Consider the following 47,744-nt stretch of genomic DNA (forward strand, 5'->3'; position numbering starts at 1 on the left):
GCTCGGCGTCTCCGTGCGCAGCACAGGCACGGAATTCGTCCTCACCGTGCGCGATGCCGGGCCGGGCTTTGCGGGCGAGATCTTGGAGACGTTCGGCAAACCCTACCGCTCCACCAAGAATCGCCCCGGCGGGGGGCTCGGCCTGTTCCTGGTGGTCAATGTGGTCCGCAAGCTGGGCGGTCGCGTAAAGGCCGAGAACGGCGCTACGGGCGCCTGCGTGACGCTGAACCTGCCGTTGAAACTCTTGTCCGATGGAGGCGCCCATGGAGCCTGAGATGGAGACCGAGCCGGAACCCCGTGCCCGCCTGTTCCTCATCGAGGATGACGCGGCCTTCGCCCGCGCCCTGCGCCGCTCCTTCGAGCGGCGGGGCTACGAGGTGTGCATCAGCCAGGACGCGGAGGGGGTGCGCGCCCTGCTCGCGGAAGGTACGCCGGACTTCGCGGTGGTGGACTTGAAGCTTGCGGGCGGGTCTGGCCTGGAATGCGTGAAGACGCTGCACGCCCATGATCCCGCCACCCGGATCGTGGTGCTCACGGGCTTCGCCAGCATCGCCACCGCCGTGGAGGCCATCAAGCTGGGCGCCTGCCATTATCTCGCCAAGCCCGCCAACACGGACGACATCGAGGCCGCCTTCGGCCGCGCGGAGGGCGATGTGAGCATCCCGGTCTCCATGCGGCCCACCTCGCTGAAGAATCTCGAATGGGAACGCATCCACGAGACGCTGGCGGAGACCGACTTCAACATTTCCGAGACCGCCCGGCGCCTCGGCATGCACCGGCGCACGCTCGCCCGAAAGCTGGAGAAGAAGCGCGTCCCGGATGCGTGAGGATGTGGAGCGCTTGTGCTCTGCGGCTTCCGGCTAAGTTGCCTGCCCTGATCAGGCATGCAAATTCCCCCTCCCAACCCTCCCCCGCAAGCGGGAGAGGGCTTTTTCCGTTGCGCCTGCCGTGACTCCCTCTCCCGCTTGCGGGGGAGGGTTGGGGAGGGGGAAGCCCGCGAGGGACGCATGCCGCCCCCTCAGCCGAACAGCGTCTCATAGACCTCCGGCTTGAACCCCACGGTCAGCTTGCCGTCCACGTCGAGGACCGGGCGCTTGATCATGGAGGGTTGCGCCAGCATCAGCCGCTCGGCCTTCGCGCGGTTGAGGTCCGCCTTGTCCGCGTCGGGCAGCTTGCGGAAGGTGGTGCCCGCCTTGTTGAGCAGCGTTTCCCAGCCCACCGTGCCCATCCAGCGCTCCAGCAGCGCGGCCTCGATGCCCGCGCTCTTGTAATCGTGGAAGGCATAGGCGACCCCATGCCCTTCCAGCCAGGCGCGGGCCTTCTTCATCGTGTCGCAGTTCTTGATGCCGTAGATGGTGACGCTCATCTGCCCCTCAGGCTCCGGACGTTGCATTTCCAAGGCTTCGCGGCTATAAGCCCGCGTTCGCTCCGCATGCGCCCCCCTGGAGGCGTGCGGCACGAAAGACAGCCGAATGGCCGCGCGAGCGGCCATTGGCCGTTCTAGAACCCACGAGATGTTAGGACCAGTGCCATGACTGCCATCAAAGAACTGAAGGCTGTGGCGCGCCCGCGGGCCGGCAAGGGGGCCGCCCGTGCAGAGCGCCTCGCCGGACGCGTGCCCGCCGTGATTTACGGTGAGAAGCAGGATCCCGTCACGATCTCGCTCGACAACAAGGAAATCACCCGCACCATCTATGCGGGTCACTTCCTGACGACGCTGTTCGTGATCGAGGTGGACGGCAAGCGCCACCGCGTGATCCCGCGCGACTACCAGCTGGATCCGGTCAAGGACTTCCCGCTGCACGTCGATTTCCTGCGCGTGTCGGCCGGCGCCCATGTGACCGTCGAAGTGCCCGTTCACTTCGTGAACCAGGAGAAGTCCCCGGGCCTGAAGCGCGGCGGCACGCTCAATGTCGTGCACCACGCCGTGACCCTGGACGCGGACGCGGAGCACATCCCCGAATTCATCGAGGCGGACCTGACCGGCCTTGAGATCGGCGACAGCATCCACCTCTCCGTCGTGAAGCTGCCCTCCGGCATCGTGTCCGCCCTCACCGGCGACGATACCCTGGCGACCGTCATGGCCCCGTCGGGCCTGAAGGAAGCCGAGGCCGAGGACGCCGCTGCCGCCGCCGAGCAGGCCTGATCGTTTCGCGCCGGAGGCAGCCGTGTTTCTCTTCACGGGTCTCGGCAATCCCGGCGCGAAATATGCCGGCAACCGGCACAATATCGGCTTCATGGCGGTGGATGCCATCGTCCGCCGCCATCGCCTCTCCCCCTGGCGCCGCAGGTTCCAGGGAGCGGTGAGCGAAGGCGAGATCGGCGGCCAGAAAGTGCTGGCCCTGCTGCCCGAAACCTTCATGAACGAGAGCGGGCGGGCGGTGAGTGAAGCCATGCGCTTCTACAAGATCCCGCTGGAGAAGGTCATCGTCTTCCATGACGAACTGGACCTGCCCCCCGCCAAGCTGCGCATCAAGAAGGGCGGCGGCAATGCGGGCCATAACGGCCTGCGCTCCATCACCGCCCAATGCGGCAACGATTATTGGCGCGTGCGCCTGGGCATCGGTCATCCCGGCGACAAGAGCCTGGTCCACGCTTATGTGCTGAACGACTTCGCCAAGTCCGAGGCGGGCTGGGTGGACGCGCTGTGCACGGCCTGCGCGGACAATGCGGACCAGCTCACCGCAGGCCGCCCCGAGGAGTTCCAGAACCGGGCGCACCTGTTCATGGACGCCCAGGGCTTTGGCGGCGTGAAGGAAATCGGCACGCGCGGCTGACGGGGACGCGGCGGACCGGCGCAATGCCGCGGGCTTGACGGGAGGGGGCCGCGAATGAAGAACGTCACCATCACCGTGTCGGAGGATCTTCTGGCACGGGCACGGCTGGCGGCCGCCCGCGAGGGCGTGAGCCTGTCCAAATTCGTGGCCGAGCAGCTCTCACGGGCGCTGGGCGGCCATGGCGACCCGCTGGCGCCCTTTGACCGCTGGCTCACGGGTCCCGGCTGGGGCATCGCCCCGCCGCCGGCCCCAAAGCGCGAGACCGCAGATGAGCACGGCCCAGGAGGCCCTCAAGCAGACGCTCAAGACGATGGCCGAACGGCCCTCGACGAAAGCGCAGCCGCCCGTGCGCTGCTTCGTGGACGCGCCGATCCTGCTCTATCTCCAGGACCGCTCGGAAGCCCGGAAGCGGGCGATGGCACGCCATAGCCTGCGCTCCATCCGCCGCCATGGCGAACTGGTGGTGAGCCCCATGGTTCTCGCCACGCTTTACGGCGATGCCCGCCGCCGCTTTCCCCTGGTGGGACGGGACGCCGTGCGCGCCTATCTCGCCGACCTCATGCCCGCTTGCCGTTCGGCCGGGCCGCTGGAGCTGATGGACCGCGCCTTCCGCGTGGAAGACCGGCTGCATCTGCCCTGGGACCATTGCCTGCTGTTCGCCGCCGCCCAGGCGGCCGAATGCCGGGTATTGGTGAGCGAGGATATCGAGGATGGGCTTTCCCACGAGCGCACGCTTGTGGTGAACCCGTTCCTCACCGATATGGAAACCCTTTTCACTTCCTTCAAAGAACGCTGAGAGATCTCTCAAGATGGGCTTCAAATGCGGCATCGTCGGCCTGCCCAATGTCGGCAAGTCCACCCTGTTCAACGCCCTGACGCAGACTGCGGCGGCGCAGGCGGCCAATTACCCCTTCTGCACCATCGAGCCCAATGTGGGCGAGGTGGCCGTGCCCGATCCGCGCCTGGACACGCTGGCGGAGATCGCAGGGTCGGGGCAGATCATCCCCACCCGCCTCACCTTCGTGGACATTGCGGGCCTCGTGCGCGGCGCCTCCAAGGGTGAAGGCCTGGGCAACCAGTTCCTGGCCAACATCCGCGAATGCGACGCCATCGCCCATGTGGTGCGCTGCTTCGAGGATGGCGACGTGACCCATGTGGAGGGCAAGGTCTCTCCCGTGGACGACATCGAGACCATCGAGACCGAGCTGATGCTCGCCGACCTTGAAAGCCTTGAGAAGCGCGCCTCCGCTTTGGAGAAGAAGGCCAAGGGCGGCGACAAGGAATCCAAGGAAAGCCTCGACCTCATGCAGCGCGCTTTGGTGCTGCTGCGCGACGGCAAGCCCGCCCGCCTCGTGGAGCGCAAGCCCGATGAGGAGCGCGCCTTCGACATGCTGGGCCTCATGACCGCCAAGCCGGTCCTCTATGTGTGCAACGTGGAGGAAGCCTCGGCCAAGGACGGGAATTCCCTCTCCGCCCAGGTGTTCGAGCGCGCCAAGGCGGAAGGCGCGAAGGCGGTGGTGGTCTCGGCCAAGATCGAGAGCGAGATCGCGGTGCTGCCCCCCGAGGAGCAGACCGACTATCTGGAAGCCATCGAGTTGGACGAGCCGGGCCTCAACCGCGTGATCCGCGCGGGCTATGACCTGCTCCAGCTGGTCACCTATTTCACCGTGGGCCCCAAGGAGGCCCGCGCCTGGACCATCACCCGCGGCACCCGCGCGCCAGCGGCGGCGGGCGTCATCCATTCGGACTTCGAGAAGGGCTTCATCCGCTCGGAGACCATCGCCTATGACGACTACGTCAAGAACAAGGGCGAGGCGGGCGCACGCGAGGCCGGACGGCTGCGGCTGGAAGGCAAGGAATATGTGGTGCAGGACGGCGACGTGCTGCATTTCCGCTTCGCGAACTGATGCGGCGCGCCGTCCCGGTAACGGGCGGCGCATCCCCTTCCCCGGCCCCGCCGCAAGCGTATAAGACTTGACGATCCGTGAGCCTCACTCACGGATCGTCAGTCAGGTCCGCCCGGCGCCGACGAAATACCGGACCGGCGGGACCAGACCGTCAAACGCGCGGGAGGACAGCGTGGCAAGTCTCTTCTTCGAGGACTTCATCGAAGGCGAGGTGAAAACCTACGGCGCCTACAAGGTGACCGAGGCGGAAATCATCGACTTCGCGCGCCAGTTCGACCCCCAGCCCATGCACCTGGACGCGGCGGCGGGCGCCGCCTCCATGCTGGGCGCGCTGGCCGCTTCCGGCTGGCACACCTGCGCCATCATGCAGAAGCTGACCTGCGAAGGTTTCCTGCTGAATGCCGCCGGGCGCGGGTCTCCGGGCGTCAGCGAGGTGAAGTGGAAGATGCCGGTATTCCCCGGCGATGTCCTGTCCGTGCGCCGCAAGGTGCTGGAAAGCCGGACGTCCAAGACCAAGCCGGACATGGGCCTCGTGACCTTCCGCCTGGAGCTTCTGAAAAGCACGGGCGAGGTGGCGAGCGAGGAGACGCTGGTCATCCTGTTCGCCCGCCGCAATCCGGGAGCGCGCCTCGCATGAGCTATTTCGACGAGATGCAGGTGGGCACCCGCCGCGTGCTGGGCAGCCACCTCTTCACCCGCGACGAGATCATCGCGTTCGCGCGCAATTATGATCCGCAGACATTCCATGTGGACGAGGAGGCGGCGAAGCGCTCCCCGTTCGGCGCCCTCATCGCCTCCGGCTGGCACACCGCCGCCACCTGGATGAAATACCTGCTGGAGGAGCGCACCCGCGACGATGCCGAGCGGCGCGCCCGTGGCCTGCCGGTGCCGGACTTCGGCCCCTCCCCCGGCTTCAAGAATCTGCGCTGGCTCAAGCCCGTCTATGCCGGCGACACCATCACCTATGCCACCGAGGTGCGTGAAAAGCTGCCCTCCAAGTCCAAGCCGGAATGGGGCCTGCTCATGGCCTACAATACCGGCACCAATCAGCATGGCGACCTGGTGTTCGACTTCGAGAGCACCGTCTTCGTGCGCCGCCGCGCCTGACGGCGCGTTACGATCCGGCCCCCTCCCGCGCCAGGGAGGGTTCGCCCGGCTCGGGATCGGACATTTCCTCCTTCACCTGGCCATAGGCCAGGAGCGCGAACAGCGCCGAGCCGCCCACGATGTTGCCCGCCAGCAGCGGCAGCAGGATGGACAGCACCGCGCCGATCCCCAGTTCGCCCACGAACAGCAGGACGAACAGCTCCACCGAGCCGGAAATGACGTGGGACAGCTCCAGCGCGGAAATGAGCGCCGTGAGCAGCAGGATGACTGCGAAGCGCGCCTGTTCGGCGCTCGGCAGCAGCCAGACCACCGTCGCCACCAGCCAGCCGCCCAATATGCCGCGCCAGAAGGCGGAACCGCTGCCGATTTCGGCCAGATGCCGGGACACGCCGAGAATGCCCTCCTGCGCCTCCTGCGGCAGGAACAGGCCGGAGGCGAGGGCCGCGCCGAACAGGGCGGTGCCCACCAGATTTGCGGCGAGCACCACGACCCAGATGCGCATGAGCGCCGCGAAGCTGCCGCGCGAAGGCTCGGCCAGGACGGGAAGCACCGCCGTCAGGGTGATTTCCGTGAAGAGCTGGTAGCGGCCGAGAATGACGATGAGGAAGCCGATGGAATAGCCCAGGCTCTCCACCAGCCCCCGCCACGGCGCGTCGGGCAGGTGGGCATGGAGCAGGCCTTCGCCCACGATGGAGAAGCCGATGGACAGGCCCGCCGCGATGCCGGACCACCACAGGCTCGCCATGGGCCGCTTCAGTTCCTCGACGCCCTCCCGGCGGATCACCTCATAGACCGCGAGAGCGCGCAGGTTCGCCCGCTCCTCCACGATCTCGTCTTCCTTGCGGGTAAGGTCCGCCGCCGCGCCCGGCGCGGCCTTGCCCGACCCGCCTGCCCGACGCGCCGGTTCGGCCGGACCATTCTGCTCGCTCACCTTGACCATGGCCGATCGCCTCCATTGCCAAGCTGAACGCCGTGGACGCCCTTCGGTTGCATCTCCCGCCTGCTCATGAGCCCGCGCATGGCCGCCCTGAGCCCCCGCCCCTTGCCCAAGGGCCTCTGTTGCCCCATTTTTAGGAACGTGGATCCGCCGGCCTTGAACCGGCGTGGTCAGGAGTTTTGACGATGAACGCTTCCCCGCGCCCCCGCCCCCAGGTGATGCGCATCACTGATGCCGCCGCCACGCGCCTGCGCCAGATCATGTCCCGCTCCACCCCTCCGGCCGCGGCCGTGCGGGTGGGCGTCCGCAACGGCGGATGCGCGGGCATGTCCTACACCATGGACTATGCCACCGAGATCGCCCCCACAGACGATGTGGTGGAGGACAAGGGCGTGAAGGTGATCGTGGATCCCAAGGCCATCCTGTTCCTTCTGGGCACGGAGATGGACTTCAAGACCGAGAAGCTTTCCGCGCAGTTCGTGTTCAACAATCCCAACCAGACGTCCGCCTGCGGCTGTGGCGAATCCGTCGCCATTACCCCGGCCCAGGCCGAGGCCCTGGAAAAGGATGCGGGCGCTTCACCGCAAGCTTGACCTTCCTGGAGGGTTTCACCATGGGTACATCCTTTCCGGAGTGTGACCCATGGTTCCACAACCCATCGCCTGCCTGCTCGAATCCCGCGCCTTCGCGATTATCGCCCGCGTGGTGCTGACCTTCGTCTTCTGGGGCGCGGGGCTGGACAAGCTGATCAATTTTTCCGCCGCCGCGGCGGAAATGAGCCATTTCGGCCTGCCTGCGCCCGACTTCATCGCCGCGCTGGCCATCGGCACCCTGCTGGTCTCCTCCCTGCTCATCATCTTCAATGTGGCCTCCTGGCTGGGCTATGGAGCGCTGGCGGTGTTCCTCGTGCTCACCATTCCCGTGGCCCATCCCTTCTGGGCCGCGAGCGGCCATGAGGCGCTGGAGCATTTCCGCGTGGCGGTGGAACATGTGAGCCTGATCGGCGGCCTGATGGTCGGCGCCATCCTCTCCCATCGGCAGAAGGCGGGCTGACGGAAGTCGCGGCGCGATCCCCCTGCGCGCGCCTCCATAGAGAACGCTTCTTGCCCGCCCTGAACGCGCGATGCACATCCGGGCATCCCGCCCGGCATAAGTGGTTGATGACGTGCATTTCCCCGCCCGCATGGACGGCCACGGCCCCCTCCATGCGCGTGACAGTGCATAAGTCCTTGATAGAGAGCGGTTCACAACCCGTATGGATGCGCTATGCGCTTCCCTGCGGCCCGATCGCGCTTTATGGTCCCGCCTCACGCGCGGACGTGGCGAAATCGGTAGACGCACGAGACTTAAAATCTTGCGCCGCAAGGCGTGCGGGTTCGAGTCCCGCCGTCCGCACCACCTTCGGGACGGCATCCGCCGGTCCCTCAGCGGATCTCGGCCCCATGGGTTCATCGCAGACGACCCCGGCGACGGGCGCGCCGGTGGGTGTTCCCCTGGCGCTGTGTGCCGTCGTCGTGGCCATGGTCTCGGTCCAGGGCGGGGCGGCCATGGGCAAGCAGCTCTTCCCGGCCATAGGCCCCGAAGGCGCCACCGCGCTGCGCCTGCTGTTCGCGAGCATCATCCTGTGGATGGTCTGGCGCCCCTGGCGCCATTGGCCAACCCGCGCCGCATGGCCTTCTCTGCTGGTCTACGGCGTCGCGCTCGGCGGCATGAACCTCACCTTCTACATGTCCCTCTCCCGCATTCCGCTGGGCGTGGCGGTGGCGCTGGAATTCACCGGCCCGCTCCTGCTGGCGGTGGCCACCTCCCGGCGCCCCCGGGATTTCCTCTATGCGGGCATGGCCATTGCAGGCGTGATCCTGCTGCTGCCGATCCATGCCATGGCGGCCCATCTCGATCTGCTGGGCGTGGCCTATGCGCTCATCGCGGGGGTTTTCTGGGCGGTCTACATTCTGTTCGGCAAGCGCAGCAGTTCCGCCGCCCCGGGCGGTTCCGTGGCCGCCATCGGCATGCTGGTGGCGATGCTTGTCGCGTTTCCGGCGGGTGTCGCCCAGGCGGGCACGGCGCTGCTCTCGCCCGCCTTGCTTCCGGTCGCCATCGGGGTCGCCATCCTCTCCAGCGCCATTCCCTATTCGCTGGAGATGATCGCGCTGAAGCGGCTGCCCGCCCAGACGTTCAGCATCCTGATGAGCGGCGAGCCCGCCATGGGGGCCATATTCGGCCTGCTTGTGCTCCAGGAGCACCTGTCGGCAAACCAGTGGGTCGCCATCGCCTTGATCGTCACGGCCTCGGTGGGCACCAGCCTGTCGGCGGCGCGCGAACACGCCGCCCCAGGTTCGTAAGTCCGGCAGCACGCCGCCGGACCCGGAAATGGCGGCGTCAGGCGGCCGCCTTCGGATAGTGGATCGGCGCCTGCGATTCCGCACGCGACGTATTCAGCAGGCGCTCCTGGCAAAGCTCCATGATCTGAAGCACTTCCGATCCCCAGGCGAGGCTCGACTCCTGGAGGAAAGCCGCCTCGCGCATGAAGGGATTGGCCACCCCTTCGGCCCCGTTCATCTCGGTGAAGAGGCGCATCTGGTCCTGCATGCGGGCCGCGGTGAAGCGCTGGAGCCGGCCGGCAATCTCCACCGGCAGTTCGAACCACAGGAGTTGAGCAGCAGCCGCGGGATTTCCCGATGTCTGGGCCGCATTCTGCCAAGCCTGGGTCCAGGTCTGAAACGGAGGTAGCGTGTTCATGGGTCCATCTCCCTGAAAATGGCCGACTTTAGTATAACACACCCAACCACGCAGCGCGCATTGTCCTGGATCAAATCGTCCTGAGTAAATGTCCTTAGGGACCGGCACGGCATCGCTCCTCAGCGAAAGCTGGGGCATGAAGGAGATGTCGGCGCGGACCAAAAGCCCCCGACAGACGGCCCAGGGCCCGGAGGAGCGCATGGTCGATTTGCCCACTGATTTCCGAGAGATCCGCCTCGAACTCGCCCGCGAGAAGGGCCATCCGGCCGGCGCGCGGGACTTCGGCTACACCTTCGTCGCCCCTCTCTCCGAGGACGGGCGGATCGAACCCGCGTTATGGGACAAGCATCGCGCCGCGTGCCGCGTGGTGCGCTTCCGCCCTAATGAGGCGGACGCGCTGGGCCATCTGGTGCGCCGCCCCGGCGGAAGCTGGGCCTTCCGCTATGACATTTCCGGCTCGGACGACGACGAGGCGGGCTATCGCTTCAACGACGAGCGCTTCGTGATCGGCGAATACGTCTCCGTGAAGGAAGACGACGAGACCCACACCTTCCGCGTGGTCTCGGTGGAGCCGGTCTGACCGGACCAAGTTCCGATGAGGGAAAAGGGGCGCCCCGGAGGGCGCCCCTTTTCGTTTCAGTAGGACTTGTACTCGCTCGTGCCCTTGGACATGGCGAACTCCTCCTCGGGGGAGAGAACCAGCTTGTGGCGGCCCACGGCGGCGAAATAGGCGATGCCCACCGCGAACCAGATGGCCACCCCGATCACGCCGTTGCGGTAGATGGGATCGGACAGCTGGAAGTAGATGGTCACCAGCGCGATGAGGATGGTGAGCGCCGCGCCGGGCACGCCGAACGGGCTCTTATAGGGCCGCTCGATGTGGGGCATGTTCCGCCGCATGAGGATGAAGGACAGCGCCTGCATCACATAGGAGAGCATGGCGCCGAACACCGCCATGTTGAGCAGCGTGCCGCCGATGGCCGCCGCCCCCGCCTCCGCACCCAGCGCGAACCAGATGGTGAGCATGATGCCGAGGCCCACCACGGCGCCGGCGATCATGGCCACATGCGGCGTCTTGCGGCTGCCATGGGTGATGGACAGCGCGCGGGGGAAATAGCCCGCGCGGGACAGGGAATAGATCTGCCGCCCCTGGGCATAGATGATGGTGTGGAAGGAGGCGATGAGGCCCACCACCGCCACCAGCGCCAGCAGGCTGGCGATGCCCGTGCCGTAAATGGCCTTGAAGCCGTCCAGCAGCGGCTCCAGCGAGCTGGAGAGGCCGAAGGCGCCGTTGGCCACCGAGGAGTTCAGCCACAGGATCATGAAGGCGGAGACGATCAGCGTCGCCATGCCCGCAATGATGCCCTTGGGCATGTCGCTCTTGGGATCCACCGATTCCTCGGCCGCCAGCGGAAGCTGCTCGATGGCCAGGAACAGCCACACCGCGAACGGCATGGCCGCCAGCGCGCCGCCGATGCCGAACGGCAGGAAGGGCCCGCCGCCATTGGGCAGCTCGATGGCCGCCCCGTCCGGCGACACGCCGATATTGAGCGCCCAGCGGGAGAAATCCATGACCGGGATGGCGCTGACCCAGAAGGCCACAAGGCAGGCGAGCGCGGCGAGCGTCACCACCAGGGTCACCTTGAAGGACAGTTCGACGCCGACCACGTTGAGGCCCACGAAGATCATGTAGCCGAAGATCCAGTAGACCGGCTGGAATTCCGGCGGCGTGCCGAAGATGGAGCCCATGTAGGAGCCAATGAACGACACCACCACCGCCGGGGTGATGACATATTCCACATTCTCGCACAGGCCGGTGATGAAGCCGCCCCAGGGCCCCATGGTGGTGCGGGCGAAGGAATAGGCGGCGCCCGTGTGCGGCAAGGCGGGCGACATCTCGGCGATGGAGAAGGTAAGGCCGAGATACATGATGGCGATGATGATGGCGGCGATGAACATGCCGCCCCATCCGCCCGAGGCGAGGCCGAGATTCCAGCCGGAGAAGTGGCCGGAAATGACCGCCCCCACGCCCAGCGCCCAGAGCGACCAGACCCGCGCATGACGCTTCAGCGCGCGTTGCTCGAAATAGGCGACATCCACCGTCGTATAGGTGACTCCCGATGACTTCTGCGTGCTCATCCGCCAGCCTCCGTCTCTCCCCCTTTGGGGGAAGCCCAGCACCCTGCCCACCCGCGCAAATGCCAACCTTAAGAAAAGCAAGTCCTGTGCCGTGCAACCGCGTAGCGCCTCGTCCTTTAGGCGGCCTCGTCCTTTAAGCGGCCTCAGCCTGCAGTGAGCGGGCGACGCGCCTCTTGCGCCACCGCGTCGCTGTCATCCTTCAGGTCCACCCCGGTCAGGCCGCGCCGGAACGCCTCCCGCAGCAGCCAGGAGAGCTTGAAGGCCGCCGCCTCGAAGGTGAGGCCGTCGCCGCGCACATTGGAGATGCAGTTGCGCTCGGCATCGCTCCGTCCGGGCCGGGGCGCGAAGGTGAGATAGAGACCGAGGCTGTCCGGCGAGGACAGGCCCGGCCGCTCGCCGATCAGCACCAGCACCGCACGGGCCTTGAGCAGGGCGCCCGCCTCGTCGCCCAGCGCCACCCGGGCCTGCCGGGCCACCACCACGGGGGCAAGGCTCCATCCCTCCGCCGCGACCCAGGGCTTGAGGGCCGCGAGAAAGGGCACGGCCTGCACATGGACGGCGGTGGAGGACAGGCCGTCCGCCGCCACGATGGCGAGGTCCACCTCGCCCCCCGCCGCTTCGGCGAGGCGGAGACGGCTCTCGTCGGACAGGCGCCGCCCGAGATCGGGACGGCGCAGATAGATATCCCGCGAGGCCGCCGCGCTGTCCGCGGCAAGGACCGGCAGGCCCAGTTCCGCAATGCCCTGCGCCACCGCCTCCCCGTCGAAGGGCGTGTGGACCGCGTCGCGGGCCTGGGCATGGGCGAGCGCGAAGCGCAGCACCTCGTCCGTGGGCAGGCTCGCGCCCGTGCGTCCCAGCGCGATGCGGGCGGGCGTATGGCGGGCGAAAGCGAGCCAGGGATCGCGGGGCGTCATGCGGCGCGCTCCACGAAGCCCAGAAGAGGATGGGACGCGCTGGCGGGGGCAATGCGCCCGTCCGGCCCGGTAATGCCCATGCGCGCGAGCCACGCCTCGAACTCGGGCGCGCGCTTCAGGCCGAACACCTCGCGCACATACAGGGCATCGTGGAAGGAGGTGGACTGGTAATTGAGCATCACGTCGTCGGCGCCGGGAATGCCCATCACATAGGTGACGCCCGCCGCCGCCAGCAGGGTCAGCAGGCTGTCCATGTCGTCCTGATCGGCCTCGGCATGGTTCGTGTAGCAGACGTCCACGCCCAGCGGCACGCCCAGCAGCTTGCCGCAAAAATGGTCTTCCAGGCCGGCGCGGATGATCTGCTTGCCGTCATAGAGATATTCCGGACCGATGAAGCCCACCACGGTGTTCACCAGCAGCGGCTCGAAGGCGCGGGCCACCGCATAGGCCCGCGCCTCGCAGGTCTGCTGGTCCACGCCGTGATGGGCGTCGGCGGAAAGCGCCGATCCCTGCCCGGTCTCGAAATACATGGCGTTCTGCCCGACCGTCCCGCGCTTCAGGGCGCGCGCGGCGTCCGCCGCTTCCTTCAGCACGGCGAGATCCACCCCGAACGAGCGGTTCGCCCCTTCCGTCCCCGCGATGGACTGGAAGACGAGGTCCACGGGCGCGCCCCGGTTCATCAGCTCGATGGACGAGGTCACATGGGTGAGCACGCAGCTCTGAGTGGGTATCTCGAAGCGCCCGATCACCTCGTCCATGAGCTTCAGCAGCCGCTCGATCACCGGCAGGCTGTCGGAGGCGGGGTTGATGCCGATCACCGCATCCCCCGCCCCGTAGAGCAGGCCGTCCAGGATGGAGGCGGAGACGCCCGCCGCATCGTCCGTGGGATGGTTCGGCTGGAGGCGCACGGCCATGGTGCCGGGCAGGCCGATCGTGTTGCGGAAGCGCGTGACCACCGGGCATTTGCGCGCCACCAGGATCAGGTCCTGATTGCGCATGATCTTGGAGACCGCCGCCACCATTTCCGGCGTCAGGCCGGGCGCGAGGCGGGCGAGCGCAGCAGGCGTCGCCTCATGGGAAAGCAGATGGTCGCGAAAGTCGCCCACGGTCATGGAGGCCACGGGCGCGAAGGCGGCCGCATCGTGGGTGTCGAGGATGAGGCGGGTGACCTCGTCGGTCTCGTAGGGGATCAGCGCCTGCGAGAGGAACGCCTTCAGCGGCACCTCCGCGAGGCACATGCGGGCGGCCACGCTCTCCTCGGCACTGGCGGCGGCGATGCCCGCCAGCACATCGCCGGAGCGCAGCGGCGTCGCCTTGGCCATCAGGTCCTTCAGATCGGCGAAGGCATAGCTTCGCGGACCGACGCGATGGAGGAAGGCCATGGCATGTCTCCGGCACGAGAGGAACCGTCCACTCGGATTACGTGCAAGAAACGCGCCTTCCTCAAGAGAAAAAACGCTTCTGGGAAAGACGCGCTGGGCGTCATGGGCTGCGCGCATCCCGACCTTGCCCGGACGGGATGCGCGGAACGCCGAGCTTAGGAGCCGATATCCTTGTCCGCCTTGCGCTTATGCGCCGCCAGCGCCATGAGGCGGCGGTCGCGCCACACCTGGCGGTCGGGAAGACCTTCCTGCGACAGGCGCTCGCGGCGCTGCTCCACCACCGTGTCCATCACCGGGCCCGACCAGTCCACGCGCCGCCACTGGGTGGGCGCCATGCGGGCATACATGTGCTCGTAGCGCTCGGCATAATCCTTCACGCCCGCCGGGGCGTTGAGGTCGATGGTCTCGAACGGCCCCATGAAGGACCAGCGCAGGGCCAGCCCCTCGCGAATGCCGATATCCACGTCCTCCACGCTGGCATAACCGTCGGCCACCAGCCGGAACGCCTCGTCCAGCAGCACGCCCTGCATGCGGTTCATGACGAACCCGTCCAGCTCCTTACGCATCACGATGGGCGACTGGCCCGCCGCGCGCATCAGCTCGGCGGCGCGGGTGATGGTCTCCGGGTCCGTCCAGGGAGAGGGCACCACTTCCACGGCGGGCACGAGGTAAGGCGGGTTGATGGGATGGCAGACGCAGCAGCGTCCGCGGCCCGCGAGCCCTTCCGTGAACAGCGACGGCAGGAGCGCGGAGGTGGAGGAGGCCAGCACGGTCTGGGGCGCCGCGAGGCGGTCCAGCTCCGCATAGAGCGCCCGCTTCAGCTCCAGCCGCTCGGGCGCGCTCTCCTGCGCATGGATCGCGCCGTCCAGCGCCTCCGCATAAGAAGCGACGGCGGTGAGACGGGCGCGCACCGTCTCGGGGGTCTCGTCGTTCAGCAGGCCGTTGGCCGCGAGGTCGGGCAGCACGCCATCGATATAAGTGAGCGCAGCGGTGGGGGCGGCGGGATCCGCATCCGCCAGCGCCACGTCGAAGCCCGCGCGGGCGAACGTGATGGCCCAGGCACGTCCGACGAGGCCGGAACCGATAATGGCGATCTTACCCTTGCTCATATGTCCTCCCTGAGGGCGAGGGGCGCTCCGGGTTGAGCGCCGTCAATACCAATCGGCCGCCCGGCCCCTGCGGGCACGCGCGCATGAGACCCCGCGCCCCGCCGCCAAAGGCGGGACGGAAGAGATGCCGACGAAAACCTGTTCGCGCCGGGCGTCACGCCGCCGGCTGGCGCCGCACACCGCGCACGGCGGCGGCGAGATCGCTCACCAGGGCTTTCACGGACGACGCCGTCTTGTCCGTGGCACGCCCCTCTGCGTCGAGCGAAGCGCGCACCGCATCCACCAGCGCCGAGCCCACCACCACAGCGTCCGCGCCCGCCGCAATGGCGGCAGCCTGCTCCGGCGTCCTCACGCCGAAGCCGACGGCCACCGGCAGGTCGGTATGCTGCTTGATGCGCGCCACCGCCTGGGAGACGCGCCCGGCATCGGGCGTCGCCGCGCCGGTGATGCCGGTGATGGAGACGTAATAGACGAAGCCCGCCGTGTGCCGCAGCACCGTGGGCAGGCGCTTCTCGTCCGTGGTGGGCGTGGCGAGGCGGATGAAGTCGATCCCCGCCTTCAGCGCCGGGAGGCACAGTTCGTCGTCCTCTTCCGGCGGCAAGTCCACGATGATGAGCCCGTCCACGCCCGCCGCGCGGGCATCCGCCAGGAAGCGGTCCACGCCATAGACATAGATGGGGTTGTAATAGCCCATGAGGACGATGGGCGTGGCATCGTCCCCCTCGCGGAAGGCGCTGACCATGGCCAGCGTCTTCGCCAGGGTCTGCCCGGCCTTCAGCGCCCGCAGCCCCGCCGCCTGGATGGCCGGCCCGTCCGCCATGGGATCGGTGAAGGGCACGCCCACCTCGATGATGTCCGCCCCCGCGCCCGGCAGCGCCTTCAGGATGGCGAGCGAGGTCTCCCCGTCCGGATCCCCGGCGGTGATGAAGGTGACGAGGCCCGGCCGCCCTTCGGCGGCGAGGGCCTTGAAGCGGGCGGCGATGCGGGTCGGGTGGGGAGCGGAAGAGGTCATGGCACCTTAAGGCGGGGCGGAAGCCCCGGCCCTCAGCTGGAAGGAGAGGTGATGGAACAGGTGGCGCTGGAGGCGGAGGTGGCGCCCAGCAGGCGCACCTGATCCTGCCCCGTCACACCCGGGAAGGAGGAGAACAGCGTCGTGGAGGACGTGCCCAGCTTCTGCTTCTTCGCGAAGAAGTCGCAGCTCACCACGATCTGGCTGATCATGATCGTGCCGGCATTGGCCACCTGCACATTTACGAACGCGCCGCCGGGATCGGTGATCACGCTGCCATAGGTGAGCTTCAGCCACGCCGGATCGGCGGCGGCCGGAGTGATCGCCGCGATCAGCGCGGCACCCGCCATCAGCTTCCTCATACCTGCCCCCCGAGATGCTCGGCCACGGTGAAGATGTCCTTGTCGCCGCGCCCCGACAGATTGACCACCATGATGTGGTCCTTTGGCTTGGTGGGCGCGATCTCCATTAGCTTACCTATGGCGTGGGCGCTTTCCAGGGCCGGAATGATGCCCTCCAGCTTCGCCAGGATCTGGAAGCCCTCCAGCGCCTCCGCATCGGTGCAGGGGATATAGGTCACCCGCTTCACGTCATGCAGGAAGGAATGCTCGGGGCCGATGCCGGGATAGTCCAGGCCCGCCGAGATGGAGTGCGCCTCGGTGATCTGGCCGTCCCCGTCCATGAGCAGATAGGTGCGGTTGCCATGCAGCACGCCGGGACGCCCGCCCGTGATGGAGGCCGCGTGCTGGCCGGAGGCGATGCCGTGCCCGGCCGCCTCGACGCCGTAAATCTCAACGTTCGGATCGTCCAGGAATTCATGGAACAGGCCGATGGCGTTGGAGCCCCCGCCCACGGCCGCCACCAGGCTGTCCGGCCCGCGCCCTTCCTGCTCCATGAGCTGGACGCGGGTCTCCCTGCCGATGATGGACTGGAAGTCGCGCACCATGGCCGGATAGGGGTGCGGGCCCGCCACCGTGCCGATGCAATAGAAGGTGTCGTCCACATTCGTGACCCAGTCGCGCAGGGCCTCGTTCATGGCGTCCTTCAGGGTGCGCGAGCCGGAGGTGACCGGCACCACCGTGGCGCCCAGCATGTTCATGCGGAACACGTTGGGCTTCTGCCGCTCCACGTCCACCGCGCCCATATAGACGACGCAATCGAGCCCGAAGCGCGCGCAGAGCGTGGCGGTGGCGACGCCGTGCTGCCCCGCCCCGGTCTCGGCGATGATGCGCTGCTTGCCCATGCGGCGGGCGAGCAGGATCTGGCCGAGCACGTTGTTCACCTTGTGGGAGCCGGTATGGTTCAGCTCCTCGCGCTTCAGATAGATCTTCGCGCCGCCCAGATGCTCGGTCAGCCGCTCGGCGAAATAGAGCGGCGAGGGGCGACCCACATAATGGGCGAGATAGGAATCCATCTCCGTCTGGAAGGCCGGATCCGCCCTGGCGGCGCGATAGGCCTCTTCCAGAGCGAGGATATTCGGCATCAGCGTCTCGGCGACGAAGCGCCCGCCATGGATGCCGAAATGGCCCCGTTCGTCCGGGCCCGTGCGGTAGGAATTGAGGACGGTCACGGCTGCCTGCCTTCTGACGGAATGACGAAAACTCACGCATCCCCGCTGCGCGGGGCCCCCCGCGCCGCCCGCACGAAGGCGGCGATCTTTTCGGGCGACTTCACGCCGGGCGCACTTTCCACGCCCGAGGATACGTCGATCCCATCCACCCGGATGCGCACGAGCGCCTGCGACACGTTGTCGGGATCGAGCCCCCCGGAAAGCATGACGGGGCGCCCAGGGTCAAGAGAGCGCAGCAGATCCCAGTCGAATGGACGCCCATTGCCACCGGGCAGCAGCGCCCCCGGATCGGGCTTGGCGTCGAACAAAAGAAGGTCGCTCACCGCCGCATAGGCCGGCACCACGTCGAGATCCTGCGCCGTGCGCACGGAAATGGCCTTCATGACTGGGCGGGCGAAGCGCGCGCGGATCTCCGCGACCCGCTCGGGGCTTTCATGGCCGTGCAGTTGGAGAATGTCGGGCCCGGCCGCCGCAATAAGCGTCTCAAGCTGGGCATCGCTCGCATCCACCGTGAGCAGCACCATGCGCGCCCGCCCCTCCACCGCCCGGGCCAGGGCGCCCATGGCCTCCGGCTCCAAATGGCGCGGGCTTTTGGGGAAGGAGACGAAGCCCACCATGTCCGCCCCGGCCGCCAATGCGGCCTCCAGGGCAGCCGGTGTGTTCACACCGCAGATCTTGATGTCGAGGCTCATGATGCCGAGGCCCGTAATCTCGCGGTCCACGGGGTTACCGCGCAACCGCCACCCCGCACCATCGCAAGGGCCCCTGCCCTCGCCGTGCGCTCAGGTCTCCACGCGGGTGAACTGGCCCGCCTTGCGGAATCGCCACAGATAGCTCGGCAGGACGCTGCCCAGCGCGGCGGGCGCGATGCCGAGGCCCGCGAGCGTGCGTCCCTCGGTGATGGCGGCGTCACTCACCACATTGTCATGGCGCAGCATGGCCACCTGGTCCCGCGTCAGCAGGGCGCCGGGCAGCTTCTCCAGGAAACGCGCCTCGAAATCGGCAAGGCCGAAGGGCAGGTCCATGAGGATGCGGCGGGCACCGATCTCGCGCAGGGTCAGCTCCATCAGCTCCTTGAAGGTGCGCACCTCAGGGCCGCCCAGTTCATAGGTGGCGCTGGCCATGGCCTTGCCGTCCACCCCACGCTCCACCGCAGCCGCCACATCAGCCACGAAGACCGGCTGGAAACGGGTATGCCCCCCGCCGATGAGCGGCAGGGCCGGGGACATGCGCGCCAGGGACGCGAAGCGGTTGAAGAAGCGGTCCTCGGGGCCGAACACCACCGAGGGGCGCAGAATGATGGCGGACGCCACGGCCGCACGCGCCGCCGCCTCGCCCTCGCCCTTGGTGCGGGCATAGCCGACGGTGGAGGACGGGTCCGCGCCGATGGCGGACACATGGATCAGCCCAGCCCCGTTCGCGGCGGCAGCAGTGGCGATGGCGCGGGCGCCGAAGGCATGCACGGCGTCGAAGGACTGGCGGCCGCTAGGGGCCAGGATGCCCACCAGATTGACCACGCAGGTGGCGCCCTCGGCAGCGGCCATCACCGAATCGGGATAGCGCACATTGGCCTGGGTGAGCTGAATCTGCCCGACCTGGCCAAGCGGCAGCAGGAAGCCCGCAAGATCGGGACGGCGCACGGGCACGCGAATCCGGTAGCCGCGCTTGGCCAGGGCCCGCACCACATAGCGGCCCAGGAAGCCCGACCCGCCGAAGACGGTCACGAGGCTGTCGGTCACGGGCCGCTCGGCCACCGCCACTTCGCTCATGCCAATTCCCTTGCTTTCAAGCCCTTGAAGGCATCCGCCGTCGCGCGTCCGCTTCTATATAGGGCGTGGGTCCATATATGAGGACAGCCATACGTGAGCCGGGGGTCGCCCGTCCAGAGACCACTGCGTCGCAAGGCCGAAGAATGCTGCACTGCAAAGCTGGCCTGCGCGGCGCGCGCACGCCATCCGGGTGGCCGACAGTTGACGCGGAGCCGCCGCGACCTTATAAGCCGCCTACTTCGCTGGCGACCCTGCTTGCCGGCACTGGATTTCATTTCACTGCTGCGTGGCTGCCATCCGGCACTGCCGCGCGCGACAAGGGATAGAGGACGGCCGATGGCCAATACGCCCTCCGCTAAAAAGGCCGCGCGCAAGATCGCGCGTCGGACCGAAGTCAACCGTTCGCGTCGTTCGCGCGTCCGGACCTTCCTGCGCAAGTTCGACGATGCCATCGCCTCCGGCGACGCCACCGCCGCCGCCACCGCTTTCAAGGCCGCCGAGCCTGAGCTGATGCGCGCTGTGACCAAGGGCGTGCTTCACAAGAACACGGCGTCCCGCAAGGTGTCCCGCCTCGCCGCGCAGCTGAGCAAGCTGAGCGCCTGAGAGCGACCCCAGCGCTGAGACATCGTCTCATCGAGAATTCAAAAAGCCCGGCGCCCCGCGCCGGGCTTTTTTGCTTTGGGCACCCCTCGCCACACCGCCGCTTCACAAGGCGCCCCCAAACGGCATGCGGGCCCCTAAGAGCGGCACCCTGCCCACGCCCGGCGGCCAGCGACTTCCCCCATCCGGAGGTGCGGCTCATGCCCGCCTGGATTGGAGCACGCGGCATCTGCCCTGCCCGCCTCGCCCTCCTGGCTTTATGCGCCACCGCTAGGTCCACCGTCCTTGCCGCCCACCGCCCTGCCGCCGGAGCAGGACTGCGGTCGGGATGGCACCCATGGCGCGGCACTTCCCGTGCGAATCTGTCATTTCCGGCCGCTGCCCTAGGACCATGGACAGGTCAAGGGAGGGCCCATCCCGAGCCGGTTTTTCCCAATCTTATCCCCTTCACAGGGTGCGCAGGAAAAAGCGTGCCCGGCGAAGAGGTTATCACCAAAGCCCGAAATTCATTCCGTAGCGGATGCAAATGGAGGTATCATAATAAATAGAGACAGAAGTCCTACGAACCCGGAGAGGCACCGCTACGCCTTCGATTCTCATTGTTCGATCAGAGGTTTGCCGGCTGAAATAAAAGTAACCTCGAAATTCGCGCCACGCCCGCTTTCCCCCGCAATCCTGCTCCGCGGGGGAAAGGCGTTGCGCACCTCGGGGCGCCTGTGTATGTTCAATCTCGCTTCCGGGGGCTGACCTGGAATTCATCAACAGACAGCAAGTTTCACGACTCTTCGTGGGCAAGGGAGGGTGTCACATGTGTGTTTTGTGTACTCACCCCCCTTCAAACAAGCTCACAGACTTCGTGGCGGATACTGCGTTTGTTGATACTGTTCTATCCTTGAACCTATAGCTGTTCAGGATCGCGCGTTTAAATCACAATAAAACTTTACAACGACGGTCCGATGGACAGCAGGTCCACGGCAGATGGGGCGGCTATGACCTGTGGCAGCAGCGCATATTTCGGCGCTTTCATCGGTGTTTCTTCCCCTCCCTCGGGCGAGGATGCCGTCGCCAGTGACAGCGAGGACGAGCGAAGTCCGCTCGCACGCTGAGGGTCCTCCCGGCTCCTCCTGAACCCCAAGCCCATTTCCGGCATGTGGCCGCGCCCGCTGAGGCGCCGACGCCCGTGCTGTTCCTACCAGGGAGCCGCTCCGCGCGGTCACGACCCTTATGCTGAAGCCCGAACCCGTTGACGTCGCGAAATTCGGCCCGGCCATCACCGGCGCGGCATCGGCGGACGAACCCTCCCAGCATTGGGATCGCATCCGCGCCCGGCTGCGCCAGGAGATCGGCGAGGACGTCTATTCCTCGTGGTTCGCCCGGCTTGAGCTGGACAAGGTCAGCGGCGACACCGTCCATCTGTCCGTTCCCACCCGCTTCCTGAAGTCCTGGATTCAGGGCCATTACGTGGAGCGGCTCACGGAACTGTGGCGCGATGAGACCGGCGGCGCCCGCAAGGTGGATGTGGCCGTGCGCTCCGCCGCCATCCGCAGCCAGCCTTTGAAGGCCCGCGAGCCGCGCGCCACCGTGACCGAGCAGACCGCCGAGCCGCGCCGCACGGCGCAGGCTCCGGCTGCAGCCGCCGTCTCCGCGCCCGTCTCGGCCGCCTTTGCCGCTCCGGCGGACGTGGCTGCGGGCTCCCCGCTCGATCCGCGCCTCACCTTCGAGACCTTCGTGGTGGGCAAGTCCAACACGCTGGCCCATGCCGCCGCGCGGCAGGTGGCGGATGCGGCGCCCGGCGCCGCGCCCATCTTCAATCCGCTCTATCTCCATGCCCCCGTGGGCCTGGGCAAGACGCACCTGCTGCAGGCCGTCGCCTGGGCGGGCGCCGCCCGTGGCCGCCGGGTGGTCTACCTCACCGCCGAGCGCTTCATGTACGGCTTCGTCGCCGCTCTGAAGAGCCATGCCGCCATCGCCTTCAAGGATGCGCTGCGCAGCATCGACACCCTGCTGATCGACGACCTGCAGTTCCTGACCGGCAAGAACATGCAGCAGGAATTCTGCCATACGCTCAACGCCCTGATCGATGCCGGGCGGCAGGTGATGGTGGCCGCCGACCGGCCGCCGTCCGAGCTGGACGGGCTCGACGACCGGGTGCGCTCGCGCCTTGCGGGCGGCCTCGTGGTGGAATTGGCCCCGCTGGAGGAAGAACTGCGCCTGCAGATCCTGAAGGCCCGTTCCCAGGCGTTCGCCGAGCAGCACAAGGGCTTCGAGGTTCCCGCCCCGGTGCTGGAACTGCTCGCCCGCAATGTGGGCCAGAGCGGCCGGGACCTGGACGGCGCGCTGAACAAGCTGCTCGCCTGCAATCGCCTCACCGGCGAGCCGGTGACCCTGGAGATGGCCGAGACCGCCATCCGCGACCTCGTGCGCCCCAGCGATCCCAAGCGCGTGCGGGTGGAGGACATCCTGCGGGTGGTCGCCAAGCACTATAACGTGTCGCGCGCCGACCTCCTCTCCCAGCGCCGCACCGCCAATGTGGTGAAGCCGCGCCAGATCGCCATGTATCTGGCCAAGACGCTCACCTTGCGCTCGCTGCCCGAGATCGGGCGCCGCTTCGGCGGGCGTGACCACACCACGGTGCTGCACGCCGTGCGCAAGATCGATGGGCTCATCGCCTCCGACCGCGCGCTCGCGGAGGAAATCGAGACCTTGAAGCGCCTCGTGAACGAATAGCGGGCAAGGATCGCGGCGCGCCGGTGCGAAATGGCTCCGGTGCACTTGCTTTGCGGGCGTTGCGGCGGCAATGTCGGCGCCCCCACGGTTCGCGGATCGCGAGCGGGGGACCGGGGCGGCGCCCGCCGCACCGTTTGATTTTTCCCTGAGCCAAGGGTCACGGGTCCGGCCATGAAGGTCATCGTCGAACGCGCCGAGCTGCTCAAGTCGCTCAGCCATGTTCACCGCGTCGTCGAGCGCCGCAACACCATTCCTATTCTCGCGAACGTGCTCATGCGCACGGGCGCGGGCGGGCTGGAGCTGAAGGCCACCGACCTCGATCTGGAAGTGGTCGAGACCGTGCCCGCCGAGGTGGGTCAGGCCGGTGCCACCACCGTGCCCGCCCATGTGCTCTACGACATCGTGCGCAAGCTGCCGGACGGCGCCCAGGTGGCGCTGGAGACCAGCGGGGAGCGCGGCACCCTCCAGGTGCGCGCCGGTCGCGCCCGCTTCACCCTCCAGACCTTGCCCGAGGGCGATTTCCCGGATCTGGCGGCGGGTGAGTTCAGCCACACCTTCCAGGTGAAGAGCGCGGACTTCCGCCGGCTGGTGGACAAGACCCAGTTCGCCATCTCCACCGAGGAGACGCGCTATTATCTCAACGGCATCTACCTGCATGTGACCGAGGCCGCCGGCTTCGAGACGCCCGTGCTGCGTGCCGTGGCCACCGACGGCCACCGCCTCGCCCAGGCCCAGTTGGCGGCGCCCGAGGGTGCGGCCGGCATGCCCGGCGTCATCGTGCCCCGCAAAACGGTCGCCGAGGTGCAGAAGCTGCTGGAAGACAAAGACGCCATCGTCTCCGTCTCCCTCTCCGCCACCAAGATCCGCCTGGCCCTGGGCGCCATCGTGCTCACCTCCAAGCTGATCGACGGCACCTTCCCGGACTATGGCCGCGTCATCCCCCAGGGCAATGACAAGACGCTGATGGTGGACAAGGCGGATTTCGCCGCCGCCGTGGACCGCGTCTCCACCGTGTCCAGCGAGCGCGGGCGGGCGGTGAAACTCTCCCTCTCCGAGGGGCGGCTGATCCTGTCCGTCACCAACCCGGATTCCGGCAGCGCCGTCGAAGAGCTGGAAGTGGACTACGCGGCCGAGGCGCTGGATATCGGCTTCAACAGCCGCTACCTCCTCGACATCACCGCACAGCTCGAAGGCGACACGGCGGAGCTGAAGCTCGCCGATCCCGGCTCGCCCACCTTGGTGCGCGACAGCACGAAGACGGATGCGCTCTACGTGCTCATGCCCATGCGGGTGTGAGCGCAACCGCCTGAATGACCCCCGCGGCCGCGCCCGCCGCCCGGGTGCGGCGCCTCACCCTCACGCGGTTCCGCTCCTATCCGCTCGCCCAGGTGGCCTTCGGCACCGGGCCCGTGGTGATCACCGGACCCAACGGGGCGGGCAAGACCAACCTGCTTGAAGCCATCTCGCTCCTCTCGCCCGGCCGCGGCCTGCGCCGCGCACGGCTGGAGGAGCTTGCCCAGAGCGGCGGCGACGGCAGCTTCGCCGCCTCCGCCCAGGTGGAAGGCGCGCTCGGCACCGTGCAGCTCGGCACCGGCATCGAGCCGAAGCCGGAGGGCACCGGCGCCCGCAAATGCCGCATCGACCAACAGCCGGTCCCCTCCCCCTCCGCCTTCCTCGACCATCTGAAAGTCATCTGGCTCACCCCGGAGATGGACGGCCTGTTTCTGGGCCCGCCTTCCGATCGTCGGCGCTTCCTGGACCGGCTGGTCCTGGCCGTGGACGGCGAGCATGGTACGCGCGTGAACGCGCTGGAGCGGGCCTTGCGGGGCCGCAACCGGCTGCTGGAGGAACAGGGCGACCCGCGCCTGCTGACCGCCGTCGAGCATGAGCTGGCGGAACTGGCCGTGGCGGTGGCCGCCGCGCGCCTGGAGACCGTCGCCCGCCTCTCCGCCGAGATCGAGGCGGGGCGCGATGCGGCCTCGCCCTTCCCCTTCGCCCGGATCGCCCTGGACGGCGCCATCGAGCGGCTTCTGGCCGAGCGACCGGCCCTGGAGGTTGAGGACCGCTATCGCGCCGTGCTGCGCGAGGGCCGCCCGCGCGACCGGGCCGCCGGGCGCACCCTGGAAGGCCCCCATCTGTGTGACCTTGCCGTGTCCCACGGGCCCAAGGATCTTCCGGCCGCCCGCTGCTCCACGGGCGAGCAGAAGTCGCTGCTCATCGGCCTCACCTTGTCCCATGCCCGGCTCGTCACCGCCATGCACGCCATCGCGCCGGTCGTGCTGCTGGACGACGTGGCCGCCTATCTCGACGCCGACCGTCGCGCGGGCCTGTTCCAGGCCCTGGACCGGCTGGGTGCGCAGGTCTTCCTGACCGGCGCCGACCCGGCCGCCTTTTCCGGCATAGAGGCAAGCGACCGGCTGGCGGTGCGCCCCGGCGCCGTGGCGCCTTTGGCGGACTGACGACACGCGCTCACGGGAACCACCGCGGCCAGGCTTGCGCTTGCGCGGCACGCAGGCGTTTTCGGCTGCGCGCGGACTCACGTTTTCGCGAGAAATTCGCCATCCCGCCCCGGTTTTCGGGGGGTGTGTCCGTGGGGCCACCCCCGTGATTCCCGCCCATGCTAGGCATGGTTTCAACGATTCGTTTTGTGCGCCGGGGACCCATGGCCAGCGACAGTCACAAGCCTGCCGAGATCAGCCGTCGTGTCTTCGTGTTCGGCGCCCCCCTCCTCCTCGCAGCCTGCCAGACCACCGGCACGGCGCCCGTCAGCCCCATGTCCGGCATGTATGGGCCGGTGGGCGGCGAGCCCTTCGCCGTGGATGCGGTTGATGTCAGCGATCTCGACCCGAGATATCTGCGCCAGGAAGTGAGCTATTCCGGCAAGTATCCGCCCGGCACCATCGTGGTGGATGTGGAGGACAAGTTCCTCTACCTCGTCCAGCCCGGCGGCAAGGCGATCCGCTATGGCGTGGGCGTGGGCAAGCAGGGCTATTCCTATCGCGGATGGGCGACCATCAAGCGCAAGGAGAAGTGGCCGAGCTGGACCCCCACGGCCAACATGATCCGCCTCCAGCCGGAGCGCTACGGCCCCTATGCCAGCGGCCTGCCGGGCGGCGAGACCAACCCGCTCGGCCCGCGCGCGCTCTATCTGTATGACGGCGACCGCGACACCATGTTCCGCCTCCACGGCACCATCGAGCCCTGGAGCATCGGCGAGCAGGTGTCGTCGGGCTGCGTGCGCCTGCTGAACCAGGACATTATCGATCTCTATGACCGCGTGCCGCTCGGCACCCGCGTCTATGTGATGTGATCCGTCGGCGGCATCGTCCGCCGGCCTTTCCGCGCCGTCACATCCCCGTCATGTTTCCTGTGGGATTTGTCCCGCCATGTATGGCGTAAGCCGAATGGTGGTGGAGGGGCAAATTGACTGAAGCGCAGGACATCCAGCCTTACAACGTGCTCTTCCTCAGCACCGGCAGCGCCGGGCGTTCCGTGATGGCCGCGGCCATCCTGAACCGCCATGCGGGCGACCGGTTCCGGGCTTTCGCCGCCGGCACCGACGCGGACGGCACGGTGAACCCGTTCGCCATCGACGTGCTCGATGCCGAGGATTTCGAGACGCAGGGGCTGCGCTTTGAATCGGTGGAGACCTTCACCGGCCCCGGCGCGCCGGAGATGGATTTCATCTTCACCCTCTGCGACGACGCGGCGGGCGAGGACCTGCCCGAATGGCCCGGCGATCCCGCGACCGCCCATTGGGGCATCGAGAACCCCGCCAAGGTGGAAGGCTCCCCCATCGAGAAGGAACGGGCGTTCGAGACCGCCTTCCACTATCTGCGCAACCGGGTGCTGGCCTTCGCCGCTTTGCCGCTCAAGACATTGGACCATCTCTCCCTGCACAGCCACCTGCACGCCATCGGCCAGCAGGAAGGGACGACGCAGCCTCCCAAGGCCGGCTGATCCCCGCCTGAGTGATAGCGCTTCGGACGGGTGCGCGCGGCTGCGGGCTTGACCTCCGTCGCGCGCACGCGCACACGAAAGCCATGGATTTCGGTACGCTCGCCTTCTTCGCAGGCATCCTGACGCTCGCGGCGATTTCGCCCGGCCCGGCGGTGATCGCGATCGTGGCCCGGACATTGGCACGGGGGCGCTCGGGCTCCGCCGCCTTCATCGCCGCCTTGGCGCTCGGCGACATGCTCTGGCTCGCGGCCGCCTGCCTTGGGCTTGCCGCCCTGGCTGCGGCGCTGGGCGGGCTGTTCGTGCTGGTGCGCCTCACGGGCGCCGCCTACCTGCTCTATCTCGCCTACCGCCTCTGGACCGATCCCGCCGTTCCGCCCGCACAGGCACCGGAGGCGACGGATCGCGGCGCCCTGGACCTGTTCGGCGCGGGCCTCGCCCTGTCCATGGGCAATCCCAAGACCATGGCCTTCTATCTGGCCCTGCTGCCCACCCTGGTGGACCTGGAGCACCTGACCCTGCTCGGTTTCGCCGAGATGGCCGCCATCATTGCGGTGGTGCTCACCCTGGTCTTCGCCGGCTATGTGCTGGTGGCGGACCGTGCCCGGCGCTTCATCGCCTCCACCCGCGCCATGCGCTGGCTGAACCGCACTTGCGGCGTGGCCATGGCAGGCGCTGCCGTGACCGTCGCCACCAAATAGCCGCCGACCTGCGGTAGATCGCGCGCGCCTGGAAGCAGGCATCCCTTTGCACACGAAGGGCCGCGCACCGCTGGAAACCATGCCCGGATTCGGGGATTCGCCCCAAGACCGGGTATATTCAGAGTTCAATGCGTTCAACGATTCGAGACATCATCATGGTCGAGCCCGCGCCCGCGGCATCCCCCAACGATTACGGCGCTCAGTCGATCCAGGTCCTCAAGGGCCTCGACGCGGTGCGCAAGCGCCCGGGCATGTATATCGGCGACACCGACGATGGCTCGGGCCTGCACCACATGGTCTATGAGGTGGTGGACAACGCCATCGACGAGGCCCTGGCGGGATACGCCCAGGAAGTGACGGTGACGCTGAATGCCGACGGCTCGGTGACCGTCACCGACGATGGGCGCGGCATTCCCACCGACATCCATCCCGAGGAAGGGGTCTCGGCCGCCGAGGTCATCATGACCCAGCTCCATGCGGGCGGTAAGTTCAACCAGAATTCCTACAAGGTCTCGGGTGGCCTGCACGGCGTGGGCGTCTCGGTGGTGAACGCGCTCTCCACCCATCTCGACCTCACCGTCTGGCGTGATGGCAAGGAGCACTTCATGCGCTTCCGCCACGGCGATGCGGAAGCGCCTCTGAAGGTCGTGAGCGACAATGCGGGCGACAAGCGCGGCACCAAGGTGACCTTTCTGCCGAGCCCGCTGACCTTCACCAAGATCGTGTTCGACTACGGCACGCTGGAGCACCGCCTGCGGGAACTGGCCTTCCTGAATTCCGGCGTGCGGATCGTGCTCACCGATGCGCGCACGCCGGAGCCGAAGGTCGAGGAGCTGATGTATGAAGGCGGCGTGGAAGCCTTCGTGCGCTATCTCGACCGCTCCAAGCAGGCCCTCATCACCAAGCCCGTGGTGATCCGCGCCGAACGTGACGGCATCACCGTGGAAGCCGCCCTCTCCTGGAATGACGGCTACCACGAGAATATCCTCTGCTTCACCAACAACATCCCCCAGCGCGACCGGGGCACCCATTTCACCGGCTTCGCCGCCGCCCTCACCCGGCAGGTGATGAGCTATGCGGAGACCTCCGGCGTCACCAAGAAGGAGAAGGTCTCCCTCTCCGGCGAGGATTGCCGCGAGGGCCTGACCGCGGTTCTCTCCGTGAAGGTGCCGGACCCGAAATTCTCCTCCCAGACCAAGGACAAGCTGGTCTCCTCCGAGGTGCGCCCGGTGGTCGAGAGCCTCGTGGGCGAGGCGCTGAGCACCTGGCTTGAGGAAAACCCTTCCGAGGCGAAATCGGTGGTGGGCAAGGTGGCGGAAGCCGCCGCCGCCCGAGAGGCCGCCCGCCGCGCCCGCGAACTGACGCGCCGCAAGAACCCGCTGGATATCGCCTCCCTGCCCGGCAAGCTCGCCGATTGCCAGGAACGCGACCCGGCCAAGTCCGAACTCTTCATCGTCGAGGGTGACTCGGCCGGCGGCTCCGCCAAGCAGGGCCGCGACCGCGCCTTCCAGGCCGTGCTCCCCCTGCGCGGCAAGATCCTGAACGTGGAGCGCGCCCGCTTCGACAAGATGCTCTCGTCCGAGCAGATCGGCACGCTCATCACCGCGCTCGGCACCGGCATCGGCCGCGACGATTTCGACATCGCCAAGCTGCGCTACCACAAGATCATCATCATGACCGACGCGGACGTGGACGGCTCCCACATCCGCACCCTGCTTCTCACCTTCTTCTTCCGGCAGATGCCGGAGATCGTGGAGCACGGCCATCTCTACATCGCCCAGCCGCCGCTCTACAAAGTCATGCGCGGCAAGTCCGAGAGCTACATCAAGGACGAGCGGGCGCTGGAAGACTATCTGATCACGGCCGGCCTCGACGATGCGGGCCTCTATCTCACCACAGGCGAAGTGCGCACGGGGGCCGACCTTGCCGCCGTGGTGGAAGGAAGCCGCCAGTTCCGCTCGGTGCTGAACAACCTGCACCCCCGCTACAACAAGGCGGTGGCCGAGCAGGCAGCGCTTGCCGGCGCCCTGCGCCCCGGTCTGCTCCTTGAAGAAACCGCCGCCACCGAGGCCGCTGCCCGCGTGGCGGACCGGCTGGACCGGCTGTCGGAGGAGACCGAGCGCGGCTGGGCCGCCGAGGCGGATGCGTCCGGCATGCGCTTCTGGCGCACCGTGCGGGGCGTGAAGGAAGTGAGCACCCTCGACGTGGCCTTCCTCTCCTCCCCCGATGCCCGGCGGCTCGACACCCTGGCGGGTGAGCTGGATGGCGTGTTCGACGGCGGCGCCACGCTGCGGCGCAAGTCCGAGGAGCATGCCCTGTTCGGCGCGGTGGACCTGTTCGACGCCGTGACCGATGCCGGCCGCAAGGGCCTCTCGCTCCAGCGCTACAAAGGCCTGGGCGAGATGAACCCCGACCAGCTCTGGGAAACAACGCTGGACGTGAACGCCCGCTCGCTTCTCCAGGTGCGGGTGAAGGAACTGGACGCGGCCGACGACCTCTTCAACCGTCTCATGGGCGACGTGGTGGAGCCGCGCCGCGAATTCATCCAGGAGAACGCGCTGAAGGCCAGCGTGGACGTGTGAGCGAGGCAAGAGGCGTCAGCTCTCGAAGAGCTTGAGCCTTGCCTTGATCTGACAGTGGAAGTGCGCGACAGTTACTCAACCCTGAGTATGCGCCCTTCATGTCCGTTGTTGTTCATAAGCCGCTTGTGTCAGGCGGCATTCTCTACAGCTTGCATCATCTCCAACCGCTGAGGGTCACTCTGCCCGCCGCCGCGCGGGATGCCGCGGACTTGGTGACCCGCGTCTCGTTTCATTCCCATGTCTATTCGCAGAGCCATCCGGGCCCATCGGGCGGTGCGGTATTCGAGGACGAAGCAGGCCGCTGGAGAGAATTCTGCCCGGCTCGCCACACGCTTTCGCAGACGCTCCCCCGGCACTGCCAAGACATGATTGCGAGTGCCTATCCAACCTGGCCGTCACGGGATCGCAATAATATCAACAACATGGCCGTCTGCGATGCTCAGCCGGAAACCGGCGAGCGCTATGTCATCTTCTATGAGGTGGTTCCCAGCCCCGCCAAGGGCGTTCATGTGAAACTCATTGTGAAGAGTGCCTACAGCACCCATTTCGATAGCGCCCGCACGGGAAAGCGGATGACTGTCCGGCAGGTCATCAAGAAATGCCATTAGGAGGGAAAGCGCCTTCCATGACACCAGCGCGCCTGAAACAAAAAGGGCTCCGCGAAGGAGTCCTGATTATGGCTTGCCTGAACTTCCGTCCAAGCTCACCGCGCGAGTGCCGCTTACCGTGGTATGCAGACCCTTTCGGGTGGGCATGCAGTGGCGACCGTTTCGGAAGCCTCGCTGTCCACTGCTTCCATTAAGATAGTGCAACTTAGCGTCGTGTCAAATCCTTGAGGCGCTCACGGCTGCCGGAGTCTGTCCGGCACCAGCGCCCTGAGGCGCAGGTGGATGGCGGCCTCGTGCCGCTGCCACCAGATGCCCACCGCCACCAGCGACAGGCCGATGGCCGTGAGAGCCAGCGGGAAGAGCAGGCTGTCCTCGAACAGCTCGAACGCCAGATATCCCAGATAGCCTGCGACGCCCATGGCGCCGAGCACGGTGAAGATCCGCCGGTTGATCATGGCCCCGAACAGTACCAGGACGCCATTGAACAGCGCATAGACAAGGCGCGTCAGCTCGGTGCCGCTATCGATCGACGTGATGGCGCCCCAGGCGGCGATGGCGCCCAGCAGATAGAGCCAGGTGGCGAAATCCGCGGTCCCATACCGCCGCCGAAGCCGGTCCAGGATACCGGCCGCGACACACATGCCGATGCCAAAGGCGATGGAGATGCGCCGGGCATGTTCCATGTCCCAGCTCTCTCCCGGCGGCCAGCGGGACAGGTCCATGCTCATGTACCAGAGCGTGAGCGCCACCGGCATGACGAGGAAAGGCAACCGCAGCCGCCAAAGCGCGAGAGCGCCCGCTATGAGCGTCGCGATCTCCAGCGTCAGCCAGCGCCCGTCCACCCATTGGTGATACTGGCTGAATCGCTGCCCAGAGACCGAGCCCGACACGTCCGGCCACAGGCCCAGCGCATGCTGGGCGGACCAGGTGGACAGCGGCACGAGGAAGACGGCGAGTGTGCCCAGCAGACCCGCAGGGATGGGAAAGCCGCGCTTCGCCAGCCATTCCGCCATCCACCAGCAGAATGCCCCGTAGAGCAGAGCGAGCACGCAGATGCCCCAGGGGCCGAGCACGTCCCAGCTCAGCGTCATGAACAGGCTCATGGCCGCGATGGCGAGCAGCCCGCCGAAATAATAGAGCGTATGGCCGAAGCTGAAGCGCGCCTCGCCCGGCTGAAGGGCGGTCACGGGGCGAGCCGCGAAGAAGTCCCACAGCGCGCCCACCTGCGCGGCCTCGATGAGACCCGCCGCCTGCGCCCGCTCCAGATCCGCGCGCCCGATCTCCAGCCGGGGGCCGGACGGAACGGGGGGCGAAGCAGGGGTGTCGGTCATCAAGCCGCTCTCCTCGGGCCTGCGCGAAGCGCGCATGCCCTGTTCTGGGCGAGGATCGGGGAGGCATCAAGGCCGGGACGACGCGCCGCATCTCCCGCCCCCCCGTCCGGCGCGCTAAAACAAGGGCGGAGCGCACCATGATCTACGATTTCATCGTCATCGGCGGCGGCATTGTCGGCCTGTCCACCGCCATGCAACTCGCCGAACGCCGCGCGGGCGCCGCCATACTCGTGCTTGAGAAGGAGGACGGGCTTGCCCGCCACCAGACCGGGCACAATAGCGGCGTCATCCATGCGGGCATCTATTACGCCCCCGGCAGCTTCAAGGCGGAGCTGTGCCGCAAGGGCGAGGCCGCCACGAAAGCCTTCTGCGCGGCGCACGACATCCCGTTCGAGGTCTGCGGGAAGACCCTGGTGGCCACCAGCGACGCGGAAGTGGCGCGCATGAATGCGCTCTATGAGCGGGCGGTGGCCAATAATGTGCCGCTGGAGCGCCTCGACGCGGCCGAACTGAAGCGCCGGGAGCCGCGCATCACCGGCCGCGCCGCCTTGTTCGTGCCCACCACGGGCATCGTGGATTATCGCCGGGTCTGCGAGGCCATGGGCCGCGAGATCAAGGCGGCAGGCGGGGACATCCGGCTCGGGGCCACCGTCACCGCCATCCGGGAGAGCGGCGACCGGGTGGAAGTGGTCGCGGGCGGCACCACCTATGCCACCCGCAAGCTCATCGCCTGCTCGGGCCTCCAGTCGGACCGGCTTGCGCGCATGGCGGGGCTCGCCATCCGCCATCGCATCATTCCGTTCCGGGGCGAATATTTCCGCCTGCCCGCCCGCCTCAACGATGTGGTGAAGACCCTCATCTATCCCATCCCCGACCCGACCCTGCCCTTCCTCGGCATCCATCTCACCCGCATGATCGACGGCTCGGTGACGGTGGGGCCGAACGCGGTGCTGGGCCTTGCGCGGGAGGGTTATCCCAAGCTCTCCCTGAACCTGCGGGACATGGCCGACACCCTCACCTTCCCCGGCTTCTGGCGCACCCTGACCCATCACCCGGCCGCGACCCTGAAGGAGGCGCGTAACTCCCTGTTCAAGGCTGGCTATCTGGCGGAATGCCGCAAATATTGCCCGGACCTCACGGCCGAAGATCTCGGTCCCTACCCGGCCGGCATCCGGGCCCAGGCGGTTCTGACGGACGGCACGCTGGTGCATGACTTCCTGTTCCTGGAAAGCCCCCGAATGCTGCATGTGTGCAACGCCCCCTCCCCGGCGGCCACGTCCGCCATTCCCATCGGCGCCATGATCGCCGACAAGGTGCTCTGAACCATGGGAACCCTGCTGCGCATCTATGGCCGGGCCCTGCGCCTGCTGGGGCCGCAGGCCCGCCTCGGCCTGCTGCTGGCGCTGGGCAATGTGGCCCTGGCGGTGGCGCAGTTCGCCGAGCCGGTCCTGTTCGGGCGTATCATCAATGCGCTGGCGGGCGGCACGGGCGGCGAGCCCCTCACCTTTTCGTCCCTCACCCCCCTGCTCCTCGCCTGGGGGGCCTTCGGGCTGTTCTCCATCGTCGCCGGCGTGCTGGTCTCGCTCAATGCGGACCGGCTGGCCCATAAGAGGCGGCTCGGCGTGCTCACGGAATATTTCGAGCACGTCCTCCAGCTTCCCCTGGCGTTCCACGGCGAGACCCATTCCGGCCGCCTGCTGAAGGTGATGCTCCAGGGCACAGACGCCTTGTGGGGCCTGTGGCTGTCCTTCTTCCGGGAGGATTGCGCGGCCCTGGTGGCCTTGGTGGTGCTGGTGCCGGTGGGCCTCATCATCAACTGGCGGCTGGGCCTCGTGCTGATCGTGCTGGTGTTCGCCTTCGCGCTCATCACCGCCTATGTGCTGCGGCGCACGGAGGCCATGCAGCGGGCGGTGGAGGACCACCGCTCCAGCCTCGCCGAGCACGCCACGGACGCGCTGGGCAATGTGGCGCTCATCCAGAGCTATACCCGCATCGAGGCGGAAGCCTCCCAGTTGCGCGAGACGGCAGGGCGCCTCCTGGCGGCGCAGCTTCCGGTGCTCTCCTGGTGGGCCATCGTGTCCATGGCCACCAAGTCCGCCACCACCCTCACCATTCTCATCCTGCTGGTGGTGGGCACCTGGCTGCATTTGAACGGGCTCGCGGATATCGGCGAGATCGTCACCTATGTGGCCTTCGCCACCATGCTCATCGGGCGTCTGGACCACACGGTGGGCTTCGTGAACCGGCTGGTGCTGAGCGCACCGTCGCTTCAGGAATTCTTCGAGGTTCTGGACACGCGCAGCGAGGTGCGCGAGCGCCCCGGCGCGCGGGATCTGGGGCCGGTGAAGGGCGCGGTGGCCTTCGAGGACGTGTCCTTTTCCTATGACGGCAAGCGGCCCGCCCTTGCGGACGTGACGCTCACCGCCGCGCCGGGCGAGACCATCGCGCTGGTCGGCTCCACAGGGGCGGGCAAGTCCACAGCCTTGGCCTTGCTGCACCGGGTGTTCGACCCGCAATCCGGGCGCATCACCATCGACGGCACGGACATTCGCGACGTCACGCTCGCCTCGCTGCGACGACAGATCGGCGTGGTGTTCCAGGAAGCGCTGCTGTTCAACCGCTCCATCGCGGACAATCTGCGGGTGGGGAAGCCGGACGCCACCGAGGCGGAAATGCGCACCGCCCTCGCCCGCGCCGAGGCCCTGGACCTTGTGGAGCGCCATCCCGACGGGCTGCGGGCGCGGGTGGGTGAGCGCGGCCGTGCCTTGTCCGGCGGCGAGCGCCAGCGCCTCGCCATCGCCCGCGCGCTGTTGAAGAACCCGCCCATCCTGATCCTGGACGAAGCCACCAGCGCGCTGGACGCCGCCACCGAGGCCAAGGTGCAGGCGGCGCTGGACGCGGTGATGGAGGGGCGGACTACCTTCGTCATCGCCCACCGGCTCGCCACGGTGCGCGATGCGGACCGCATCCTCGTGTTCGAGCATGGACAGGTGGTGGAAGCGGGAACGTTCGTTGACCTGGTGGCGCAGGGCGGCCGCTTCGCCCGTCTCGCCCAGGCCCAGTTCCTCACGCCCGCCACGCCCTAAGCCTCCGCAGGGCGCCGGAAACCCAGCTGGGCCTTGAGCTTGCTCGGTGAAACACCGGAGCGGGCCGTTTCGGCTTTCCCGCGCCTGCGAAAAGCGTTACAGAGTGTGTCGGGGCTGTTACCTGACACGGAGCGAACTTTGCCGGGCTTGACCAGTCTGCGCGTGAAGGGCGCAGTGCATCGATTGGCCCTGGCTGCGCTTGCGCTGGGCCTTATCGGTAGTGCCGCGCGCGCAACGCCCATCCTCCTTGTGGAAGCGGAAACCGGCAAGGTTCTGGAGCAGCAGGAAGCCGGGCGCCCCTGGTATCCCGCCTCCGTCACCAAGCTGATGACCGTCTATGTGGCGCTCAACGCGGTGCGTGAGGGTCGCCTGTCCATGGACACGCCGCTCACCGTCTCGACCATGGCCGCGTCCCAGTCGCCCACCAAGATGGGCTTCCCGGTGGGCACCAAGGTCACGCTCGACAATGCCCTGAAGATGCTCATGGTGAAGTCCGCCAACGACATGGCGGTCACCATCGCCGAAGGCGTCGGCGGCTCACATGCGGACTTCATCCAGGAGATGAACGCCACCGCCGCGCGGCTCGGAATGAGCGCCACCCATTATGAAAATCCCAACGGCCTGCCGGACGCGGGCCAGGTGACCACCGCGCGCGACCTCGCCATTCTCGCCCGCCACCTCATCTATGATTTCCCCGAGCACGAGATGCTGTTCCGCATCCCGGCCATCCGGCTCGGCAAGACGGTGATGCGCAACTATAATCGCCTCATCGACCGCTATCCCGGCGCCGACGGTATGAAGACCGGCTTCATCTGCGCCTCCGGCTTCAATCTGGTGGCCTCCGCCTCGCGCAACGGCAAGCGGCTCATCGCGGTGATTCTCGGTGCCCCCTCCGCGGTGGCGCGCACCGAGCAGGCGGCCCTGCTGTTCGAGAAGGGCTTCCAGCCCGCCTGGAATATCTTCGGCGCCTCCTCACCCGGCCTGGAAAGCATCGCCAACCAGACCACCGAGCCGGTGGACATGAACATCTGCAACCGCAAGCGTGCCGTCGCCGCTGCGGAGAATGAGGACGAGAACCTCTATTCGCAGGGCCCCGGCGCCAGTTCCTTTGCGGTGTCCGCCGCCGTGGCCGCCGGTTTCAGCAAAGGCGAGGGCGCGGCCCTGCTCCAGACCCTTCCCCCGTCCATGCCGCCGGTGCGGGTCTATGTGGGCCCAGCCAGCGCCACGCCCAGCCAGCAGGACGAAGCCCTGGCGAGCGCACGGGGAACCCCGCCCGACGCCCAGGCCAAGACGGCGGGTGACAAACCCTCCGGCAAGCAGAAGACGGCTGTGATCACCCCCGCAGGCAGCGAGCCCGCCAAGCCTGCGGCTGCGAAGCCCACTGCTGCGAAGCCTGCCGCGAAGCCGGCGGCCAAGCCCGCCTCCGACGATGCGTCCGATGACGCCCCGGCCGCGAAGCCCAAGACCCAAGCCGCGAAGCCGGCCCAGGCCGCGCCAGCCCAAGCCGCGAAGCCGGCACCGGCGGCCAAGCCCGCGCCCGCCGCGAAGCCCGCCGCTGCCGCCAAGCCGAGCACGCAATCCGCCGCGACCACCACGGGCGCATCGACCGCCGCGCCTGCTCCGGCGGCCGATCCCAACGTCTTCGGCCCGCCGCCCACCCGTCCCGGCACCTGAGCGCAGCGGAACCCTGCCCGTGAGCGATGCCGACGCCCCCGCCCGTCGTCCGGCGGGACCTCTGCCCCCTATCCCTGTCACGGTGCTGACGGGGTTCCTCGGCGCGGGGAAGACCACGCTTCTCAACCGCCTGCTGGTCGATCCCGCCCTCAGCGATACCGCCGTGCTCATCAACGAGTTCGGCGAGATCGGCCTCGACCACCTGTTCGTGCGGGAGGTGAAGGACGGGGTGGTGCTGCTGGCCAGCGGCTGCCTGTGCTGCACGGTGCGCGGCGATCTCGTCTCCGCGCTGGAGGATTTGCTGCGCGGGCGCGACAATAACCGCCTGCCGCCCTTCAACCGCGTGGTGGTGGAGACCACCGGCCTCGCGGACCCCGCGCCCATCCTCTTCACCCTCATGAGCCATCCCTATCTGGTGCTGCGCTATCGCCTGGACGGGGTGGTGACGGTGGTCGATGCCGTGAACGGCATGGCCACGCTGGACGCCCAGCCCGAGGCGGTGAAGCAGGCCGCCGTGGCCGACCGCATCGTCCTCACCAAGAGCGACCTGATGGACGGCCGGGAAGACGCGCTCGCGGCGCTCACGGCCCGCCTCAGGCAGCTTGCGCCCGGCGCGCCGATTCTGGACGCAACGCGGGGCGAGGCCACCGCCGAGGCGCTGCTGGGGGCCGGGCTCTACGATCCCGCCACCAAGATTCCCGACGTGACGCGCTGGCTCGCGGAGGAGCGCATCGCCGCCGCCGAGGCGGAGGGCGGCCATGATCCGAACCGGCACGACGACCGCATCCGCGCCTTCACCATCGCCACGGACGCGGCGGTCTCCGCCTCCACCCTGGACCTGTTCCTGGAGCTTCTGCGCGCCACCTATGGGGAGAAGCTGCTGCGCCTGAAAGGCGTAGTGAAGCTGGCGGACGACCCGTCCGCGCCCGTGGTGCTGCACGGCGTCCAGCATGTGATGCATCCGCCCGCCCGGCTTGCCGCATGGCCTGACGACGATACCCGCACCCGGCTTGTCATGATCGTGCGCGATCTGGATCCGGACGTGGTGCGCCGCCTGTTCGCCGCCTTCCTTGGCGTGCCCCAGATCGACATGCCGGACCGGGAGGCGCTGATGGACAATCCCCTCGCCCCGGCAGGCCTGAAGGGTGGACGATGAGCACCATTCCCTCCCCCGCCGACATCGTCGCCTTCTGGCGCGCCGCCGGACCCGAGAAATGGTTCTCGGCTGACCCGGCCTTCGACTGCCAGGTGCGCGAAGCGCTGCTGCCCGCCCATCTCGACGCCGTGGCGCGCGGGGCGGGCGCCAGCCCGCTGCCGGACTATGAGGACGATGCGCAAGGTGCCCTCGCCCTCGTCCTGCTGCTGGACCAGGTGCCGCGCAATGTGTTCCGGGGCACGCCGAGCGCCTTCGCGTCGGACGAAGCCGCCCGCCTCGTGGCGGAGCGGGCGCTGGCCAAGGGGCTCGATGCCCAGGTGGAGCCCGCCTTGCGCGGCTTCCTCTATCTGCCCTTCATGCATGCGGAGGATATCGCCCTCCAGGAGCGGTGCGTCGGGCTCTATGAGGCGCTGGGCGCCACCGAGGAGCTGCATTACGCCCGCATCCACCGGGACATCATCGCCCGCTTCGGCCGCTTCCCCCACCGCAATCCCATTCTCGGCCGGGCCACGAGCGAGGCGGAACGGCAATTCCTCGTCGAGGGCGGCTTTTCCGGCTGAGGCGTGGGATCAGGCGTCCCTCGCCGGCAGTCCCAGATGCGCCAGCACGCCGCCCGCTGCCGCCCAGCCGGTGGCGAAGCAGGCCTGGAGCAGATAGCCGCCGGTGGGAGCCTCCCAATCCAGCATCTCGCCGCAGGCGAACACGCCCGGCAGCGCCTTCAGCATGAAATGGCCGTCCAGCCCCTCCCAGGCGAGTCCGCCTGCGCTGGAAATGGCCCGCTCCAGCCCCGCCACCCCGGTGACGCGCAACGCAACGGCCTTGATGCGCGCGGCCAGCGCGTACGCATCGGCAGGCGGCGCGCCCCCTTCCCGCAGCAGCGCGGCGGCGATGGGAGAGAGGCCCGCGCCCTTGCGCAGGCGGTTCGCAAGAGACTGGCTGGGCGGAACGGCGGATAGCTTCTGCGCGAGTTGGGCCTGGGTTCGGTCGGGCCGCAGGTCCAGCGCGAGGTCCGCATGCCCCTGCGCATCCACCGTGTCGCGGATCAGCGCCGACAGGGCATAGACCGCCCCGCCCTCCAGCCCCGACTGCGTGACCATGGCCTCGCCCCGTACGCTGCGCCCGCCGCAGGTGAGTGCGATGCGCTTCAGCGGCTCGCCCGCCCAGCGCTCGGCAAAGGTCGCGGACCAGGGGATGAGAACCCCCATATTGGCGGGGCGAAAGGGCGTTCCCGCCACCCCGCGTTCGGCCAGCATGCCGCGCCATCCGCCATCCGCGCCGAGCCGTGGCCAGGAGGCACCGCCCAAGGCGAGGACCGTAGCCGAGGGCCGCAACGAGAGCACACCCTCCGGCGCCTGGAAGCGCAGCGCGCCTTCATCATCCCAACCGAGCCAATGGTGGCGGGGGTGCATGGCCACCCCGTGGTCCGCAAGCCTGCGCAGCCAGGCGCGCAACAGGGGCGATGCCTTGAAGCTGCGGGGAAAGACGCGCCCGCTGGAGCCCACGAAGGTCTCCTCCCCGAGGTCTATCGCGAAGGCGCGCAGCGCTTCGGGCGGGAAAGCCCGCACCGCCGCCAGCAAAGCGGGCGCGGGCGGGCGATAGCGCGCGAGAAAATCCGGCAGGGGTTCGGAATGGGTGAGATTCAGGCCCCCGCGGCCCGCCATGAGGAATTTGCGCGCCGGTGACGGCATGCGATCGAAGATATCCACCCGCACGCCTGCACGCGCAAGACGAGTGGCGGCCATAAGGCCCGCAGGCCCGGCGCCGATGACGCAGGCGGTGGCGCAATTCCTGTCCATGCCTGGGTTTTTGCCTGCGCATGGCCGCACTGTCCATGCGCACTCTGTATTTATTACCATTCCTTATGTGGACGGACGCCGCCATATCTGCCATGCCCTAGCGCGGCTGGGGGGTTGGAAGGCCCCTAATGGATACAAAGTTCGTCAGGCAACGCACATTGATCATCAGGCTGCTGCTGGGTTGCGGCATCCTGTGCACGAGCGCCCTCTGGCTGTTCGAGGGACGTTTCGGCCTGCTCTCCGAATATGACCGCTACGGCTACCCGCTGCTGCTGACCGGCTTCGGCCTGAGCTTCGGCCTGCTGCTGGCCGTGCCGCGCCTGCGCGCCGTCGCGGAAATCATCGGCTATTCCACCTTCGTGCTCTATTGCGCCTGCGCGGTGCTGGCCTTCCCCACGCTGCCCACGAACACGCGCCTCTACACCATCGCCAACACCCTGCAATGGATGCCGCTGATCTATGTGACGGCCTTCCTCCTGTTCAAGCAGCGCAAGGCCATGCTGGCGGCGGGCGGCGCCTTCGGCCTGAGCCTCGCCGCGCTGGCCTGGACGGTGGCCACGGGCACCGCGGGCACCTGGAGCGCCATCCACGCCTCGCTGATCCTTAACGCCTATGCGGTGCATCTGCTGACGCTGCTGGCCCTGTCGCTGTTCGTGGTGACCCAGTCCGCGTTCGAGCGCATGCGCAAGCGCACCCTGGTGCTGGAGAGCGCTGCCTTCTCCGATGCCCTGACCGGCGTCGCCAACCGGCGCGGCCTGGAGCGCATCCTCATGCGGCACGCCGAGCAGCCCGGCATGCCCATGGCGCTGATCCTCCTGGACATGGACCATTTCAAGCGCGTCAACGACCGGCGCGGGCATGTGTTCGGCGACAGGGTCCTCCAGACCGTGGTGGACGCCCTGGGAGGCGCCCTGCGCGCCGACGACCTGCTGGGGCGGTGGGGCGGCGACGAATTCCTGGTGCTGGCGGACGGCACATCCGTGGAAGACGCGCGCGCTTTGGCGGAACGCCTGCGCAGCGCGGCGGCGGCATTGCCGGCCAGCGCGAGCGGCGGTGTCACCCTGTCTGCGGGCGTGTCCCTGTGGGATGGCGAGGGGGGCCTGGAAGAGGCGCTGCGGCGGGTGGATATCGCCCTGTATGCCGCCAAGAATCAGGGCCGCGACCGCGTCGCCATGGCCGAGACCACCATCCACGGAACCACCCGGGCGAAGGTCTGAGGCAAGCGGCGCCGGTCTTGACCGGCGCCGAACAGTGTCACGCGCAAGAGCCCCGCGGGGCTCTCGTCTTCAGGCCTCGCTGGAGGCTTCCAGCACATCCTCAAGGGTGCGCAGGCCCGCGCGCGGCGAATTCACCAGCACGGCCATGTTGCCGGGCGCGTGCTGGTTCTTCCACATCTTGGTGTGCGCGTGCGGGATGCGGTCCCAGGGGAACACCTCGGACATGCAGGGATCCACGCGCCGGTCGATGATGAACTGGTTCGCGCCCGACGCCTGCTTGAGGTGCGCAAAGTGCGAGCCCTGGACGCGCTTCTGGCGCATCCACACATAGCGGGCGTCGAAGGTGAGGTTGAAGCCGGTCGTGCCGGCGCAGAACACCACCATGCCGCCGCGCTTCACCACGAGGCACGAGACCGGGAAGGTCTGCTCGCCGGGATGCTCGAACACGATGTCCACGTCGCGCTTGCCGGTAATGTCCCAGATGGCCTTGCCGAACTTGCGGGCTTCCTTGGTCCACTCGACATATTCAGGCGAGTTGACCGTGGGCATCTGGCCCCAGCACTTGAAGTCCTTGCGGTTGATCACGCCCTTGGCGCCGAGGCCGAGGACATAGTCGCGCTTGGAATCGTCGGAGATGACGCCGATCACATGGGCGCCGGAGGCGGCGGCGAGTTGAACGCCGAACACGCCGAGGCCACCCGAGGCGCCCCACACCAGCACGTTGTCACCCGGCTTCACCGTGTGCGGCGGATGCCCGAACAGCATGCGGTAGGCCGTGGCCATGGTCAGGGTGTAGCAGGCGGACTCTTCCCAGGTGAGGTGCTTGGGGCGCGGCATGAGCTGGCGCGCCTGGACACGGCAGAACTGGGCGAAGGAGCCATCCGGGGTCTCATAGCCCCAGATGCGCTGGGACGGCGAGAACATGGGATCGCCGCCGTTACATTCCTCGTCGTCGCCGTCGTCCTGGTTACAGTGGACGACCACTTCGTCGCCCACCTTCCAGCGGGTGACCTTGGGGCCTACGGCCCACACGATGCCCGAGGCATCGGAGCCGGCGATGTGGAACGGCGCCTTGTGCACGTCGAAAGGCGTGATCGGCTGCCCGAGACCGGCCCAGATGCCGTTGTAATTGACGCCGGCGGCCATCACGAGCACCAGCACGTCGGTCTCGCCCAGTTCCCATGTGGGAACCACTTCCACCTGGAACGAATCCTCGGGCGCACCATGGCGCTCGCGACGGATGGCCCAGGCGTACATCTTCGCGGGAACATGGCCGAGCGGCGGGATCTCGCCGACCTCGTACAGGTCCTTCAGCTCGGAGCCGTTAGGCGCGCTTGCCCTCGCGATCTGGCTCATAGCGTTGATCCTTCCTTCCTCAGCGGCTTTTGCCGACGTTTGTTTCGCACCGCAGCGTAGCAGAGAAATCCGGGCTGGCGAGCCCCCCTTTGTGACAAGTCCAAAGTCGATTTCCATCAAGCAGCTTGAACGCGCCCGCGCCTCGAAGGGCGGCATTTTTTCCATCGACGCCAGCGTGGTTGCAGCGCAAACTGCGCCCCAAGGAAAATGGGGATGTGAGAATGCCGACCCGCGACAAACCTTGGCTGTTCCGCACGTATGCCGGGCACTCGACCGCCGCGGAGTCGAATAAGCTGTACCGCACCAATCTCTCCAAGGGGCAGACCGGCCTCTCGGTCGCCTTCGATCTGCCCACCCAGACCGGCTATGACAGCGACCATCCCCTGGCGCGCGGCGAAGTGGGCAAGGTGGGCGTTCCCATCTCGCATCTGGGCGACATGCGCACGCTGTTCGACGGCATCCCGCTCGCCGAGATGAACACGTCCATGACCATCAATGCCTGCGCGGCGTGGCTGCTCTCGCTCTATATCGCGACGGCGGACGAGCAGGGCGCGGACCGGACGAAGCTCAACGGCACCACGCAGAACGACATCATCAAGGAATATCTCTCGCGCGGCACCTATGTGTTCCCGCCCGCGCCCTCCATGCGGCTCACCAAGGACGTGATCCTGTTCACCACCCAGCATTTGCCGCGCTGGAACCCCATGAATGTGTGCTCCTATCACCTGCAGGAAGCCGGCGCGACGCCGGTTCAGGAGCTGGCCTTCGCCCTCGCCAACGCCATCGCCATCCTCGACACGGTGAAGGCCTCGGGCGAGGCGGAAGGGCCGGTGTTCGGCGAGGTGGTGGGCCGCATCTCCTTCTTCGTGAATGCGGGCATGAAGTTCGTCACTGAGATGTGCAAGATGCGCGCCTTCGTGGATCTCTGGGACGAGATCTGCGTGAACCGCTACGGCATCACGGACGCCAAGCAGAAGCTGTTCCGCTATGGCGTGCAGGTGAACTCGCTCGGCCTCACCGAGCAGCAGCCCGAGAACAACGTTTATCGCATCCTCATCGAGATGCTGGCCGTCACCCTCTCCAAGAAGGCGCGCGCCCGCGCCGTCCAGCTTCCCGCCTGGAACGAGGCGCTCGGCCTGCCCCGCTCCTTCGACCAGCAATGGTCGCTGCGCATGCAGCAGGTGCTGGCATATGAGACCGACCTGCTGGGCTATGGCGACATCTTCGACGGCTCTGTGGAGATCGACCGCAAGGTGGAGGCCCTAAAGGACGAGGCGCGGGCGGAGCTGGAAAGCATCGGCGCCATGGGCGGGGCCGTGGCCGCCGTCGAGAACAGCTACATGAAGCAGGCCCTGGTGGAATCCAACACCCGGCGCCTGGAATCCATCGAAACCGGCGATCAGGTGGTGGTGGGCGTCAACCGCTGGACCGAGACCGAGCCCTCTCCCCTCACCACCGGCGAGGGCGCCATCCTCACCGTGCCCGCCCACGTGGAGCCCGAGCAGATCGCCCGCCTCCAGGCCTGGCGCGCGGCGCGCGATCCCAAGGCGGCCGAGAAGGCCCTGGCGGACCTCAAGAGCGCGGCCCAGGAAGGCCGCAACATCATGGAGCCCTCCATCGCCTGCGCGAAGGCGGGGATCACCACGGGCGAATGGGGCACCTGCCTGCGCGAGGTGTTCGGCGAATACCGCGCGCCCACCGGCGTCGGACGCGCGGTGCGCGCGGATACGCAGGGCCTGGACGCGGTGCGCACGGACGTGGAGGCGGTCTCCGCCCGCCTCGGCCGCCGCATCAAGTTCCTGGTGGGCAAGCCGGGCCTCGACGGGCATTCCAACGGCGCCGAGCAGATCGCCGTGCGCGCCCGCGATTGCGGCATGGAAGTGGTCTATGAGGGCATCCGCCTGACCCCGGCCGAGATCGTGAACGCCGCTTTGGAAGAGAGCGTGCACATTATCGGCCTCTCCATCCTCTCCGGCTCCCATGTGCCGCTGGTGAAGGACGTGATGGACCGGCTGCGCGCCGAGGGCATGACCGACGTGCCCGTGGTGGTGGGCGGCATCATCCCGCCGGACGACGAGGCCCAGCTGAAGGCCTTCGGCGTCGCCGCCGTCTACACGCCGAAGAATTTCGAGCTGAACCGCATCATGGCCGACATCGTCGCCATCGTGGACCGGGAATCCCAGAAGGCGGCCTGATCCCGCCCCCCCCTCTTCAATGAAAAAGGCCCGGAGCGATGCTCCGGGCCTTTTCTTTTGCGCGGCGGACCGCACCACCACCCATGACCGCCGCTCTTAAGCATCGCAACGGCCGATCCCGGCCCAGATGGGCCAAGGCCCCGTGCGTCGAACGCACGGGGCCTTGGGATCAGAACTTCAGCTCCGGCGGCGGGGCGTTGGTATCCCCCGGCGAGAGCAGCTCAATGGAGCGCCCGTCATCCACCGGCGGCTTGTCCAGCCAGTAGGTGACGCTTTCCGGCCAGAGGATAACGATCACCACCAGCAGGAGCTGCATGCCCACCCACGGGATCGCGCCCCAATAGATGTCCGAGCTCTTGATGGACTTCGGCGCAATGCCTCGCAGGTAGAACAGCGCGAAGCCGAAGGGCGGGTGCATGAACGAGGTCTGCATGTTCACGCACAGCAGGACACCGAACCAGACGAGATCGATGCCGAGCTTGGCCGCGACCGGCGCCAGGAGCGGGATCACGATGAAGGCGATCTCGAAGAAGTCGAGGAAGAACGCCAGGAAGAAGACGAAGATGTTGACGAACACCAGGAAGCCGACCGCCCCGCCCGGAAGGCCGGTGAGCAGGTGCTCGATCCAGCGGGCGCCGTCCATGCCCTGGAACACCAGGCTGAACACGGTGGAGCCGATCAGGATGAACACCACCATGGCGGTGATGCGCATGGTGGTCGCCATGCTCTGATACAGCAGGTCCCAGGTGAGGCGGCGATGGAGCGCGGCGAGGACGATGGCGCCCACCGCACCCATGGCGCCGGATTCCGTCGGCGTGGCGAGGCCCATGAAAATGGTGCCGAGCACGAGGAAGATGAGCACGACGGAGGGGACCATGCCCCACAGCACGCGCATCACCAGCTTCCAGCCCATTTCGCCGCGCGCCTCAGGCGGCAGCGGCGGCACCATCTGGGGGCGGAAGAAGGAAATGAGGGCGATGTACAGAATGAAGATCGCCACCTGGAGGATGGAGGGCCCGATGGCGCCCAGATACATGTCGCCCACGGACCGGCCGAGCTGATCGGCCAGCACCACGAGAACCAGGGACGGCGGGATGAGCTGGGTGATGGTGCCGGAGGCGGCGATCACGCCAGTGGCCAGGCGCTTGTCGTAGCCGTAGCGCGTCATCACCGGCAGCGAGATCATGCCCATGGCGATAACCGAGGCCGCGACGGTGCCCGTAATGGCACCGAGAATGGCGCCCACGATGATCACCGCATAAGCGAGCCCGCCCGGGATCTTGCCGAACAGCTGGCCGGTTCCCTCCAGAAGGTCTTCCGCCAGTCCGCAGCGCTCAAGAATCGCGCCCATGAACGTGAAGAAGGGGATCGCCAGCAGCAGGTCATTGGAGATGATCCCGTAGAACCGCAGCGGCAGCGCCTGCAGGAAGCTCGGCACGAAATAGCCCAGCTCGATGCCGATCACGCCGAAAACGATGCCGACCGATGCCAGGGAGAACGCGACCGGGAAGCCGGCGAGGAGGAAGAGGATCATCCCCCCGAACATCAGCGGCGGCATAATGCCGTGAGAAAACATGTCTTTGCCCTCGGAGCCTTGAGTTCCCAGCGGTTACTGAACCGGCTTTTCGTAATGGGTATCCATTGCGATGTAGCCGGAGAGGGCCGCGACCCGTTTGATGAGCTCGGACACGCCCTGGAGGAAGAGAATGGCGAAGCCGAGGGGCAACATTGCCTTGGCAGGCCAGAGGATCAGCCCGCCCGCATTCATCGAAAGCTCCTTGGATACGAAAGAGCTCCAGAAGAACGCGAATGAGAGATAGCAGAGAAGAGCCATGATCGGCAGGAAGAACACCGTATAGCCGATGGTATCGATCCAGAGGCGGGCACGGTCGGACACGTTGCTGTAGATGAGGTCAACGCGAACGTGCTCGTTCAATTTCAAGGTATAGGCGGCGCCAAGGAAAACCATGCCGCCGAACATGTACCACTGGATTTCAAGCCAGGCATTGGAGCTTGAATTGAACATGTAGCGAATGGTTGCATTGCCCGCGCTGATCAGGACGGCGAGCAGGACCAGCCAATTCGCGATGACAGCAAAGGCCGCGCTGAGTCCATCGATGAGCTGACTGAGTTTCAATAACAACTTCATGTTCAGTTCCCCTCGCGAGGCCTGTTAGACGCTTCATTTGAGCGAGTCCACCGTCACCCAACGACATGCAGAGCCGGTCCCGAACGGAACACGGCCACAACGCGGCGTTGCGAGAGAAACGTGTCGATCCCAGAACCCGCCCCTCACAGGCAAGGGCTTGGCCGAGCGATCACGGGGACTCCCCTCGAATAAAGCGCATTCCCAACCCGGCACCCTCTTTGGTGGGGTGCCATTAGCCGCGCACCATAAGGAGTTGCGCATGCCAGACAAGGGGCCGTTCGTATGGTAGGCGGCTTGCAACTTAAATAGACAGAAAGTCTAAGACCGCATTGTATACAGGCTGCCCCGCAGATACGGTCCCGCCGGGTAATATCGCCCTGTTTCCTCGCAGGCCCTCCCCATGAGCACCATCGGTATCCGCGGTTCCTTCTTCGATTTCATCGACGACCCGTGGAAGCATGTCGGCCGTGAGCAGGATGCGGCCCGGTTCCATCCCGATGGCCTGATGGTGATCGAGGACGGCATCATCACCGATTTCGGCGCCTATGCGCAGGTGGCCCCCCGCCATGCCGGGCTGGAGATCACCCATATCAAGGGGCGCATCATCACCCCCGGCTATATCGATGGCCATATCCACCTGCCCCAGACCCGCGTGCTCGGCGCCTATGGCGAGCAGTTGCTTCCCTGGCTGCAGAAGTGGGTCTTCCCCGAAGAGGTGAAGTATAAGGATCCCGACTATGCGAAGGAGGGCGTGAAGCGCTTCTTCGATACGCTGCTCGCCTCCGGCACCACCACCTGCCAGGCCTTCACCACCACCTTCAAGAACGCCACCGAGGAATTGTTCGACGAGGCGAGCCGCCGCAACATGCGCGTCATCGCCGGCATCACCGGCATCGACCGCAACGCGCCCGATTACTATGTGGACACGGCCGACAATTTCTATCGCGACAGCGTGGAGCTGATCGAGCGCTACCATCGCCAGGGCCGCAACCTCTATGCCATCACCCCCCGCTTCGCCATGGGCTCCTCCAAGGAGCTGATGGAGCGCTGCGAGCAGCTCAAGACGCAATATCCCGACTGCTGGGTGAACACCCACATCTCCGAGAACCCGGCCGAGATCCGCACCCTGCTGGGCCTGCACCCGGACTGCTCGGACTATCTGGGCGTCTATGAGAAATACGGGCTGGTGGGCCCCAAATTCTCCGGCGGCCACGGCGTGTGGCTCTCCAATGACGAGTTCGACCGCATGT

Annotated in this window: 46 protein-coding genes and 1 tRNA gene (1 of these 47 cut by a window edge); 30 read left to right on the plus strand and 17 right to left on the minus strand. The window is 67.3% G+C overall.

What is annotated here, in order from left to right:
- Together EJJ38_RS11700 and EJJ38_RS11705 are read left to right on the plus strand one after the other, a co-directional pair.
- A protein-coding gene (locus EJJ38_RS11700; RefSeq protein WP_127090225.1) for an ATP-binding protein crosses the window boundary here: on the plus strand, positions 1-274 show its final stretch. The gene continues 1,010 nt to the left of window position 1, outside the view; the window shows 274 of its 1,284 coding nt (coding positions 1,011-1,284); its start codon lies beyond the left edge, outside the window; the stop codon is at positions 272-274.
- A 1-nt stretch (position 275) separates the two neighbouring features.
- On the plus strand, positions 276-827 hold the full coding sequence (locus EJJ38_RS11705) for a response regulator transcription factor (protein WP_127090374.1): 552 nt from the start codon (positions 276-278) through the stop codon (positions 825-827).
- Between the two features lie 191 nt (positions 828-1,018).
- Here EJJ38_RS11705 and EJJ38_RS11710 read toward each other — a convergent pair whose 3' ends face one another.
- Positions 1,019-1,366, minus strand: a complete 348-nt coding sequence (locus tag EJJ38_RS11710) for an ArsC family reductase (protein ID WP_127090226.1) — start codon at positions 1,364-1,366, stop codon at positions 1,019-1,021.
- 165 nt (positions 1,367-1,531) lie between these two features.
- Here EJJ38_RS11710 and EJJ38_RS11715 point away from each other — a divergent pair, with 165 nt between their 5' ends.
- The 6 genes from EJJ38_RS11715 to EJJ38_RS11740 all read left to right on the plus strand — a co-directional run bounded on the left by EJJ38_RS11715 (position 1,532) and on the right by EJJ38_RS11740 (position 5,791).
- The gene (locus EJJ38_RS11715) at positions 1,532-2,146 is read left to right on the plus strand and encodes a 50S ribosomal protein L25/general stress protein Ctc (protein WP_127090227.1); all 615 of its coding nucleotides are present in this window, start codon (positions 1,532-1,534) and stop codon (positions 2,144-2,146) included.
- 22 nt (positions 2,147-2,168) lie between these two features.
- Positions 2,169-2,777: an aminoacyl-tRNA hydrolase gene (pth, locus tag EJJ38_RS11720; RefSeq protein WP_127090228.1), complete on the plus strand. Its 609-nt coding sequence runs from the start codon at positions 2,169-2,171 to the stop codon at positions 2,775-2,777.
- Between the two features lie 268 nt (positions 2,778-3,045).
- Positions 3,046-3,573, plus strand: coding sequence for a PIN domain-containing protein (locus tag EJJ38_RS11725; protein ID WP_127090229.1), 528 nt, complete (start codon positions 3,046-3,048; stop codon positions 3,571-3,573).
- 13 nt (positions 3,574-3,586) lie between these two features.
- Entirely contained in the window at positions 3,587-4,684 is a 1,098-nt protein-coding gene (gene ychF / locus EJJ38_RS11730) for a redox-regulated ATPase YchF (protein WP_127090230.1), read from the plus strand.
- A gap of 172 nt (positions 4,685-4,856) precedes the next feature.
- Complete coding sequence (locus EJJ38_RS11735; RefSeq protein WP_127090231.1) at positions 4,857-5,321, plus strand: MaoC family dehydratase; 465 nt, start codon at positions 4,857-4,859, stop codon at positions 5,319-5,321.
- Positions 5,318-5,791, plus strand: coding sequence for a MaoC family dehydratase (locus tag EJJ38_RS11740; protein WP_127090232.1), 474 nt, complete (start codon positions 5,318-5,320; stop codon positions 5,789-5,791). The genes EJJ38_RS11735 and EJJ38_RS11740 overlap by 4 nt, the downstream gene beginning before the upstream one ends.
- Before the next feature lie 7 nt (positions 5,792-5,798).
- Here EJJ38_RS11740 and EJJ38_RS11745 read toward each other — a convergent pair whose 3' ends face one another.
- On the minus strand, positions 5,799-6,731 hold the full coding sequence (locus EJJ38_RS11745) for a formate/nitrite transporter family protein (RefSeq protein ID WP_127090233.1): 933 nt from the start codon (positions 6,729-6,731) through the stop codon (positions 5,799-5,801).
- A 182-nt stretch (positions 6,732-6,913) separates the two neighbouring features.
- Here EJJ38_RS11745 and EJJ38_RS11750 point away from each other — a divergent pair, with 182 nt between their 5' ends.
- The 4 genes from EJJ38_RS11750 to EJJ38_RS11765 all read left to right on the plus strand — a co-directional run bounded on the left by EJJ38_RS11750 (position 6,914) and on the right by EJJ38_RS11765 (position 9,070).
- Positions 6,914-7,321, plus strand: a complete 408-nt coding sequence (locus EJJ38_RS11750; RefSeq protein WP_127090234.1) for a HesB/IscA family protein — start codon at positions 6,914-6,916, stop codon at positions 7,319-7,321.
- A 49-nt stretch (positions 7,322-7,370) separates the two neighbouring features.
- A complete protein-coding gene (locus EJJ38_RS11755; protein ID WP_127090235.1) occupies positions 7,371-7,781 on the plus strand; it encodes a DoxX family protein in 411 nt (136 codons plus the stop codon).
- 260 nt (positions 7,782-8,041) lie between these two features.
- Positions 8,042-8,126: transfer RNA gene (locus EJJ38_RS11760), tRNA-Leu, on the plus strand.
- Positions 8,127-8,170: 44 nt separating this feature from the next.
- Positions 8,171-9,070, plus strand: a complete 900-nt coding sequence (locus EJJ38_RS11765) for an EamA family transporter (RefSeq protein WP_205666141.1) — start codon at positions 8,171-8,173, stop codon at positions 9,068-9,070.
- 37 nt (positions 9,071-9,107) lie between these two features.
- Here the strand turns inward: EJJ38_RS11765 and EJJ38_RS11770 are convergent, their stop codons facing one another.
- Positions 9,108-9,467, minus strand: coding sequence for a hypothetical protein (locus EJJ38_RS11770; RefSeq protein WP_127090236.1), 360 nt, complete (start codon positions 9,465-9,467; stop codon positions 9,108-9,110).
- A 199-nt stretch (positions 9,468-9,666) separates the two neighbouring features.
- Between EJJ38_RS11770 and EJJ38_RS11775 the strand changes: the two genes are divergently transcribed.
- On the plus strand, positions 9,667-10,047 hold the full coding sequence (locus EJJ38_RS11775; RefSeq protein WP_127090237.1) for a hypothetical protein: 381 nt from the start codon (positions 9,667-9,669) through the stop codon (positions 10,045-10,047).
- A gap of 56 nt (positions 10,048-10,103) precedes the next feature.
- Here EJJ38_RS11775 and EJJ38_RS11780 read toward each other — a convergent pair whose 3' ends face one another.
- The 9 genes from EJJ38_RS11780 to EJJ38_RS11820 all read right to left on the minus strand — a co-directional run bounded on the left by EJJ38_RS11780 (position 10,104) and on the right by EJJ38_RS11820 (position 19,359).
- A complete protein-coding gene (locus EJJ38_RS11780) occupies positions 10,104-11,606 on the minus strand; it encodes an amino acid permease (protein ID WP_127090238.1) in 1,503 nt (500 codons plus the stop codon).
- Positions 11,607-11,749: 143 nt separating this feature from the next.
- Complete coding sequence (gene eutC, locus EJJ38_RS11785; protein WP_127090239.1) at positions 11,750-12,520, minus strand: ethanolamine ammonia-lyase subunit EutC; 771 nt, start codon at positions 12,518-12,520, stop codon at positions 11,750-11,752.
- A complete protein-coding gene (locus tag EJJ38_RS11790) occupies positions 12,517-13,902 on the minus strand; it encodes an ethanolamine ammonia-lyase subunit EutB (protein ID WP_127090240.1) in 1,386 nt (461 codons plus the stop codon). Before EJJ38_RS11790 ends, eutC begins: the two co-directional genes overlap by 4 nt.
- Positions 13,903-14,057: 155 nt before the next feature.
- Positions 14,058-15,011, minus strand: a complete 954-nt coding sequence (locus tag EJJ38_RS11795) for a 3-hydroxyacyl-CoA dehydrogenase (protein WP_127090241.1) — start codon at positions 15,009-15,011, stop codon at positions 14,058-14,060.
- 154 nt (positions 15,012-15,165) lie between these two features.
- The gene (trpA, locus tag EJJ38_RS11800; RefSeq protein WP_127090242.1) at positions 15,166-16,023 is read right to left on the minus strand and encodes a tryptophan synthase subunit alpha; all 858 of its coding nucleotides are present in this window, start codon (positions 16,021-16,023) and stop codon (positions 15,166-15,168) included.
- A 32-nt stretch (positions 16,024-16,055) separates the two neighbouring features.
- Positions 16,056-16,382, minus strand: coding sequence for a hypothetical protein (locus EJJ38_RS11805; protein WP_164738481.1), 327 nt, complete (start codon positions 16,380-16,382; stop codon positions 16,056-16,058).
- Positions 16,379-17,590 (minus strand): tryptophan synthase subunit beta, encoded by a 1,212-nt coding sequence (trpB, locus tag EJJ38_RS11810; RefSeq protein ID WP_127090244.1) that lies wholly within the window; start codon positions 17,588-17,590, stop codon positions 16,379-16,381. Before trpB ends, EJJ38_RS11805 begins: the two co-directional genes overlap by 4 nt.
- A gap of 32 nt (positions 17,591-17,622) precedes the next feature.
- A complete protein-coding gene (locus EJJ38_RS11815) occupies positions 17,623-18,282 on the minus strand; it encodes a phosphoribosylanthranilate isomerase (RefSeq protein WP_127090376.1) in 660 nt (219 codons plus the stop codon).
- Positions 18,283-18,372: 90 nt separating this feature from the next.
- Positions 18,373-19,359 carry a complex I NDUFA9 subunit family protein gene (locus tag EJJ38_RS11820; protein ID WP_127090245.1) on the minus strand — a complete coding sequence of 329 codons (987 nt, stop codon included), beginning with the start codon at positions 19,357-19,359 and terminating at the stop codon, positions 18,373-18,375.
- 336 nt (positions 19,360-19,695) lie between these two features.
- Between EJJ38_RS11820 and rpsT the strand changes: the two genes are divergently transcribed.
- The 9 genes from rpsT (at position 19,696) to EJJ38_RS11865 (ending at position 30,534) form a co-directional block, all read left to right on the plus strand.
- Positions 19,696-19,962 carry a 30S ribosomal protein S20 gene (gene rpsT / locus EJJ38_RS11825; protein ID WP_127090246.1) on the plus strand — a complete coding sequence of 89 codons (267 nt, stop codon included), beginning with the start codon at positions 19,696-19,698 and terminating at the stop codon, positions 19,960-19,962.
- A 1,221-nt stretch (positions 19,963-21,183) separates the two neighbouring features.
- Positions 21,184-22,686 carry a chromosomal replication initiator protein DnaA gene (gene dnaA / locus EJJ38_RS11830; protein WP_127090247.1) on the plus strand — a complete coding sequence of 501 codons (1,503 nt, stop codon included), beginning with the start codon at positions 21,184-21,186 and terminating at the stop codon, positions 22,684-22,686.
- Between the two features lie 171 nt (positions 22,687-22,857).
- Entirely contained in the window at positions 22,858-23,982 is a 1,125-nt protein-coding gene (gene dnaN / locus EJJ38_RS11835; protein ID WP_127090248.1) for a DNA polymerase III subunit beta, read from the plus strand.
- 14 nt (positions 23,983-23,996) lie between these two features.
- Positions 23,997-25,145: a DNA replication/repair protein RecF gene (recF, locus tag EJJ38_RS11840; protein ID WP_127090249.1), complete on the plus strand. Its 1,149-nt coding sequence runs from the start codon at positions 23,997-23,999 to the stop codon at positions 25,143-25,145.
- A gap of 203 nt (positions 25,146-25,348) precedes the next feature.
- Positions 25,349-25,996, plus strand: a complete 648-nt coding sequence (locus EJJ38_RS11845) for a L,D-transpeptidase (RefSeq protein WP_127090250.1) — start codon at positions 25,349-25,351, stop codon at positions 25,994-25,996.
- A 113-nt stretch (positions 25,997-26,109) separates the two neighbouring features.
- Positions 26,110-26,646: an arsenate reductase ArsC gene (locus EJJ38_RS11850; protein ID WP_127090251.1), complete on the plus strand. Its 537-nt coding sequence runs from the start codon at positions 26,110-26,112 to the stop codon at positions 26,644-26,646.
- An 83-nt stretch (positions 26,647-26,729) separates the two neighbouring features.
- Positions 26,730-27,344 (plus strand): LysE family translocator, encoded by a 615-nt coding sequence (locus tag EJJ38_RS11855; RefSeq protein WP_127090252.1) that lies wholly within the window; start codon positions 26,730-26,732, stop codon positions 27,342-27,344.
- 155 nt (positions 27,345-27,499) lie between these two features.
- A complete protein-coding gene (gene gyrB, locus EJJ38_RS11860; protein WP_127090253.1) occupies positions 27,500-29,926 on the plus strand; it encodes a DNA topoisomerase (ATP-hydrolyzing) subunit B in 2,427 nt (808 codons plus the stop codon).
- Between the two features lie 98 nt (positions 29,927-30,024).
- On the plus strand, positions 30,025-30,534 hold the full coding sequence (locus tag EJJ38_RS11865) for a hypothetical protein (protein WP_127090254.1): 510 nt from the start codon (positions 30,025-30,027) through the stop codon (positions 30,532-30,534).
- 233 nt (positions 30,535-30,767) lie between these two features.
- Here the strand turns inward: EJJ38_RS11865 and EJJ38_RS11870 are convergent, their stop codons facing one another.
- Positions 30,768-31,865 carry a DUF2157 domain-containing protein gene (locus tag EJJ38_RS11870; RefSeq protein ID WP_127090255.1) on the minus strand — a complete coding sequence of 366 codons (1,098 nt, stop codon included), beginning with the start codon at positions 31,863-31,865 and terminating at the stop codon, positions 30,768-30,770.
- Positions 31,866-32,002: 137 nt separating this feature from the next.
- On the opposite strand from EJJ38_RS11870, the gene lhgO reads away from it, so the two are divergent.
- The 5 genes from lhgO (at position 32,003) to EJJ38_RS11895 (ending at position 38,341) form a co-directional block, all read left to right on the plus strand.
- Positions 32,003-33,187: an L-2-hydroxyglutarate oxidase gene (lhgO, locus tag EJJ38_RS11875; protein ID WP_127090256.1), complete on the plus strand. Its 1,185-nt coding sequence runs from the start codon at positions 32,003-32,005 to the stop codon at positions 33,185-33,187.
- A 3-nt stretch (positions 33,188-33,190) separates the two neighbouring features.
- The gene (locus tag EJJ38_RS11880; protein WP_127090257.1) at positions 33,191-34,951 is read left to right on the plus strand and encodes a glucan ABC transporter ATP-binding protein/ permease; all 1,761 of its coding nucleotides are present in this window, start codon (positions 33,191-33,193) and stop codon (positions 34,949-34,951) included.
- Between the two features lie 147 nt (positions 34,952-35,098).
- Positions 35,099-36,625: a D-alanyl-D-alanine carboxypeptidase family protein gene (locus tag EJJ38_RS11885; RefSeq protein WP_127090258.1), complete on the plus strand. Its 1,527-nt coding sequence runs from the start codon at positions 35,099-35,101 to the stop codon at positions 36,623-36,625.
- A gap of 19 nt (positions 36,626-36,644) precedes the next feature.
- Positions 36,645-37,781, plus strand: a complete 1,137-nt coding sequence (locus tag EJJ38_RS11890; protein WP_127090259.1) for a CobW family GTP-binding protein — start codon at positions 36,645-36,647, stop codon at positions 37,779-37,781.
- A complete protein-coding gene (locus tag EJJ38_RS11895; RefSeq protein WP_127090260.1) occupies positions 37,778-38,341 on the plus strand; it encodes a DUF924 family protein in 564 nt (187 codons plus the stop codon). The genes EJJ38_RS11890 and EJJ38_RS11895 overlap by 4 nt, the downstream gene beginning before the upstream one ends.
- 9 nt (positions 38,342-38,350) lie before the next feature.
- On the opposite strand, the gene EJJ38_RS11900 is transcribed toward EJJ38_RS11895, so the two are convergent.
- Positions 38,351-39,577 carry a BaiN/RdsA family NAD(P)/FAD-dependent oxidoreductase gene (locus EJJ38_RS11900; RefSeq protein WP_127090261.1) on the minus strand — a complete coding sequence of 409 codons (1,227 nt, stop codon included), beginning with the start codon at positions 39,575-39,577 and terminating at the stop codon, positions 38,351-38,353.
- Positions 39,578-39,735: 158 nt separating this feature from the next.
- Between EJJ38_RS11900 and EJJ38_RS11905 the strand changes: the two genes are divergently transcribed.
- The gene (locus EJJ38_RS11905) at positions 39,736-40,794 is read left to right on the plus strand and encodes a GGDEF domain-containing protein (RefSeq protein ID WP_164738482.1); all 1,059 of its coding nucleotides are present in this window, start codon (positions 39,736-39,738) and stop codon (positions 40,792-40,794) included.
- A 69-nt stretch (positions 40,795-40,863) separates the two neighbouring features.
- Here EJJ38_RS11905 and ccrA read toward each other — a convergent pair whose 3' ends face one another.
- Positions 40,864-42,150 (minus strand): crotonyl-CoA carboxylase/reductase, encoded by a 1,287-nt coding sequence (gene ccrA, locus EJJ38_RS11910; RefSeq protein WP_127090263.1) that lies wholly within the window; start codon positions 42,148-42,150, stop codon positions 40,864-40,866.
- A gap of 221 nt (positions 42,151-42,371) precedes the next feature.
- Here ccrA and EJJ38_RS11915 point away from each other — a divergent pair, with 221 nt between their 5' ends.
- Positions 42,372-44,345, plus strand: coding sequence for a protein meaA (locus EJJ38_RS11915; protein WP_127090264.1), 1,974 nt, complete (start codon positions 42,372-42,374; stop codon positions 44,343-44,345).
- 169 nt (positions 44,346-44,514) lie between these two features.
- Here the strand turns inward: EJJ38_RS11915 and EJJ38_RS11920 are convergent, their stop codons facing one another.
- Both EJJ38_RS11920 and EJJ38_RS11925 read right to left on the minus strand, forming a co-directional pair.
- Positions 44,515-45,921 (minus strand): TRAP transporter large permease, encoded by a 1,407-nt coding sequence (locus EJJ38_RS11920; RefSeq protein WP_127090265.1) that lies wholly within the window; start codon positions 45,919-45,921, stop codon positions 44,515-44,517.
- Between the two features lie 33 nt (positions 45,922-45,954).
- The gene (locus tag EJJ38_RS11925; RefSeq protein ID WP_127090266.1) at positions 45,955-46,494 is read right to left on the minus strand and encodes a TRAP transporter small permease subunit; all 540 of its coding nucleotides are present in this window, start codon (positions 46,492-46,494) and stop codon (positions 45,955-45,957) included.
- 400 nt (positions 46,495-46,894) lie between these two features.
- On the opposite strand from EJJ38_RS11925, the gene EJJ38_RS11930 reads away from it, so the two are divergent.
- Positions 46,895-47,744 (plus strand): guanine deaminase (locus tag EJJ38_RS11930; protein ID WP_127090267.1); only part of this gene is annotated, 850 nt, incomplete at its 3' end.

The organism is Aquabacter cavernae (assembly GCF_003993795.1).
GTDB lineage: Bacteria > Pseudomonadota > Alphaproteobacteria > Rhizobiales > Xanthobacteraceae > Aquabacter > Aquabacter cavernae.

Excerpts from the sequence above, each read along its gene's own strand:
- rpsT (WP_127090246.1), top strand. The coding sequence starts at position 19,696 with ATGGCCAATACGCCCTCCGCTAAAAAGGCCGCGCGCAAGATCGCGCGT.
- EJJ38_RS11765 (WP_205666141.1), top strand. The coding sequence starts at position 8,171 with ATGGGTTCATCGCAGACGACCCCGGCGACGGGCGCGCCGGTGGGTGTT.
- EJJ38_RS11900 (WP_127090261.1), bottom strand. The coding sequence starts at position 39,577 with ATGGACAGGAATTGCGCCACCGCCTGCGTCATCGGCGCCGGGCCTGCG.
- EJJ38_RS11745 (WP_127090233.1), bottom strand. The coding sequence starts at position 6,731 with ATGGTCAAGGTGAGCGAGCAGAATGGTCCGGCCGAACCGGCGCGTCGG.
- EJJ38_RS11770 (WP_127090236.1), bottom strand. The coding sequence starts at position 9,467 with ATGAACACGCTACCTCCGTTTCAGACCTGGACCCAGGCTTGGCAGAAT.
- EJJ38_RS11865 (WP_127090254.1), top strand. The coding sequence starts at position 30,025 with ATGTCCGTTGTTGTTCATAAGCCGCTTGTGTCAGGCGGCATTCTCTAC.
- EJJ38_RS11845 (WP_127090250.1), top strand. The coding sequence starts at position 25,349 with ATGGCCAGCGACAGTCACAAGCCTGCCGAGATCAGCCGTCGTGTCTTC.
- EJJ38_RS11920 (WP_127090265.1), bottom strand. The coding sequence starts at position 45,921 with ATGTTTTCTCACGGCATTATGCCGCCGCTGATGTTCGGGGGGATGATC.
- recF (WP_127090249.1), top strand. The coding sequence starts at position 23,997 with ATGACCCCCGCGGCCGCGCCCGCCGCCCGGGTGCGGCGCCTCACCCTC.
- trpA (WP_127090242.1), bottom strand. The coding sequence starts at position 16,023 with ATGACCTCTTCCGCTCCCCACCCGACCCGCATCGCCGCCCGCTTCAAG.
- dnaA (WP_127090247.1), top strand. The coding sequence starts at position 21,184 with ATGCTGAAGCCCGAACCCGTTGACGTCGCGAAATTCGGCCCGGCCATC.
- EJJ38_RS11755 (WP_127090235.1), top strand. The coding sequence starts at position 7,371 with ATGGTTCCACAACCCATCGCCTGCCTGCTCGAATCCCGCGCCTTCGCG.
- EJJ38_RS11715 (WP_127090227.1), top strand. The coding sequence starts at position 1,532 with ATGACTGCCATCAAAGAACTGAAGGCTGTGGCGCGCCCGCGGGCCGGC.
- EJJ38_RS11855 (WP_127090252.1), top strand. The coding sequence starts at position 26,730 with ATGGATTTCGGTACGCTCGCCTTCTTCGCAGGCATCCTGACGCTCGCG.
- EJJ38_RS11705 (WP_127090374.1), top strand. The coding sequence starts at position 276 with ATGGAGACCGAGCCGGAACCCCGTGCCCGCCTGTTCCTCATCGAGGAT.
- EJJ38_RS11795 (WP_127090241.1), bottom strand. The coding sequence starts at position 15,011 with ATGAGCAAGGGTAAGATCGCCATTATCGGTTCCGGCCTCGTCGGACGT.
- EJJ38_RS11775 (WP_127090237.1), top strand. The coding sequence starts at position 9,667 with ATGGTCGATTTGCCCACTGATTTCCGAGAGATCCGCCTCGAACTCGCC.
- EJJ38_RS11725 (WP_127090229.1), top strand. The coding sequence starts at position 3,046 with ATGAGCACGGCCCAGGAGGCCCTCAAGCAGACGCTCAAGACGATGGCC.
- lhgO (WP_127090256.1), top strand. The coding sequence starts at position 32,003 with ATGATCTACGATTTCATCGTCATCGGCGGCGGCATTGTCGGCCTGTCC.
- ccrA (WP_127090263.1), bottom strand. The coding sequence starts at position 42,150 with ATGAGCCAGATCGCGAGGGCAAGCGCGCCTAACGGCTCCGAGCTGAAG.
- EJJ38_RS11880 (WP_127090257.1), top strand. The coding sequence starts at position 33,191 with ATGGGAACCCTGCTGCGCATCTATGGCCGGGCCCTGCGCCTGCTGGGG.
- gyrB (WP_127090253.1), top strand. The coding sequence starts at position 27,500 with ATGGTCGAGCCCGCGCCCGCGGCATCCCCCAACGATTACGGCGCTCAG.
- EJJ38_RS11740 (WP_127090232.1), top strand. The coding sequence starts at position 5,318 with ATGAGCTATTTCGACGAGATGCAGGTGGGCACCCGCCGCGTGCTGGGC.
- EJJ38_RS11750 (WP_127090234.1), top strand. The coding sequence starts at position 6,914 with ATGAACGCTTCCCCGCGCCCCCGCCCCCAGGTGATGCGCATCACTGAT.
- EJJ38_RS11805 (WP_164738481.1), bottom strand. The coding sequence starts at position 16,382 with ATGAGGAAGCTGATGGCGGGTGCCGCGCTGATCGCGGCGATCACTCCG.
- EJJ38_RS11895 (WP_127090260.1), top strand. The coding sequence starts at position 37,778 with ATGAGCACCATTCCCTCCCCCGCCGACATCGTCGCCTTCTGGCGCGCC.
- EJJ38_RS11710 (WP_127090226.1), bottom strand. The coding sequence starts at position 1,366 with ATGAGCGTCACCATCTACGGCATCAAGAACTGCGACACGATGAAGAAG.
- EJJ38_RS11915 (WP_127090264.1), top strand. The coding sequence starts at position 42,372 with ATGCCGACCCGCGACAAACCTTGGCTGTTCCGCACGTATGCCGGGCAC.
- EJJ38_RS11925 (WP_127090266.1), bottom strand. The coding sequence starts at position 46,494 with ATGAAGTTGTTATTGAAACTCAGTCAGCTCATCGATGGACTCAGCGCG.
- EJJ38_RS11820 (WP_127090245.1), bottom strand. The coding sequence starts at position 19,359 with ATGAGCGAAGTGGCGGTGGCCGAGCGGCCCGTGACCGACAGCCTCGTG.
- EJJ38_RS11815 (WP_127090376.1), bottom strand. The coding sequence starts at position 18,282 with ATGAGCCTCGACATCAAGATCTGCGGTGTGAACACACCGGCTGCCCTG.
- EJJ38_RS11870 (WP_127090255.1), bottom strand. The coding sequence starts at position 31,865 with ATGACCGACACCCCTGCTTCGCCCCCCGTTCCGTCCGGCCCCCGGCTG.
- EJJ38_RS11780 (WP_127090238.1), bottom strand. The coding sequence starts at position 11,606 with ATGAGCACGCAGAAGTCATCGGGAGTCACCTATACGACGGTGGATGTC.
- ychF (WP_127090230.1), top strand. The coding sequence starts at position 3,587 with ATGGGCTTCAAATGCGGCATCGTCGGCCTGCCCAATGTCGGCAAGTCC.
- eutC (WP_127090239.1), bottom strand. The coding sequence starts at position 12,520 with ATGACGCCCCGCGATCCCTGGCTCGCTTTCGCCCGCCATACGCCCGCC.
- dnaN (WP_127090248.1), top strand. The coding sequence starts at position 22,858 with ATGAAGGTCATCGTCGAACGCGCCGAGCTGCTCAAGTCGCTCAGCCAT.
- EJJ38_RS11790 (WP_127090240.1), bottom strand. The coding sequence starts at position 13,902 with ATGGCCTTCCTCCATCGCGTCGGTCCGCGAAGCTATGCCTTCGCCGAT.